Below are 55,811 nucleotides of genomic sequence, written 5' to 3'. Positions count from 1 at the left end.
GATGAACAGCTCGGTAAATATCGCGGCGGTGATGTCGATGCGGAACAGCCCTTTTTGCTGACCTCTCAGGAAGAACCCATCCAGCGCCTCCAGGTAAAACTGCCAGCGTGTGTCGCCCCGTTCGAAGTCGAGAAAGTCAGGGCGGTATTGCGCCATCAGAAAGGCAAGCAGTTCGCGATGGGCAAGGTGCTCACGGATCAGTCGACGCAATGCGTCCAGTGGCTGCAGGTGCTGCAAACCGGCGCTGCGGATAATCATATTGAGCGTGCCTTCGGCATATTCCTCCAGTCGCTGCCCCAGATTTTCCCGTGTTCCGCAGTAGCGGTGCAGGGTCGCCTTGCTCACGCCTGCCAATTGCGCCAGCTCTTTCATGGTCGCCCGCGGTCGGGTGACGACCGCCACGGTCAGCGACTTGAGCATTTGTTCATCATGGGAGTTCGGGGTCATCACCACGCCTCAAGCGATGTTTATACAAGAATCACACATTTCTCAAGTGAGACAATGTTGACTCATTAGGGTTTGGAAAGTAGCATTCGCACCAAATTCAATCAAGCCTTGGGTGAGTTATGGGCAATTTGCGTGCAGTAGGGATGGCGGGCTCGCTGGCAGCAGCCATTGCGTTGGCCGGGTGTGGACCCGCGAATGAACAAGTGGATGTAGCCGAAGTGGCGCGCCCGGTAGAGGTGTTGGCAGTGCAGACGGAGCCTTTGGCACTGACTTCAGAGCTGCCGGGCAGGGTGGAACCCGTGCGGGTCGCGGAAGTGCGCGCTCGTGTACCTGGCATCGTGATGCAAAAACGTTTTGAAGAGGGCGCCGATATCAAAGCCGGTGACCTGTTGTTCCAGATCGATCCGGCACCGCTCAAGGCGGCCTTGTCTCGCGCCGAGGGTGAACTGGCCCGTGCGCAATCCGTTGCACTTGAGGCACAGGCACGGGTCAAGCGCTATGAGCCCCTGGTGAAAATCGAGGCGGTCAGCCAACAGGATTTCGACAGCGCCATGGCGGACCTGCGCAGCGCTCAGGCAGCCACCCGCTCAGCCCAGGCTGATTTGCAAAGTGCCCGCCTGAACCTCAGTTATGCATCGGTGACTGCGCCGATTTCCGGTCGCGTAGGTCGTGCCCTGGTCACTGAGGGGGCCTTGGTCGGTCAAGGTGACGCCACCCTGATGGCGCGGATTCAGCAACTGGATCCGGTGTATGTCGACTTCACCCAGTCGGCTGCTGATGCACTACGTCTACGCGAATCGCTCAAGGGCGGAAAGCTCTCCGCTGACGACAACAAGGCGTTGTCGATTCGCATCGACGGCACCGCTTACGAGCGCCAGGGCGCGCTGATGTTTACTGATGTCGCCGTAGACCGTGGCACTGGCCAGGTGTCGCTGCGCGGCAAGTTCGCCAATACCGACGGCGTGCTGTTGCCTGGCATGTTCGTGCGCGTGCGCACACCACAAGGCACCGACAACCAAGCCATTCTTGTGCCGCAACGCTCGGTGCAACGCGGCAGCGATGGCGGTGCCCAGGTCCTGGTGGTCGGTGCCGACGACCGCGCCGAAGCACGCACTGTGGTAACCGGCGCGATGCAAGGTTCGCGCTGGCAGATCAGTGAGGGGCTGAAGGCTGGCGATAAGGTGATTGTCAGCGGCCTGAGCGGCCTGCAGCCGGGCGCCAAGGTCGTACCTGGGCAGCCCCAAGCGCAGGCTCAGTCGCCTGAGTCGAAACAGTAAGGGCGCTGTCGCCTCGAGGATATTCCGATGTCTCAGTTTTTCATCAAGCGCCCGAATTTCGCCTGGGTGGTGGCGTTGTTCATCTCTCTGGCCGGTCTGCTGGTCATCCCGATGCTGCCGGTGGCGCAGTATCCCAACGTAGCGCCGCCGCAAATCAAGGTGACGGCAACCTATCCGGGCGCCTCGGCAAAGGTGCTGGTGGACTCGGTCACCAGCGTGATCGAAGAGTCGCTCAATGGTGCCAAGAACCTGCTGTATTTCGAGTCGACCAACAACTCCAACGGCATTGCCGAGATTGCAGTGACGTTCCAGCCCGGAACGGATCCGCAACTCGCCCAGGTCGACGTGCAGAACCGCCTGAAAAAGGCTGAAGCCCGCATGCCGCAAGCAGTGCTCACCCAAGGCCTGGAGGTGGAACAGACCAGCGCCGGTTTCCTACTGATCTATGCGCTCAACTACAAGGAAGGCACCCAGCACAGTGATACGACTGCGCTGGGCGACTACGCCGCGCGCAATATCAACAACGAACTGCGCCGGGTGCCGGGCGTCGGCAAGCTACAGTTCTTCTCCTCTGAAGCGGCGATGCGCATCTGGCTCGACCCGCAGAAACTGGTGGGTTATGGGTTGTCCATCGACGACGTAAGCGCTGCCATTCGCGGACAGAACGTGCAGGTACCGGCCGGCAGCTTCGGTAGTACGCCGACCAGCAGCCAGCAGGAACTGACAGCCACTTTGGCGGTGAAAGGCACCCTGGATAACCCAGAGGAGTTTGCGCGCATTGTCCTGCGTGCCAACGAGGACGGCTCGACGGTCAAGCTGAGCGATGTCGCCCGCGTGGAAATCGGTCAGGAGAGTTACAACTTCAACTCGCGCCTCAACGGCAGACCTGCGGTGGCGGCGGCCATCCAGTTGTCTCCCGGCGCCAACGCAATCCAGACCGCAACCGCGGTCAAGGAACGTCTCGCCGAACTGTCGGCGTACTTCCCGGATGACGTTGAGTATTCCGTCCCCTATGACACCTCGCGTTTCGTCGATGTCGCGATCGAGAAGGTGATTCATACCTTGATCGAAGCGATGGTGCTGGTGTTCCTGGTGATGTTCCTGTTCCTGCAGAACATCCGCTACACATTGATCCCATCGATTGTGGTACCGGTGTGTCTGTTGGGCACGCTGCTGATGATGTACGTGCTGGGCTTCTCCGTGAACATGATGACCATGTTCGGCATGGTGCTCGCGATCGGCATCCTGGTGGACGACGCCATTGTGGTGGTGGAGAACGTTGAACGGATCATGGCCGAGGAGGGGTTGTCTCCGGTCGACGCCACGGTGAAGGCCATGGGGCAGGTATCGGGCGCGATCATCGGTATCACCCTGGTGCTGTCGGCGGTGTTCATGCCACTGGCGTTCATGTCCGGGTCGGTGGGTGTGATCTATCAGCAGTTCTCGGTGTCGCTGGCGGTGTCGATTCTGTTCTCCGGTTTCCTGGCACTGACGTTCACCCCGGCGCTGTGCGCCACGCTGCTCAAGCCGATTCCACATGGCCACCATGAAAAGCGCGGCTTCTTCGGCGCCTTCAACCGTGGCTTCGCGAAGCTCACCGAGCGTTATTCGATCCTCAACAACGGGCTGGTGGCACGTGCTGGCCGGATGATGTTGGTGTATGTGGGCATCATCGCCATGCTCGGCTACTTCTATCTGCGCCTGCCCGAGTCGTTCGTACCGGTGGAAGACCAGGGCTATATGATTGTCGACGTCCAGTTGCCACCAGGCGCGACCCGTACCCGCACCGAAGCGACCGGCGAGCAACTGGAGCGCTACCTCGCTTCCCGTGACGCGGTCCAGTCGACGTTCCTGGTCTCTGGCTTCAGCTTTTCCGGGATGGGCGACAACGCAGCGCTGGCATTCCCGGTGTTCAAGGACTGGTCGCTGCGTGGCGAAGATCAATCGGCCATGGCGGAAGTCACGGCGCTGAACGAGCAATTTGCTGTGACCAACGACGGCGCAGTGATGGCGGTACCGCCGCCACCGATTGACGGTCTGGGCAACTCCGGTGGTTTCGCGTTGCGCCTGCAGGATCGCGCGGGTCTGGGCCGTGAAGCGTTGCTCGCCGCCCGCGACCAGGTACTCGGTCAGGCCAACGGCAACCCGAAAATTCTCTACGCAATGATGGAAGGTCTGGCCGAGTCGCCGCAATTGCGGGTGGTGATCGACCGTGACCAGGCTCGCACCCTGGGTGTGAGTTTTGAATCGATCAGCAACGCTCTGTCTGCCGCGTTCGGTTCGCAGGTGATCAACGACTTCACCAACTCCGGCCGTCAGCAGCGCGTGGTGGTGCAGGCCGAGCAGGGCGAGCGGATGACTCCGGAAAGCGTGCTCAAGCTGTACGTGCACAACAACGCCGGCGATCTGGTGCCGCTCAGTGCTTTCGTCACCACCCATTGGGAGGAAGGTCCGGTGCAAGTGGTGCGCTACAACGGTTATCCGTCGGTGCGCATCGTTGGTGATGCGGGGGCGGGATACAGCACCGGTGAAGCCATGGCGGAAATGGAGCGAATCGCGGCGCAGTTGCCGGCAGGTTTCAGCTACGAGTGGACCGGTCTGTCGTATCAGGAGAAGGTCTCCAGCGGCCAGGCTACGCAACTGTTCGCGCTGGCAATCCTCGTGGTGTTCCTGTTGCTGGTGGCGCTTTATGAGAGCTGGGCGATTCCGTTGACCGTAATGCTGATCGTACCGATCGGCGCCATCGGTGCGGTCCTCGCGGTCATGGTCGCCGGCATGCCCAACGACGTGTACTTCAAGGTGGGGTTGATCACCATCATCGGTCTGGCCGCGAAGAACGCGATTCTGATTGTCGAGTTCGCCAAGGAACTCTGGGAGAAGGGTTACAGCCTGCGTGACGCCGCCATCGAGGCCGCACGCCTGCGCTTCCGGCCAATCGTGATGACTTCCATGGCCTTCATCCTCGGCGTGGTGCCGCTGGCATTGGCAACCGGAGCAGGGGCGGCGAGCCAGCGGGCAATCGGTACCGGTGTCATCGGTGGGATGCTCAGCGCGACGCTGCTGGGTGTGCTGTTCGTACCGATCTGTTTTGTCTGGGTGCTGTCGATGCTGCGCAGCAAGCCGGCTCCCATTGACCAACCTGCTTTGACTCAGGAGTGACTCATGCGTATTTCAGCTTTTTCTACGCTGGTGGTCGCCATGCTGCTGGGTGGCTGCTCATTGGCGCCCACTTATGAGCGGCCCGCTGCGCCGGTTGCCGATCACTGGATGGAAGGGTCGATGAAGCAGGGCAGTTCGATCAACCCGTTGGCGTGGGAGGCGTTCATCGTCGATCCCGACTTGCGTCGTCTGGTGTCGATCGCACTGGACAACAACCGTTCACTGCGCCAGACCCTTCTGGACATCGAGCAGGCCCGGGCCCAGTACCGCATCCAGCGGGCCGACCGGGTACCCGGTCTGAATGCCGGTGCATCCGGCAATCGTCAGCGCCTGCCGGCAGATCTGGCCAGCAACGGGCGGGCGGGGGTTGCCAGCAGCTATCAGGTCGGCCTGTCGCTGCCCGAGTACGAGCTGGATCTGTTTGGCCGGGTGAAGAGCCTCAGTGATTCCGCGCTGCAAGAGTACCTGGCCACCGAAGAGGCGGCTCGCGCCGCGCAGATCGCGCTGATCGCCGAAGTCAGCCAGGCTTACCTGGTTCACGACGGCGCCCAGCGTCGCCTGGATCTGACCCAGCAGACCCTGATCAGTCGCGAATACTCGTTCATGCTCATCAGCCAACGTCGTTCCAACGGCACAGCGACTGCCCTGGATTACCAGGAAGCGTTGGGGCTGGTAGAGCAATCGCGCGCAGAACAGGAAAGCAACCTGCGTCAGAAACAGCAGGCCTTCAATGCGCTGGTGTTGTTGCTCGGCAGCAAGGATGCCGCGAAGTCGATACCCGACAGGCTGTCTACGGAGCCGATGCTGGTTCAGGACATCGCACCTGACACCACCTCGACATTGATCGAACGCCGGCCCGACATCCTTGCCGCCGAGCATAGGCTACAGGCGCGCAATGCCGACATCGGTGCTGCACGGGCGGCATTCTTTCCGCGCATCAGCCTGACGGGCAGCTTTGGCACGTCCAGCGCACAAATGTCCGGTTTGTTCGACGGCGGCTCACGTTCCTGGAGTTTTGTGCCGAACCTTTCACTGCCTTTGTTTGATGCAGGCCGCAACAGTGCCGGGCTCAAGTTGGCGGAAGTCCGCAAGGACTCCGCGGTAGCGGCGTATGAGGGCACGATTCAGACGGCGTTTCGCGAGGTCGCAGACGCATTGGCCGCCACCGACACCTTGCGCCGGGAAGAATCGGCACGACGCGCATTGGCCGACACCAGCAGCGAGAGCCTGAAATTGGCCAAGGCACGTTATGAAGGTGGCATTGACAGTCACCTGCGTTACCTCGACGCCCAGCGTACCAACTTCGTCAACGAGACGACGTTTATCGAAGTCAGCACTCAGCGGCAGATCGCTCTGGTCGATCTGTTCCGTTCGTTGGGCGGAGGATGGTCAACGCAAAAAACCGTCAGGTAAAGCCTGGCAAGAGCTCTTTTGGTTGGCGCATCCAACCTTTTTGCCCCGTAGACCGAGAGGTCACGGGGCTTTTTTTTGCAGGAAATCCGAGTGAGGGTTACTGGGCACGCGTGGCACTGGCAGCGCCATGCAGGAACATCTGCTCCAGCACATTGGCCGAGTTGGCACTGGCCGCACGCCCACGGCGCTCGGCATCGACCATACCGAAGATCATGGTCAGGAACAGCTCGGTGAAAACGGCAGCGGTGACGTCGATGCGAAACACGCCCATCTGCTGGCCACGCAGAAAAAAAGCATCCAGGGCATCGGCGTAAGACTGCCAACGGTCGCCCTCACCATTAACCGTAAACGTGTCAGGGCGGTACTGAAAGAGCAGGAAAACCAGCATTTCACGATGAGCCAGGTGCTCATTGATCAGGCTGCGCAACGCCTGTCCTGGTTCACCGTGCAATAGATCGGTCGTGGTGGTGATCTGGTTCAACACCGTCTCACCATGGCTTTCCATTATTTGCACAAGGTTTTCACGGGTGCCGCAAAAGCGGTGCAGCGTGGCCTTGCTCACGCCAGCCGCCTCTGCCAGCTCCTTGAGCGTCGCCCGAGGGCGATCAACGATGGCCAGGGCCAACGCCTTGATGAGTCTTTCGTCTTGAGGAGTCAGGGACATCAGTCAGTCTCGATCGAATTTCAATGCCAGGAATTGTGCAGGAAAAGCTCAATACTGCAACGAAAACCGTAGAAATCAAGGAAGTTAGTTCATTTGAGACACTATCAGCTCAGTGCCCGATATTCAGACCTGCCCACTGTGCCAGGCGCTTGACTGTCATGAACTGCAAAATACATGGCGCGATCTGCCAAGCTTTCGCAGCGGTCATTATCCAGAATCGAAACCTTCAATAACAAAAGACACTGCATTTGGCTCCCGCCGGATGACGGAGGTTTACGATGCGCTCTATTCTATTTTCCTGCCTGGCCTTGACGCTTGTCTCCCTCGCCATCTACGCAATTCATAGTTTCTACTCATTGGGTTCCTACGGTGGTTTCAGCCCGGTGAGCTCAACTCTGACAGCGCAGCCGTATTCCGCTTATCCCGTTGCCAGCATTGGTGACGTTTTCCGCAATTTATAACAAGCCGCCAATTTTCGGCCTTCGCGCCCCATCTCAACACCCTGAAAATGCCTGCAAGGGACACCCCATGTGTGACCTGATCCATTACCGTGTCGAAGAAGGCTTGGCCCTGATCGGTCTGAACCGTGCGCCGGTCAACGCACTCGACCAGTCCCTGCGTGCCGCACTCATTGATGCCTGTGAGCGTGCCGCTACCGACACGACGGTGGCAGCGATGATTCTGTATGGTGTGCAGGGACTGTTCAGTGCCGGTGCCGATATCAGGGAATTCGGAACCGAAGCCTGCTTCGCCGAGCCTGACTTGCCGGGCATCCTGACGCACCTGAGTGCCATTCATAAACCACTGATTGCTGCAATTGACACGCTTGCATTAGGAGGAGGGCTGGAGCTGGCTCTGGCCTGTGGTTACCGGATTGGAGCACCCGATGCGCGGGTAGGGCTGTCGGAAATCCATCTTGGCCTGATGCCCGGTGCCGGCGGAACGCAACGCCTGCCCAGGCTGATAGGCGCCGAATCGGCTTTGAACCTGATCTTGTCAGGTGAACAGATCGATGCCGAGCGCGCTCGTATGCTCGGCATCCTCGACCGTATTTCCTCCAGCACTGACCAGTTGCTGGAGGAAGCTCGGGCTTATGCCAATGAGCTGATCGACTGCTGTGCCCCGGCACGGCCCGCCGAAGCCTGGCCAAACCCCACCGAGGGTTTACCCGATGGTTTCCTGACGCGCTATCGTGCGGAGCATGAGCCCCGCTGGAAAAGCCGATTGGCGCCCAGGCTGGTGCTTTCAGCGTTGGAAGCCGCTTGCCTGTTGCCCATGGAAGAGGGATTGGTGCGCGAATTGACGCTGTTCAAGCAGGCTGAAGCGTCACGTCAGTCCAAAGCATTGCGGCACGTGTTCTTTGCAGAACAACAAGCACGACGGACGCCCCGAAGTGAACCTGCCGATACTTCGCGCAAGATCAACAAGGTTGCCGTGATCGGTGCAGGCACCTTGGGCGGAGGTATCGCAATGAGCTTTGCCGATGTTGGCATTCCCGTGGCGCTGATGGACCTTGATGGGCGCACACTGGATCGTGGTCTCAAGCGAATTCGCGAGAACTATCAACTCAGCGTCAAACACGCAAAGCTGAGTAACGTACAGGTGCAGCAGCGCATGGAGCTGTTGTTTGGCACGCTCCACTACGCAGACCTCTCGGATGCCGACCTGATCATTGAGGCGGTATGCGAAAAGATGGAGAGCAAGCAACAGGTGTTCCTCGCGCTGGAAAATGTCTGCAAGCCGGGCGCCATTCTTGCGACTAACACGTCGTCGCTGGATATCGAAGCGCTTGCCAAGACCGTCTCCCGGCCACAGAACGTCATCGGCATGCATTTCTTCAGCCCGGCCAATGTGATGCGCCTGGTGGAAATTACCTCCTGCCAGGCCACAGCGGCGGGCGTGGTAACCGCTGTCGTGGACATCGCCAGGCGTATCGGCAAACTTCCGGTCATGTCCGGTAACAGCGCGGGCTCCATCGGCAATCGCATGCTCGAACCCTATGCCCGCGAAGCCCACCGACTTGTACTGGAAGGGGCGACGCCGGCGCGGGTTGATGCTGTGCTGACCAGTCTGGACTTGAATATGGGTGTATTCAGCATGCTGGATCTGGCAGGCATCGATGTGAGCTTTCTGATGCGCGACGCCAACCGGGAAGCCATTGCCCATGACCAGAGCTACTGCTGTCTCGCCGAGGAACTGTATGCCTTGGGGCGGTACGGGCAAAAGACCGGACGTGGCTTTTACCTCTACGAGGGACGCAGCCGTACCGAAGATCAGGAAGTCATCACGCTGGCCGAACAGCTTGCCCGTGAACTCAACATATCTCGGCGCAGCATCGAAGACCTGGAGATTCATGACCGTTGCCTGTTCGTGATGATCAACGAAGGCATTCAATTGCTGGATGAAGGTGTCGCACTGCGCGCGAGTGACATTGATCTGGTCTGGATCAACGGCTACGGCTTTCCCGCTCACCTCGGTGGCCCGATGCATTACGCCGAGCAATTGGGCTTGAACACGGTACTCAGCCGCATTGATCACTATCGCCGCACGCTTGGCGAGTACGGTGATATGTGGTTTCGCCCGGCAGCGCTTCTGGAGCGCCTGGTCGCCGCCGGCAGATCCCGCATCGAAAAAATCTGAAAATTCCCTTTCTCCGGAGGCGGGCAGGTCATGAGGGCGACCACGCATCAAGCTCATGCCTGGCCGGCTCCGGAGGAAGGGGCCTGTTTGCCCGCAGCGCGCGCCAGCGTCATTCATTTGGAGGTGTACTGATGACCCACGATTTCGTCCAGAATTTTTCCCTTGCCGGCCGAACGGTATTGATCACCGGCGCCTCCAGCGGCATTGGGGCATATCTGGCCCGGGTCGCTGCGCATGCCGGCGCCCGGGTCGTACTGACCGCGCGGCGCGTCGAAAAGCTGGCGCAAGTCGCCAAGGACATTGAGTGGGATTGCGGGCAGGCGCTGCCGCTCGAGCTCGACGTGACGGATCGGGGCAGCGTCGAGGCGGCGTTCGATACGGCCCAGGCGCATTTCGGTGTGGTTGACGTCGTGCTCAACAACGCTGGAATCGGTAACGGGCAGCGCCCGCTGGAGATCAGCGAGGAGCAGTGGCGCGCAATGCTGTCGACCAATCTGGACGGTGTCTGGCGTGTAGCCCAGGTTGCGGCGCAACGGCTGGCCAGCACCGGGCGCAGCGGCAGCATCGTCAACGTGGCGTCGATCCTCGGGTTGCGCGTCGGCACCGGTTACAGCCATTACTGCGCGGCCAAAGCCGGGGTGGTACAACTGACCAAATCACTGGCGCTGGAACTGGCGCGGTACAACATTCGGGTCAACGCCATCGCGCCGGGCTACTTCAAGACGCAGATGAACGAAGCCTTTTTTGACGACGAAAAGGGCAACCATTACATCCGCGATCAGGTGCCGATGCGTCGCTTGGGCCAGTTGCACGAACTGGCCGGTCCCTTTTTGCTGTTGGCCAGCGACGCCGGTGCGTTCATGACCGGTAGTGTGTTGGCGGTGGATGGCGGCCATCTGGTCAGCAGCGTGTGAGGATTGACTCAGTGACTGGCTACCACCAGCAATAGCGCTGTGCAAGCCGTCTCGGTCTCGGCTCTCAATCTCGACAGGTCACCATGGGCGGACCACGCGATGGTCAGCCCGTCAACCAGCTGGATCAGAAGGCGACTTGTCGCCTTCAGGAACGGCTTCCCCAGCTCAGCCCCGATGGCGCGTTCCAGCGCCTGCTCGGTCGCTTCAATGGCCACCGAGTAGATCTTGCTGGCCATTTCCGGGTCATTGCGCATTGCCCAGAAGAACAGCTCGGTCTGCGCCTTGGCTGCATCCGGATGATCGATGAACCAGGTGATCAACTGCCGCAGGACTTCGGCAGCGGTCTCGCCGGCAGTCGTTCCGGCGGGCACATGTTCCAGTGCTTGAGGGGGCAGGCTGAACAGCGATTCATAGACGGCATAGAACAGGTCGTTCTTGGTATGGAACACGTAATGCAGTGATGCCAACGGACAATCGGCGGCCGCCGCAATACGGCGGGTCGTGGCATTGGCGACGCCGTGCTCGGCAATCACTTTGATCGTGGCTTCGACGAAATCCTGCCGGCGTAATTCAGCGCCCATTCTGGCCATAGATCAGCAATCTCCTATATTCCTGGCCCCTGCGTAATGGCAGGGGCAGTGTCGACGCTAGCGGATGCTACAGCAATGAATCGCCAAACGTCATGGGCGAAAAGACACCCCCAAGCACGTGCACCATTATTGGTAACAATCGTTTCGTGAATTCACAAACAGGTGCGTTCTAACGAAACACGGGAAACGTTTTGCAAAAATTTTATCGGCTCTACTGTCCCGATGACCTCGCAATCGATTGATAAAAAACGACTATTTCCAACCCCTCGATTCTTGGCACCAGCCTTGCTTTGATCAACCGACTTGGTCAACTGATCAAGTCAGTTGATTAGGTTCGCGCAGGCAACGTGTTACCACCGTCCAGACGGCCCCGTTGCTGATCAAGGCTCACGAGGATCCACCCATGAACACAGTGATTGAGCGCCCCAATAACAAGGCTTCTACAGGTGTCGTCATCAGGTATCTGGTCGCGGCTGTTGCCGCATCGGCCTTTTTCTGTACTGCGCAGGCGGCAGACCAGGATCCTGCGTTACTTGGCACCAAACTGACCCCACTGGGAGGCGAGGCAGCAGCCAGTGCCGATGGTGTGATTCCCGCCTGGGCACCACCCGGACCACAAGGTGGCGGCTGGAGCCACGGCCAGGTGCGAGGCCAGCAATGGAAGTTCAAGGATGACAAACCGCTGTTCAGTATCGACTCAGGCAATGTCGCGAAGTACTCGAGCAAGCTTTCACCTGGCCAGGTGGAAATGTTCAAGAAGATTCCCGGCTACCGGATGGATATTTACCCGACGCGGCGCAGTTGTGGGGTGCCGGACTTCGTTGCAGAGAATACGAAGAAGAACGTCGGCTTCGCCAAGCTCGACGGCGATGGGCTGGCGCTGCAGGAAGCTTACGTGCCCGGCATTCCCTTTCCGTTTCCAACCTCGGGAGCCGAGGTGATGTGGAACATGAAGATGCGTTATCGCGGCGTGGGCTTCGATATGTCGAAAACCGTTTCCGGTATTTCACCGCGCAAGGGCAGTGAAGAATGGCTACGAACGTCTACCGATTGGTTCATGTACACACCATGGGGCGTAAAGGGCAGCGCGCTGTTCTCTTCATTCGATCGGTTCGAAGTCGCAACCTACTTCAGCTACACCGAACCTGCGGCCCTTGCCGGGCAGGCTGGGGTGGTAACGACCAAGGCCGGCGAGCAAGCCACCACGTTCTATTACTTCCCGGGCCAGCGCCGGGTGCGTCGCATGCCGGCGTACTCCTATGACGCACCGCAGATCGGCCTGGACAATCAATACACCATCGATGAGTCGAACGTGTTCTTCGGCCCCATGGACCGCTTCGACTGGAAGCTGGTCGGCAAGCAGGAAATGCTGGTGCCCTACAACTCGTTCGGGGCCTACGACAATTCGGCGAAGATTGAAGAGGTCGCCAAGCGCGATTTCATCGCCCCCGAGTCACGTCGCTATGAGCTGCATCGCGTCTGGGTCGTCGAGGCCACCGTCCGCCAGGGCATGCGCCATCAGGCGCCTAAGCGTCTGTTCTACATCGATGAAGACAGCTGGAACGCGCTGATGGCGGTGGACTACGACAAACAAGGGCAAATCTGGAAAGTCCGCGAGGGCTACACGATCCCGGTGTACGAGACCGGCACCTGCGACATGGAAGCCCAGGCGCAATACAACCTGGTTGACGGTCGCTACCTGTACGACATGACCTCTATCGGCACCGGCAAGAACGACCATCGCTGGCTGACCGACGGGGCCGGCAACCCGCGTCTGAAACGCGACTTCTACACCTCAGACAACCTGCGCGCCACCAGCGAACGCTGACGGCGGCTTTCGGGAACAGACATGAAAAAAATAATCAGTAGAACCTCAGGTCTTGTTATTGCGTGTGCAACCCCATTTGCCATGGCGTTCACCTTTGAAACCGAAAACATTCGTGGCTCATTCGATTCCACCCTTGCCGTGGGCATGGGGCTGCGCAACGAATCGCGCGGCTGCAACCTCATCACCAGCAGCCCCGGCGGGCACAATCCACCCGGCGGCTGCCTGGCGCCCAGCGCCAATATTGGTGATCAGGGCGACTTGAACTACAACCGCGGCGACCTGTTTACCAACTACATAAAAGGTACCCATGAGCTGGTGCTGAAATTTCCCGAGGACTACACGTTCATGGCGCGCGGTAGCTGGATCCGCGATTTTGCGGCGACCGACACCAGCGGTGCGTTATCGGCCAACCGACCTGAAGGGGTCGGTAGCGACGGTCTCACCAGTAGCGCCCGGGACGACCTGGAGTTCAAGGCGCGCCTGCTGGATCTGTGGGTGAGCAAAAGTTTTGATGTCGGCGACCAGCGTGTTCGAGCGCGCTTGGGCAATCAGGTGATCAACTGGGGGGAAAGCCTGTTCGCTGCCGGTGGCATCAACAACACCAACGCCTACGATGTCATGGCGTTGTCGCGCCCGGGCACCCAACTCAAGGAAGCCTTGCTGCCGGCACCGATGCTGAGTCTCGCGTCGGGGCTTGGCGCCGGGGTGAACATCGAGGCGTATTGGCAGTTCAGCTGGAACAAAAGTGAATTGCCGCCGGTGGGTAGCTATTGGTCTACCACCCATGCGCTGGGCGAGGGCAGGGGCGCCTACGGTTACGACGAAAAAAATGCACGCAATGGCGGCCAATGGGGCGTGTCGCTGCGCTGGCAACCCGACAATACAGATCTGAACCTCGGCCTGTACGTGATGCGTTATCACGACAAGCTGCCGTCACTGGCCGTGCAGGTGCTGGATCCGCAAACCTTCGCCGTGGCGCAGACCTGGGAGTATCCAGAGGACCGCATGATGTACGGTGTCAGCGCCAACATGCCGGTCGGCGACTGGGCATTGGGCACCGAGCTGTCATATCGCCCCAAGGATGCGGTACCGCTCAACCCGGTCATCGACGCCTGTGCCAGCAACGGTGGCAAATGCTGGAAAGACCAGAAAAAGCTGCAATGGCACCTGACCGGTATCTACAGCATGACGCCGTCCAACTCGCCGACTTTGCTCGACTTCACCGGCGCCAGCACCGGAACCTTGCTGAGCGAACTGGTGGTCGTGAAATACCCCGGCCTGCATAACGACTACGCCGGCGAACCGATCGCCGCCGGCCTCAATACCTGGCAATTGGACCCGGCCGTTGCACCGAGCGCCAAGGGCAACAAAACCTCCTCCGGCATCAGCCTCGATTTGAGCCTGACCTATGACAACACGCTGATTCCCGGCTGGCAGGTCACGCCCGGAGTGTTCTACTCGCGATCGATCAAGGGACGCACCCCCAATCTGTCGGCGACCTTCACCGAAGATGCCAGCAGCATGAACCTGTACCTCAACTTCGTGCGCAATCCTGCGAGCTGGCAGATCTCGGCCAATTACGCAAAGTTCATGGGCGGCAAGACTCCTTACGATCAACTGCTGCGTGATCGCGATTATGTCGGCCTTGTGGTTTCCCGAACCCTGTGAGGCGTACCGTGAACAGTTCCCTGAAAATGAAGGAAACCAAGGTGCGCGGCGTGTTGCCGCGCATCGAACAATGGTTGTTCTCTCACCGCCGGTTGACCCTGCTGACTCTGGCGATGTTCACCCTGGGCATGGCCTGGTTTGCCGTGCAGTTACGCATGGAAGCCGGATTTGAAAAGCAGTTGCCCATTGGCCACGAATACATCGAAACCTTTGAGACCTATCGCAATGACTTGCTCGGCGCGAACCGGCTGACGGTCGTGGTCAAGGCTCGCCAGGGGACGATCTGGAGCCAGGCCGGGCTCAAGCGTCTTTACGACGTCACCCAGGCGCTGATGTTCCTGCCCAACGTGTCGCGCAGCAGTGTGCGTTCGTTGTGGACACCCAACGCGTTCGTCAACGAAATCACCGAAGAGGGGTTTCGTGCCGACCCGTTGGTGCCAGGGACAGTGACGCCCGAAAGTCTCGATGAGGCGAGCATCTCAATGATCGCCAACTCGACGGCGCAGGGCGGTTTTATCGGCACGCTGGTGGCCCGCGACCAGGGCAGCGCGATGATCACCGTGGATCTCAACGAGTTCGACGCAGACGGGCAGCGCCTCGACTATGTGGCGTACAACCGGGTACTTGAGCAACAGATTCGCAATCAGTTCGAGGACAAGGACTTCGAGATCCAGATCATCGGTTTCGCCAAGCAGATTGGCGACATTGCCGTTGGTGCTTCGGCGGTCCTGGCGTTCTGCTTGCTGGCCTTGCTGCTGACGGCAGCTGCGGTGTACTGGTACTGCCATTCGCTGCGCTTCACCTTGCTGGCAGTGGGTTGTTCACTGGTGTCACTGATCTGGCAATTCGGCGCCTTGCGTCTGCTCGGTTATGGACTGGACCCGTTGGCAGTGCTGGTGCCGTTTCTGGTGTTTGCCATTGGAGTGTCCCATGGCGTGCAGCAGATCAATTTCATCATCCGCGAGATCGCCGGCGGCATGTCGGTGGAAGGCGCGGCGCGGGCGAGCTTCAGAGGGTTGCTGATCCCCGGCACGCTGGCGTTGGTCACCGCATTGGTGTCGTTCGTGACGTTATTGCTGATCCCGATTCCGATGGTGCGAGAACTGGCGATCACTGCTTCGCTCGGGGTGGCATTCAAGATCGTCACCAATCTGGTAATGCTGCCGGTCGTCGCTTCGATGCTGCGGGTGGAGGGGGGGTATGCCACTGCCGAGGAAATTTCTCGCCAGCGCCGCGCCCGCTGGTTGCACGGATTTGCCCGGTTGAGCGAATGGCGCAATGTACGCTGGGTGTTGGGCATGGCCGTGCTGATCTTGGTCATGGCAGCCTGGCAAAGCCATGATCGAGTCGTCGGTTCTTTACAGGCCGGGGCACCGGAATTGCGCGAGGACGCACGCTTCAATCGGGATGCGGTGTCGATTGCCAACAATTACGACATCGGTCTGGACTGGCTCAGTGTGGTCTTCGAGGTCAAGGTCGAAGCCGGCGCGAACGACTGCGAAGACGTCGCGCTCGGCCAGTACCAGGATCGCTTTGTCTGGGCCATGCAAGGTGTGCCTGGTGTGGTGTCGGTCACCTCGTTTTCCAACAGCCTGCGACAGTTCAACGAGGGCTATAACGAGGGCAACCCGAAAATGAACGCGGTGCCCATCGACCCGACCAATTACTCGTCGATGGCCGCCGAGGTGGCTCGCGTGCCCGGCCTGATGCGGCCCGATTGCAGCATGACTGCGGTGCATCTGTTTCTCGCCGACCACAAGGCGACGACCATTCACCGAGTGATCGCCGCGGCCAAGGCGTTCCGTAGCCAGTTCACTCAGCCCGGCGTGAGTATACGTCTGGCGTCCGGTAATGCCGGGGTGATTGCGGCGATCAACGAAGAGGTGGAGCGCAGCGAGCTGCCAATGATGCTTTACGTCTACGCTGCGATCGCGCTGCTGGTGTTCATTGTCTACCGCGACTGGCGCGCCGTGCTGGTCTGTTGCCTGCCGCTGACGTTGGGGACCTTCATCGGCTACTGGTTCATGAAGGAACTGCAAATCGGCCTGACCATCGCAACGTTGCCGGTCATGGTACTGGCCGTCGGTATCGGCGTGGATTACGCCTTCTACATCTATAACCGTCTGCAACTGCACCAGGCCCTCGGCCAGCCGATCAACAAAGCCGTCGAACTCGCGTTGCTGGAGGTCGGCGTCGCGACGATTTTCACCGCCATCACCCTGGCGGTGGGCGTCGCCACTTGGGCGTTTTCCGATCTCAAGTTCCAGGCAGACATGGGCAAGCTCTTGGCCTTCATGTTCCTCGTCAACATGGTCATGGCCATGACCGTTCTCCCGGCGTTCGCGGTGTGGCTGGAGCGTACATTCCCGCGGCGGCGCCCTGTGCGTCTGATCGGCTCACTGGTGCATTGAGGAGGCTGCGATGCGAAACCTGATTTCTTTACTCGTTCTGATGTTGCCGGCGTTGTTGCAGGCTTCGCCCTTGTCGGCCGTACCGGCGACACAAACGGCCAACGCCAGTGCGGCCACACTGTTGAGCGTCGCCAGGGCTGGGGAGCGAACCGTTGCCGTCGGTGATCACGGTGTGGTGCTGCTGTCGGACGATTATGGCCGGCATTTGCGCCAGGCAGCTTCCGTGCCGTTGTCCACGCCTTTGACCGGTGTGTCCTTCGTCGACGCCAGGCAGGGTTGGGCGGTTGGTCATTGGGGCGCCATTCTCGCCACCCGCGATGGTGGCGACGCCTGGCAGGTTCAGCGCCTGGCCAGTGCAGAAGATCGGCCACTGTTTGCCGTGCATTTCTTCAATCCGATGCAGGGGGTGGCGGTGGGGCTGTGGTCGCTGGTGCTGACTACCGATGACGGCGGCAATAGCTGGATCGAGCAGAAACTTGACGCACCGCCTGGATCGACTCGTGCCGACCTGAATCTGATGGGGCTGTTTGCCGATGGGGAAGGGCACTTGTACGCCACCGCCGAACGCGGGCAGTTGTTGCGATCGGACGATCAGGGCAAGCGCTGGCGCTATCTGGATACCGGTTACAGCGGCACGCTATGGACCGGGGCGGTGCTGGGCGACGGCTCGTTGCTGGTGGGCGGACAACGCGGCACGTTGCTGCACGGCTCCGCCGACGGCGCACGCTGGCAGCGCGTACCGCTGCAAAGCAAGAGCTCGGTCACCGCCATCGATGTTTCCGGGCAGACAGTCATTGCGGTAGGGCTCGACGGCTTGCTCGTGCGCAGTGACGACGGTGGCCAAAATTTCCATGAGCAACCCAGCGGCGACGGGGTTTCGCTCACGGCGACATTGCTGAACGGGGATGGCTCGCCGATCGTGTTTTCCCGTAGAGGCGTCGTTTCTCGGCGCTGATACCCGCGTGGATGTTGGGAGGCCGGCGCTATACCGGTTTCCCGGCAGTTCAGCGCGATTTTTCTCAAACAAACTGCTGATTTCCGGCCGGTTTTCCCGTGCCTGAAGAAGTCTTTGCGGGCTCAAAATAATAAACATAACGGATGTTGCGTTAAATAATTCCGCTTGTTAGAGTCGATGACAAATAACAAGACGCAGAACGTTGCAAGCGCAGCGGCCTGCCACTCTCGATGGAGGTACTCTGATGATCTCGCTCAAGTCGACACTGACACTGCCAGCCGCCGGACTTTCCGGTTTCGAAACCCCGCTGACAGAAGAGGAGGCTGCGATTCAGGCCTCCGTCCATCGCTTCGCCAAAGAGGTGTTGCGGCCATTGGGTCGTGAACTGGACCGCATGACCCCCGAAGAAGTCATTGCCCCAGGTTCGCCTTACTATTCATTGTTCGGCGAGTTCGCCAAGCTCGGCCTCGACCCGGCCCTGTTGGCACAGTTGCCGCCGGACATGGCGGTGCGGATCGAATCACTGATCGGCGAAGAACTGGGATGGGGGGATGCCGGCCTGGCGGTCTCGTTGGGCTGCGCCGACTTCCCTCTGCAAATGGCCATCGCTGCTGGCAATGCCGAGTTGGTCGAGCTCTGCCAAGGCCGGATCGGCTGCTGGATGGCCACCCAGCCCGACCGTGGCAGCGACAACCAGATCTTTGACATGGCTCGAGACTGGCCAGCGGGCAAACCCGGCAATATTGGCAACCTGACCGCCAAAGTGGTCGGCGATGAAGTCATCCTCAATGGCCAAAGCTCCGCGTGGGTCTCCAATGGTGCTATCGCACAGGTCGCCCTGGGCTTGGTCTGCGCTGATTACGGTGATGGTTTTTACGATGCGAATGGCCGGCCGCACGGGATTGCGTTGATCATTCCGCTCGACCTCAAAGGCGTATCCAAAGGCAAGCCGCTGGACAAGATCGGCCAGCGCTCCTTGCCGCAAGGCGAAATCTACTTCGACAGCGTGCGAGTGCCGCGCCGCTTTGCCATCGCCGAGCGAGACAACTATTACGGCGCCGTCAGCTCCTCCTGGTCGTTTGCCGGAACCCACATGAGCCAGGTGTTCACCGGCGTCGCACGCGCCGCGTTCGAGATGACCCTGCAGTATTGCCATGAGCGCCGCCAGGGCGGGCATCCGTTGATCGACCACCAGATGACGCGTCTGCGCCTGGGCGAAATGTTGCGCCGTGTCGAGGCTGCCCGTGCGGTCGCGCGACGCTCACTGAGCTTCGCGCGCCTGTCGCCACAAACCCATCCCTACGCGACAGCCTCCGCCAAGGTCACGGTGACCGAAGAGGCAATGGCCGTCGTACAAGAAGCGTTCCGCCTGTTCGGCGGCAATGGCACCACCCGTGAATACCCGATCGAAAAACTGTTGCGTGACACCCAGTCCTCATTGATCGAGGACGGTGAGAACCGTGTCTTGACCATGCGTCTGGGGCTGCTGGCCCAGCAGCTGTATGCCGAAGGCTGGGCGAACAACTGATCCGGAAGATTCACCCGACATCACTCATCCAAAAACAACAAATGAGGTAAACCCCGATGGCCAAATATCCTGTCGTTGTCTATGGCGCCAGTGGTTACACCGGCATGCTGATCATGGACTGGTTGATCGACCAGCGCATCCCGTTCACCGCCGTGGCACGCAACGCCGCGCGTGCTCAGGAAATGATGGCGCAACGCGTCGTCGGCCTTGAGTCGGCCACTTACGAAATCATTGAGTGTGCCCATGAGGTCGACGCGTTGGTTTCAGTGTTCAAAGGGGCGCGAGTGGTCTGCAACACGGTCGGCCCATTCATCAACTTTGGCCTGACCGCCGTTGAAGCGGCATTGAAAGCCGGCTGTCATTATCTGGACCCGGCCGGGGAGCAAGCGCACATTTGTGCCTTGCGTGATCAGTTCGGCGAGCTGTATCGCCAGGCCGGGCTGCTGCTGTCGCCATCGCTGGCGTACATGTACACCTACGCCGAGATCGCCGCCGAGCTGGCCCTGGAAACTCCGGGCGTCGATTCGCTGGAAACGGCGACGCTGACCCGTGGCCCACGGACCGGTGCCGCCGGTGTAACCGTTGGGTCAACCGCGACCATTTTCGAAGGCGTACGTTATCCCGGTGCCTACCTGTGGGAGAAGGAGTTGGTGCCTTATGCGCCGAATGCCAGCTTCAACGTGGTCTGCCCCGATCTGCTGGAAGCCGTGTTTTGCCTGCCCTGGGGCGGCACCTCGCTACCGGTGTTCTTCGAAGAGGATGGCCGGGTGCGCAGTTGCATGTCCTGTGTCGGCTTCTACGACAACCCGGTGATGAAAATGGTCCACGGTCTAGGTGAGAAGTGGGAAGCCGAATACAAGCACCTGCCCAAAGAACAGCAGGACGCAGTGATCCAGAGTCTCGTGCAATCGACCACCCCGAGCATGCCGCCGCGTGAGCGCAGCACCTTGCAACGCACCGTCGACTTCGCTATCGGACGCGGTCAACTGACGGCCGTGCGAGCGACCGTGCACGGCATCACGCCTTACATCGCCACCGGGGCCTTGCATGTCGCAGCAGTGGTCAAGCTGTTGAATAACGACACCGCCAAAACCGGTTTCGCCTCAGCCTCCAAAGCCTTCGGTCATCGCTACCTGCTGGGTTTCCTCGAGCAGCGTGGCCTGGCTCGCGCAACCATTACCCAATTGTGAAGTGACCGACATGGCGATTATCGATTTCTTCGACCGTGGCTGGCGGATCAATCCGCACGGCGCGGCGTACATCCAGGATGATCGGGTGTTCACCTTCACCGAAGTCCGCCATTTGTCCTGCCGGATCGCCAATGCGCTGTTGGCTGCCGGCTTGCCCAGCGGCACCAAAGGCGCCATCTGGTCGGCCAACGATGCCGTGGCCTGGACCTGCACTCTGGGACTCTGGCGCGCCAACCTGTGCTGGATTCCCGTAGGGGCGCGCAACAGCGCCGAAGAGAATCGTCACGTGCTTGACGCCTTCGACTGCGAAGTGCTGTTTTTTCAGAAAGAGTTCGCGCCGATCATCGACGCGTTGCGCGCGAGCCTGCCGAAAATCCGATTGTGGATCTGTATCGACGAGCACCTGCCCAAGGCGCAGTCGCTCAAATCCTGGGTCGAGGGGCAGCCGGTCACCCCACCCAAGGTCGAGTATCACCTCGACGATGTGGTGGCGCTCTCGCCAACCGGTGGCACAACGGGGCTGCCCAAGGGGGTGATGAACACTAATCGCAGCATCCAGACGTTCTGCGCACACTTCATGATCAGCTTCCCTTACGCGGATGAACACCCGCCGGTCAACCTGGCGGCGGCGCCCATGACCCATACCGCCGGCACGCTGTCCCTGCCGTGCACCTCCCGGGGCGGTACGGTGGTGATCATTACCAAGCCGGATCCGGCACTGATGCTGGCCATGATTCCAAAGTACAAGATCACCGAGACCTTTTTGCCACCGACGGTGATCTATCGACTGCTGGATGTTCCGAATCTGGCGCAGAAGGTCGATTTCAGCTCGCTGAAGTACTTCCTCTACGGCGCGGCACCGATGTCGGTGGAAAAGCTCAAACAAGCAATCGAGACCTTCGGCCCGGTGATGGCCGGCGGATACGGCCAGACGGAAGCCCCGGCTTCGATTTCCAACCTGCCGCCCGCCGAGCATCTGCAAGGTGGACGACTGGCATCGGATGAACGTCTGTCATCAGTCGGTCGTCCCAATCCGCTGATTCGCGTCGAGATCCTCAGCGACGCAGGGGACATTCTCGCGCAAGGTGAAACGGGGGAGATCTGTGTACGTGGTGACCTGGTGATGAAGGGCTACTACCAGGACCCGCAGAAGACTGCAGAAACCATCATCGATGGTTGGCTGCACACCGGCGACATCGGTCACTTCGATGCGCACGGCTACCTGCATATTACCGACCGCAAGAAAGACATGATCATTTCCGGCGGATTCAACGTTTACCCCAGTGAAGTCGAACAAGTGCTCTGGAGCCATCCGGCCGTGCAGGACTGCGCCGTCATCGGTGTGCCGGATGAACAGTGGGGCGAGGGCGTGAAGGCCGTGGTCGAGTTGAGCGCTGGGCATAGCGTCACAGCCGAGGAGTTGATCGAGCTGTGCAAGACCCGGCTCGGCTCGGTCAAGGCGCCGAAAACCGTGGATTTCATTGACGCATTGCCACGCAGCCCGGTGGGCAAGGTTTTGAAAAAAGATCTGCGTGCCCATTACTGGCAAGACGTTGATCGGTGCATCTGAGGGGAATGATCTGATGGAACCTATCTATATCGCCGGCATTGCCATGACCGAGTTCGGTCGCCACCTGGAGCGCAGTCTTCAGGACTTGGCACTGGAAGCCTTGCAAGGCGCACTTGTGGATTGCGGTGCCTCGCGCGCCCATATCGGCGCGGTGTTCTACGCCGGCATCACCAACGGTCATCTTCAAGGGCAACTGTCGATTCCGGGGCAGGTGCTATGCAGCAAAATCGGCATCGAAGGTGTACCGGTCTACAACGTTGAAAACGCCTGCGCCTCGGGTAGTACGGCAGTTCATCTGGCGGTGCAGAGCTTGCGCTCAGGGGCGGCCGACGTGGTATTGGCATTGGGCGCCGAGAAAATGAACGTGCCTGACAAGTTGCGGGCATTGGCCTTGTTCGAAACGGGCTGGGATGTTTCCACCGCCGAGGAAAACTACGCGACGCTGGTGAAAATGGGCGAGGGCATCGTTGTACCGCCTGGCTCGGAGTCTGATCGTCCATACAGCAAGTTCATGGCTATCTATGCCGCCATGTGTCGCTGGCACATGAAGACCTATGGCACCACTCAGCGCCAGATTGCGGCGGTATGCGCCAAGAACCATCAACACTCGGTGCACAACCCGTATTCGCAATTTCGCAAGACCTACACCATCGAAGAAGTTCTGGCGGCGCCGCCGATCACTTATCCGATCACGTTGCCGATGTGCGCGCCGTTATCCGACGGCGCGGCCGCCGCGATTCTCTGTACCGAGGCGGGACTCAAACGCATGGGTGCCGATCCGAAACGTTGTGTGCGGATTGCCGCCAGCGTGATCCGCAGTTTCACTCTGCGGGGGCTGGACGAGCCGCACAAGCACGTCAGCCGGCTGGCGGCGCTTGAGGCCTACGAGATCGCCGGCCTCGGCCCGCAAGACATGCATGTGGCCGAAGTACACGACGCCTCGGCAATGGGGGAGATCATCCAGGCGGAAAACCTCGGGCTCGCACCACTGGGGGAGGGTGGGCTGTGTGCCGAACGCGGCGATTTCACCCTGGGTGGCCGCCTGCCAATCAATACCTCTGGGGGGCTGGAATCCAAAGGTCACCCGCTGGGGGCTACGGGGATCGGTCAGTTGTACGAGTTGACCGCGCAGTTGCGCGGGGAAGCCGGCGCACGCCAGGTCCCCGGTGCGCGGCACGCCATCCAGGAAAACGGCGGCGGTCTTCAAGGTGTCGAGGAAGCTGCCGTCGCTATTCACATCCTGAGTCGATAGGAGCGCATCACATGTCCATGACCTATCAAACGCAAGAGCTGGAAAGCCACTCTACCGGCGACCGTTTCCGTCGGCTGGGTGGTTGGGTCGAGAGTCCGGCTGACCTGCAACCCGAGCTTGAAGGCGATGTCAGCGCGGATGTCATTGTGATCGGTGCCGGGTTTGCCGGCCTGTCCACCGCATTGGAGCTTACGGCACTGGGGGCGAAAGTCATCGTCCTGGAGCAGTCCTTCGCCGGTTTCGGCGCCAGTGGTCGTAATGCCGGTTACCTGGGTGGGAGCATCGGCATTGAGTTCGAGTTGTTCTTGAAGCGTGTCGGTCATGAAAAAGCGAAAAACATCGTCAGGTTCTATGACGAAGCTGTCGGCTACGTCGAAGGCCGCTTGCGCGAGCTGGGTATCGACTGCGATTACAACGCCTCTGGCATCATCAGGGCGGGCATCCATCCGTCGCAGGAGAAAAAACTGCGCAAAAGCATGGCAGTGGGGCACGAGCTGGGCTCTCAAACCGAGTTTCTGGATCAGGCGCAAATGCGTGCCCGGGGCATTCCACCGGCCTTTCTGTTTGGCTGCCTGCAACGTCACGGCGGTACGCTGGACCCCGGCAAATACGTGATGGGGCTGCGGCGGGCGGCACTCCAGGCGGGGGTGCGGTTGTATGAAAATACCCGGTTGGTGTCGTATTCCGACGGGCCGACGATCACCTGTCAAACACCACTCGGCCGAGCGACTGCGCCGATATTGGTGCTTGCCACCAATGCCTACACGCCGCAACTGGGGCTTCTGCGCGATAAGGTCGTTCCATTTCGGGTGTCGGCGATCGAATCCGAGCCGTTGTCCTCGCAGCAGTTGGCATCGTTGGGCTGGGCAGGGCGGGAAGGGTTGACCACGCCACATCTGGTGATGGAAAGCCATCGCCTGACGGCGCGCAATACGTTGTTGCTGACCACCAAACGGCTCGGTTATGCCTACGGATCGAAAACGCCGAACCTTCCCGATGAGGTCACCTACCGAGCGTTGGAAAATACACTTGGAGTACGTTTTCCGACGTTACGCGGTATCGGTATTCAAGCGTGCTGGAGTGGCTATGTCAGCATGGCTTACGACGCGTTGCCGGTGGTGGGTGAAACCGGAACTCACCACAACATCCTTTACACCGCAGGTTGCTCCGGGCACGGCGTCGCGTCGCAGTCGCTTATCGGACATCTGCTGGCGGAAAGAATCGGCGGTATCGAGCATCCGCTGCTCGCCGCTTTGCGTCACAAAACCCCGAAAACATTGCCCGAACCGCTGCAGTGGTGCGCCGTGAATGTGGCGCTGGGGGGCGCACATATCCTGGACGAATACACCAATCGCAAAGTCGCGCACCCGCATCACTAGCGGTCGAGGGCGCATAGAACCAAGCGTACAGGACGACAGAACACGCTGATTTCAGCGGTGGCACTGGCCTTGAAGTCATTGGCCCGGCAGGCATTCGCCTGCAGGAAGACAAAAGAGATATTTGCTTGTTTGCCACCGCTTTTTACTGCCGCACCGACGCTCTGCCAAGAGCGTTCAATCCAACAATAACGTTATGTGAGGCATCGAATATGAGTACTGACGCCCCTGCGGACTTAAAGCGAAGACAATTACTCAAACTGGCCGGTGCCACCGCAGCGGTGGGGACGATGGGTTTGAATATCGGCCTGGCCGGTGCGGCCGATGCGCTGGTCAAAGGCAACACGGAGGATGTGGTCGACGTGGTGGTCATCGGTGCCGGCATCGCCGGTCTGACCGCCGCCCGCGATCTGCACCTGGCGGGTTGTGAGTCTCTGCTGGTGCTTGAAGCACGCGATCGTGTAGGTGGCCGCACTCTCAATCACGATCTGGGGTCGGGCCATATCTCTGAAGCCGGCGGGCAGTGGATCGGTCCGGGACAAACAGCCGTAGCGGATCTCGCCCGAGAGCTTGAGGTCAGTACCTTTCCCAGTTTCTATGACGGGGAAACCGTCATTCTCGGCGGTGACGGACGTGTTGCCGTTGATTTGAAAGGCACGTTCGGCACCGATGAAGGCGTGTCGGCAAAACTCAGTGAGCTTTCGCGGGACGTGCCATGTGGCGCGCCATGGAAATCCCCGAGGGTTGCCGAACTGGACAAACTCTCGGCAGGAGACTGGCTGGCTCGCCAAAATATCAAGCCTGAGGACCGGGCAGGGTGGAATGCCAGCTTTCTTCTGACCTGCGGTGTCACGCCGGCAAAGATGGGCTTTCTGCATTTTCTGTCGATGATCAACTCGGCCGGTTGCGAATACATGCGGCTTGACTCAATCAAGGACAGCGCGCAGGGCACACGTATCGTCGGTGGCTCGCAGGTTCTCAGCAGCAAGATGGCGCAGTTGTTGGGAGACAAGGTTCGCTTGTCCTGTCCGGTGCGCAGAATTGATGACTGGAACCGCGACATCGTCAGGCTGCAAACGGATCAGGGCGAGATACGTGCCCGACGGGTGATCATGGCGATTCATCCCGCGTTGTGCCAACGCTTGCAGTTCGATCCACCCCTGCCCGAAGCCCGCGCCGCCCTGCAACGCGCCTGGCCGGCGCACTCGCCGGCACGCAAGACGGCGATGGTCTACCCGCGGCCTTTCTGGCGGGATAAAGGCTTGAATGGCCATATCATCCAGGTTGGCGGACCGGTCATCTGGGCTTACGACAACTCGCCGCCTGACGGTGAAATCGGAGTCATCAATGCATTCATCTTGAATGCAGCAGCACCCGCCGACCCCGAAGCAGCGAAGCGCGTGCAGACCGAAATCTATGCGCGAGCGCTGGGGGACGAAGCGCTTGAACCCGTCTCTTACCACGATCACGACTGGGCGCATTTCGACCCCTGGACGATCACTTGCGTGTCGCCGATTCCCCCGGGGTTCTGGTCGACACACGGCGAGGCACTGCGCCCACCCTGCGGCAATCTGTTCTGGTCGGGCACCGAAACGGCGGACATCTGGGCAGGCTACATGGACGGTGCCGTACGCGCCGGACACCACAGCGCTCTACAGGTGCTCAACGCGTTGCGTCGGGCATAGGAGGCGACAATGAAAAAAATCATAGCGCTTGGCGTTATCGCGGTCATTGCCGTACTGCTGGCGGTTTTCGGGCGTGACCTGCTCGATCTCTATCGTCTGCAGAGTTACATCACCACGTCCACCGAGGCCTACCAGGTCGAACGCGGGCATTGGCCGCATCTGACCGATGCCTGCACAGGTTGCCATGGCAGCCACGGTAACTCACTGAACCCGACGTATCCGAGCCTGGCGGGTCAACCGGCCGCGTACCTGTCTGCGCAGTTGCGCAACTTTGCCAGTGGCCAACGGCTTGCACCCAACATGGAGCCGTTGGCGATGACCCTCAGCCACGAGGAAATTGATCTGCTGGCGAATTTCTACGCCCGGCAATCCGTCGATGCCAATGCAGCTTTCAGCCCTGACGAAGGCCTGAAGGAAAAGGGCAAACAACTGGTGCAAACCAGAGGCTGCACAGCCTGCCATGGCGCCCAACTGATGGGCCAGGCTGCGTTCCCGCGGCTGGCTGCGCAAGGCCACGGTTACCTTTTGGCCCAGCTCAACGCTTTTGCCGCCGGCGAGCGCAACGAGCCCAGTGGCGCAATGAAAGCCATGACGGCGGCGCTGTCAGCGGATGAGCGCAAAGCGATAGCGGCTTACCTCGCTGCACTGGCTCCTCAAGCCCATTAATGCATCAAATTTCCTATCAGCTGTACCGAGGCTATCGTCATGGAACCGAGAACTGTTGTGCTGTGCCTTGCTTGTTTCTTGTTGCTCGCAACTGGGTTGACCTTCGGCATCAAGTTTCTGAAAAGAAGAAACCTGTTGCTGGCTCTCGAGTGGTTTGTGGTTGCCTTTTCCGCGACAAACTTCCTGATCTTTTATCTAACGGGATCAGAGCATTCGTACCTCATTTCATACTTTTGCGACGCGTTCTCCAGAGCCTTCGGGATACCGATCATCACGGTTCTCGGGCTGATGGCGGTGACGCATGGCTACAAGCCCTCTGTGCGCAAGGAGCTCATGATGTTTACTGCCGCCCTGGTGGGCACATTCGCTTTGATTTCCGCCAATGTTCTGGTCACGCTCCTGGCGTATTTCTACATACTGATGTGGCTGGGGTTTTCGGTCTACCTGGTGTATTTCGCGGTACGGCTGGTAACCGTTGGGGAGTCGCTGCACGCGATCGGAGTGATGCTTGGCATGCTCGCCTCATTGACCATTGCGTGCATCTACGACTTCTACAAGATCCCCGGAGATGCCACCAATGTGCTGCTGAACTTTTATGTGCTTGCGCTGACGACCTGGGCTTATTTGCTGGTGCATTTGTATTACGCGTATTGCGCGCTGGAGCGCTCGAAGGAAACAACGGCGCTTTGGCAGGCTCGCTGAGAAGTCTTTTTTGAGGTACCTGAAGCCGCCGTTCTGGCGGCTTTTTGCATAATACTGGGCAGGGCGGGGGCATCCTTGCCCGAGCAGCATCAGGGGGCGACGTTGGCCAGATAATGCGCCACGGCCTTGATGTCCTCGTCGGACAAGGCGGCCGCCATGGCATTCATGGCTTGCGTCGGATCGGTACGATGGCCACGTTTGAACGCGTTCAGTTGATCGGTCAGATAAAGCTGCCCTTGCCCCGCGATACGCGGAGCCAGCGGGCCGCCGGACAGTCTTTCGCCATGACAGGCGGCACATCCATTGGCGACGACCACTCGCTGGCCTTGCTGGTCAAGCGCATCATCCTTCCCCGAGCCTTCAGTTACGCCTGGTTTCTGTTCGGCGAAATAGCTGGCCAGTCGTTTGATCTGCTCGTTCGTCAGATTTGCCGCCAGCGGCTCCATCTGTGCACTGTGGCGGCGTCCCTCGGCGAACGCGTGTAACTGGTTTTCGATGTATGTCGCGGGCTGCCCCGCAAGCGCTGCATACTGGGCATCCCTGGGCTGGCCGTTAGCGCCATGGCACAGTGCGCAGGTGTCCTGCAACTGTGGCCAGGCACCGCCATTGGCCTGGTATTCAATGTCATGCTGGTCGACGGCATTCATGAAACGATAGCCTGCCCACAGTTCTGGTCCGTAGATCGCTATTGATGCTGCCAAGGCCGTGGTCACGACGATGGCGCCAATCGTTATTGTCCGCTTCATCATGCGTTACTCCCTGGTTGCAGCAACGCCTGCAACGCTTCCATCGCTGCCCGATGTCCGGCGCGGATCGCGCCGTCCATTGCCCCGGCCCAGATTTCCGCGGTCTCGGTACCAGACCAGATCAGGCGGCCAACAGCGGGCGTCAGGTATTCGCCCCATTGAGTCCAGAAACCGGGGGGCATGGGGGAAATGCAACTCAAGGTCCAGGGATCGATCTTGCCCCAGTCCATATCATGGAACTGGATCGGATTCAGGGCTTGTTCTCCCATGGCTTTGGCGTAGATCGCCGACAAGATGTCCTGCGCCGCCCTGGGGTCATGGGGGAGTTGCCCGGTCCTGATGAAGCCGCTGAGCACACCCAGGCTGCCGTCCGCAGGGGAGTTATCAAAGGCCCAGATCAGGGGGCCTTCCACTTGCACAATCTGCCCGTTGAGGCCTTGGTCGCGCCAGAACGGTCGCTCATAGACGTGCACCGTCTTGCGCATTGGCGAGTGGGCCGGCCAATTGCGCTGCAGCGCGGCACGCCCGGAGGGGAGAGGGGGATCGAAGATGATCTGATTGCACAACGCCGGGCTCAAGGCGGCGATCACCTGTCGAGTAAGGATGACCCCCTGATCGGTATGCAATTCGACGACATCACGATCCCAACCGACAATCTTGCGCACCGGGCACGCTAGCCGGACTTTGTCTCCCAGAGCCTGAGCCATCTTCAAACTAAGGGTTTGAGAGCCGCCCGCCAGGCGTGATTCCTGTGCGCCACCTTTGATACCTTCGAGCTTTTCGAGGCGGCAGTCCGAGGAGTTGATCATCGCCAGGTAATGCAGAAGGCCCATACCCGCCGGCGTGGTGCCGAAGGTGAGACTCACGGACATATTGAAGCCGATCTTGTCTATGTTGCTGATGCCTTGCCCGGCCAGCCATTGGCCAATCGAGAGTTTGTCGAGCGCAGCCGCATCCTTGGCTTTCCAGGGCGCTTTGGCGGGGACGCCTTCAGCGAGTTTGTTGAGTTTTCCGACGATTTCAGTATTGGAGTTCGGACCATCGCTGACATCTTCCTGGACTTTTACGGTGTCCATCAGATAAACCGCCTTGCCCTTGTAATACGTGGGGAAGGTTGCGACATCGAGCTGTCTGGCCAGGTCCGCAATCGACGTCTGACCGGGGCCGATCCATTGGCCCCCAGCCTCCGAGATCACGCCATTGCCCAGATCATGGTTAAACGTGCGGCCACCGACACGATCACGGGCCTCAAGGACAACAAACGATTCGCAGCCGGCGGCCTGAAGATCCCTGGCGGATGTAAGCCCGGACAATCCCGCCCCAATGATCACAACATCCAGTATCGAGGATGAGGCCGCGGGTGCCGTTTGAGCCATCGTGCGCCCACTGGCGCCGAGGCCTGCGGTGAGTGCGGCACCTGCAATCGCTTGCAGCAACAATCGCCGCTGTCGTGATTGCCGCGACAGCTCATCGAGATCCGAATCCATCTTCACCTCCGTCTTTTATTTATAATCACAGATGTTATGTGAATATATGACGGAAGAGGACTTCAGCAAAGTGAAATCGAAAAGGTGGCGATAAACAGTGGATTCGAGCGATGAAAGGCGCAGTTACGCAGCGTCCGCTCCACAAATGAAGCGAACCTTGTTGATGTTTGAAGACGGGTAGGGGGTTACCGAGCAGGGCTGATCAGCGTGATGACGGCATCCATCAACGCTTTGCTGCGGTTGGGTTCAAAACGTTCCGGTTCGATGGGTAGCATCATCATCCAGCCATCACTCAGTGCGCTGAGCTGATCCGCGAGTAAATCGGCGGGAAGGTCCTTGCGGATGATGCCTTGGGTTTGCCCCTTGGCCAGAATGGCCGCGAGATTCTCTCGGAATCGCGAGTAACGTTTCTGGATAACGTCGGCAAATACCGGCTCATGCCGTGCGTGGGCGAGCATCTGAAACAAGGCAAGCCAGCGGGCTGAGTCGTTGGCTTGGGTCAGGTTCAACCATTGCTCGATCATTGCCCTGACATCGACTTTCTCCTGATCGGAATCGAGCAAATGGTCGAACTCGTCGAACAGACTCTGTGCAGCAGCCGTGATCATTTCTTCCTTATTGGCAAAGTAATAGGTCACGGCGCCAGTGGTACAGCCAGCATGGCTGGCGACTTTGCGCAAAGAAGTCCCGGCATAGCCCTCCTGGGCGATGACTTCGATGGCGGCGGTCAACAGTTCACCGCGTTTTTCCAGACGATTACCTACCGGGCGCCCCCGACGTGGAGCGTGCGTGGAATCACGTTCAGTGGAATGCTGACTATCCGTGGAGGGCGCTTGGGCATCATGCATGAGAAAAGAGAGTTCCGTTGATTGAAGGCGTTGAGCCGGCAGCGGCTGCGAACGCCATTTTGGCCTGGCACATCGAGCTCATGCAATCGTTCAGATTCGGCCGCTGCCAATCACCGCGACGGCTCGGACCTCCACTCGCAAGCCGGGAATTGCCAGCTGTGAAATGCCGACAGCGGTCCAGGCTGGATAACGCTCACGGAAGTACTCGTCCTTTACCTGTCCAAAGGCATGCACTTCAGCCTGGAGATCCGTATGAAAAGTCATTAACTCGACCACATCGGCCAGGCTTGCGCCCGCAGCCTCGAGGATAGTCCTCAACGACTGAAACGCCAGATGGGATTGTGCCTGGATACCTTCGGCTGGAACCATGGCGGCGTCGATACCAACCTGGCCGGACACCCAGATCATGTTCCCCACACGTGTTGCCTGGGAAAAGTGGAAGTTGTCGTAGATCGCCTGGGTGTGACCAGGGTTGATGGATTGACGTTGCAGGTCTTGAGTGCTCATTTCATTGCTCCTCTTATAGTAATTGGCGGAACGTGGGGTGGCGGAAAGCGTCGCCGGCTTTCAGAGTCGACAATTCCTCATGGAACAGCACGCCCTGCGGCGGATATCCGGAGACGCTTTGCTCTGGAAGTGGATGAAAACTGGCGTCGTCGCCAAAAAAACGGAAGACGAAGGTGTGACGATTCGGGAAGGCTTCATCCACCGGCGCGCCGCCATGGAGTGAACCAGGATGCAGCAGGACGATATCGCCAGGCTCGGTGGCCCACGAAATGATGTCGAATGCCTTGGGGTCGTTTTGGCGCAGAGCCTCAATGTCAGGTAGACGCGGTAATGCATCGCCACCGTGCAAAGGTTGAGTCGGATCATTTGGATCGCGAAACGTGGTGCCGTCGTAGCGCGGCCCTTTGTGTGAACCTCGAATGATCTCCAAAGCGTTTTTCTTAGGGACTGATTCAAAGCTGATCCAGGCATTCGCCCAGTGGTTTCCGGCCCAAGGCAGATACGACGTGTCCTGATGCCAAAGCGTGCGGGATCCGCGCCCACCTGCTTTGAGAAACACTTCTTCGGCGAAGTACCACACATTCTCCGAGTTCCAGAGCTGCGCAAACAGCTCGCCAAAGGGCAGGGTGGTCACCAGCTCTTCGAGGCGGGCCTTGGCGACAGGATTGGCATTGTCGACGTGTGACTGTTGCTCAGTTCCGTCGAACATTCGCGTCGCGTGAGGGCCATGATTCTCGACAGCCCAGTCATAAGCTGCCCGACATTCGGCCAACTGGTCCTTGTTGAGAAAACCTTTGATCAGGACGGCCCCGTCTTCCAGGAACGCCTTTCGCACAGAGGGTTGCATAAGAACTTTCTCCTCGGAAATGCCACTTGGCAATCAGGATCCTAGCAGTCGCACAGATTAAAGACAACGATCGTTATGTTAATTTTGAGCAGCACTGCATGGAGGCTGTGATAGGAGCGCACGTGAATCTTATGAGTCATTGTTGACTCATGAGAGCCTTTGTGGCTTCATGCGCTCATCGGCGACGGAGAGACGGTGTTCGGTAACTGAATGTCTGCGAGCAGAGCCGTAACCAGATTGCTTGGCTGGCCTGATGAAGGGAGGTTTTCGAAACACCTCATGCCTTCCTGCGCCAAACATTATGAGGGGAAACGTATGTCTTCGAGTAAGGCTGTAAGTACCGTGAAAATCTTGATGTCCTCTTCTTTAGATGATGCGAAAAAAAGAGAGCTGACCAGTCTAGTCGCTCGGCTTAGAGAGTTACCTGGATGTCTTTCCTTTGGTCTTCTTCAAAGTAAACGTAATGACGAGCCATGGGTGTTGAATAGTCATTGGGTCAATGACGATTTCATGAGGAGTTATTTTTTTGAAGATGATCTTTCCAGGTTGATTCAAATTTTCGCCGGTCGGTGCAGAGAAATGCGCTTCAACACTCATTTTTGTGACAAGGAGAGCACCAATGAGATTTGATGAGCAGATTCTGCGAAAGATCGACTTGAATTCGTTGCTGACTTTTATGATGGTGTATCAAGAGAAAAGTGTGTCACGTGCAGCCTGCCTGTTAGGTGTTACTCAACCGGCAGTCAGTAATGTACTCCGTGAGTTGCGCAACAGGTTTGAGGATCAGCTGTTCGTTCAGCGTTGCCGGTATATGGAGCCGACGTTCTTGGCTGTGGAAATCGCTGCGCTCCTTGGGCCGGCAATGTATCTCATACAAACATCCTTAGAACTAAGGCTTTCTAATGGTTAAATTGTTTTTATGGGGAGGAGTATTTTTTTCTGCAGTTTTTTGGTACTGGTATTTAACAATAAATATAGGAGGTTAAATGTTGCCATCAGTGACTCCCGATTCGCGGCGACTGGCATTTGAGGCCCGCCGTCTGGCGATAGAAACGCTGGTCAAAATATATCTGGAACAAGTCGATGCGTCACGGAACCTGGTAACTATATACCTTCGCTTGATGTTCACTCTATCCTTGGGTGCGCTCGCAGGCGCGGTGACCCTATATGCCGCCATGCTTCGCTTCAGCGCTGTCAGTAGTCTTGAAGCAATCACGCTGTTAGAGGCAATTTGTGCAGTGCTGACGTTGGGAGTGCTGGTTTCATCTGCGTTCCTGTCTGCGAGAGCCTTACAGCAAAGTGCCGTGGATGCTGCACCCTTTTTGCATAATCCATTCCCAAATGCTGGAACTGTAATTGATTCGATTTTTCAGTCAAATGATCTCGATGAACAACAGATTCTGAATAAGTTGTATTTTGCTATCAACCAGAGCATTGAACATCAGCCCGCTCTCAGGGTGAGTGCGCGCTTGACCACCGCATTATTGATCCTTGGCCTGTTTTTGGCGGGGATATCATTTCTGGTTTGATGGTTGGGTACTGCATTCGATTACATCGTATTTTGCAACTTGAGCCAGTCCAGGCTTGCAGCTGTAGTGCTGGAGGGACGGTATTCACATCCGATCCATCCGGCGTACCCACGCTGCTCCAGAGTCGCAAACAATTCAGCAAAATTTATCAGGCCTGTCCCCGGCTCGTGGCGACCTGGGCAGTCTGCAATCTGCACGTGGACGGTACGCTCATAAAACTGATCCAGAATAGTTGCCGCGTCGCCGGTCAATAACTGTGCATGGTAAAGATCAAGGATCAGTCCAATACTCGGGAAGGTCTCCAGCACCCGTTGCGCCTGGCTGAAATCCGACAGGTAGTACCCCGGGATTTCTTTTGGGCTTATCACTTCAATCAGGGTCCGTATCCCCTGATCTTCAAAATACTTGACTGCATATTCCAGGTTGCTCATGAAGCTGGACGCAGCCGAGACTTGCGTCGTAATCCCAGACATGATGTGCACGTTTGAGCAACGCAACACCTTCGCATACCTGGCGGCCAGGGCTAAACCTGCACGAAACTCTTCTTCCTTGCCTTGCAGCGCCGCAATGCCCTTGGTAACGCCGGCCGGTGCGGCAAATTGGATGAGAGGCAGAGAGTATTGAGTCAGATGTGCGGCTAAGTGACTGGCTTCAAATTCATAAGGAGACGGAAACTCCACCGCCTTGAATCCAGCAGCGGCAGCCGCTTCTATACGCTGGAGAAAAGGCAAATCGTTAAATTGAAAGCCGAGATGAGCATTGAACTTGAGCATTCGGTAAAAAATCCATTTTTGAAAGAGGCAGTCATCGACGTGGACGCTGACCTCAAGAATTCGACAACGAAGTCATCGCAGGCATATTAACGAGATGCCTTCATCACGAAAAATACTATGTTGTGATTTGTATGATCACTAATTGTTATGCTTGGGGTTTCGAGCCGAGTATGACTGTCATGAACCTCAAAGCCTTGATGGGCTGCGTAGAAGTTGCGCGGCAAGGTAGCTTCACCAAAGCCGCCCAGAGCTTGCACATCGCCCAACCCGCGTTGAGCATGGCTATCACGCGCTTGGAGGAGGAGCTGGGCGTGACGCTTTTCAACCGTGCGGCACGACAAGTAACCGTGACGGCTGAAGGAAAAAGCTTTCTTGCACATGTCGAAGTCGCTTTGCTCGAGTTAGACATGGCCCGCCAGGAGTTGCGGGATATGGCGCATTTACACAGTGGTGAGATTCGTCTCGGCGTGCCTCCGATGTTTGGAATCCACTACATTCCGCAAGTGCTGAACGCTTTTGGCACGCGCTATCCAGGCATCGTGATGACGGTGGTTGAAGGCAGTGCGGATGACATCAGCCAGCGCCTGGAAAACCGTGATATCGATGTGGCCCTATTGGAGTCTCGTCGAGTCAAGAGCGGATGGGACTCGGTTCTGCTAGGCACCGACGAGATGGTGTTGTGCATGAGCGATAGCCACCTACTTTCGGGCGAGGCGTTTATCGAGGCCTGGCATCTGCAAGATCAGAAAATGGTGCTGTTTGACCAGACCTTCCTGCAACGCCACCTGTTCGACAGCTTCTGCGACGCTGCAGGAGTCGACTATCGAATAGCCTTGCAAAGCAATTTCGTATCACTGGTCATCAAGGCCACACTGGACGGCATCGGGGCCTCTACGCTGCTGCGCTCCATTCAACAGAGCGTACCCGGCATGGTGGGTATTCCATTCAAACCGGCACAGACCATGAGTTTCAGCCTGTGTTGGCGAGCTAACGAATACTTGTCTGTCGCAAACAAGCGATTCATTGAGTTTGCTCAAACAACGGGTTTTTTCAGCAAAGATCCTGACTAATAGTCGATGGAGGTGCAGTGCCTCTGCTCCTATGTCCCCGCGCATCCGTATTGCCATCGGCCTGTGTCGAGCCGATTGTCGCGAGTGCAGAGATGTATCTGTTTAAGCTCCAGGGGGAGGGGAGGAACATATCGTGCGATAAACGAATCGCAAACATCGCTTTTGGACGATGGAAGCCCGGCCATCTCATAGATGAGGATGAGATTTCAAATTACTGGTTTCGGGATACGGGGTCTGTGCAAACGTGACCTAGGGTTAGTGGCATTGGATATCCAGATACATGATTTAACATAATATACATTATGCGAACCTGCATATACCGATCTGGAGGGCTCTGGTGGTCAGATTTGAAGCCTGACGGCGCCTCCTGCTTTCAGCTTGGCGATGCTGATCACTGCGTGCTTGAATGCCGCCCGACAAAAGTTGCCTCACCTATTGACGGAGAAATTGCATGTGGCTTTGCACAGAATGGAAAATCGACTGGGACGCTGTAGCTGCTGTCGCAACGGCTGCTGCTGCAATCATCGCACTTATTATCTGGAGCTTTGACAAGGCTCAAAGAAAACGTGAACGGGCCGCAAGCGCGAAGCTCCTAGCTCAGATCATGACAACACCGGTTGGAGCTACCCAGATAGAAATCGCAAAATTCAGATGCTATGTGGTGCCTTCTGATAGCGACCAAACATACTTACTGGACGTGCTAAATGATGAACACGCCCGAAAAGATTTGGCTACTCAAGCGTCGAAAATCACCATCGATCTACCATCTCAATTCTTAGATAAAGCTGACATCTTCAGCGAGACAGTCAACAACAGGCTTGCGAATGCATTCTCACAAGTGAACCGTCTAAAAAAGATGTCGAGCCTCCTAGCTGATCTACCAGCCTCGGCGTTAGAAGAAGAAATTTCCCAGCACCTTATGGCGGTTCTCAACCAAATCAAAGAGGCGGAACAAGCCACTGCAGAAGCTTTCCAGGCTCTCTTAAGGGCCGGAAAATCCTCTTAAAGTTTAGGTCTGCCCTACTCCACTCTAATAGCTAAATAATATAACTATGCTAAATGACTATTTAGTCGAGTTATCGAATTGCCCGAAGCCTCCCAGCTATTGTTTGCTCTCGTCTGCCTTGCCCTCCTGCATCTGCACAGAAGACTTGGTTCCACTGGTGTTTTTCTTCGTCGCATTATCGGCATTGTCAAAACACCCATGAAGCATGAATACGCTGCACAAGCCCAAACACAGATGGAGCTTTTTCATGATCGTTCTCCCGTAATCAGTGTGCCCTGCCCCCTGCTTAAGCTGCGGGTTTGAGCACAACTTTCGTCCAGCCATCGTCACGCGCGTCGAAATGCTGGTAGGCCTCTGGCCCTTCAGCAAGTGTGAGGCGATGAGAGATGATCTGCGACGGCTTTGCACGTCCGTGATGGATAAGCTCGGCCAAACGACGATTGTAGGCTTTGACGTTGGCCTGCCCGGTCCGGATCTGCTGGCCCTTGAACCAGAATGCACCGAAATCGAAGGCCATCTTGCCCTCCTTCGCCAGCTCATTTTTTGCCCCTGGGTCTTGCGGTACGAATACGCCGACGACGCCGATTCCGCCAGTCGCCTTGGTCGAGGCCACAAGATTATTCATGGTCAGGTGATTGGCTTCATGACCGTGGCGGTCGCAGCATTGATAACCGACGCACTCACAACCACGATCGGTACCTTTGCCCTGGGTCAGGTTCAATATCTGATCCACGGCTTCTTTTTCCAGCGCGTTGATCGGCGTTGCGCCCATCTGGGCCGCCAGCTTCAAGCGATCAGGGTGATTGTCGACCACGAACACCTGGGACGCGCCCTTGATCATGGCTGAGTGCGCGGCCATCAAGCCCACCGGGCCGGCGCCGTAGATGGCAATGCTTTCGCCCGGCAACAGGCCGGCTAATTCAGTGGCGTGCCAGCCTGTCGGGAAGATATCGGAGAGCATGACGTAATCTTCTTCGCGCTCTTGCGCATCTTCGGGTAACACCAGGCAGTTGAAATCACCATACGGCACCCGCAGCAATTCTGCCTGGCCGCCCTGATAAGGCCCCATGTCGGCGAACCCATAGGCAGCGCCCGCAGTGCCCGGATTAGCCGTCAGGCAGAACCCGGTCAGGCCTTTTTCACAGTTTTCACAGAACCCGCAGCCAATATTGAAAGGCAAGCACACCCGGTCACCGACCTTGACCCGATCTACACCGGAGCCAATTTCAATGACCTCCCCCAGGTTCTCGTGGCCAAACACCCTTCCCGTCTCAAAGGAAGTCCGGCCTTCATACATGTGAAGATCAGATCCGCAGATATTGGTGGTGGTGACTCGCACCAGAATATCGGTGGGTTTCTCGATTTTGGCATCCGGAACATTTTGCACGCTGACGTCACGAGGGCCGTTATAAACGATGGCTTTCATTGCGTTCTCCCAGGGGCAAGACGAAAAGAGTTTTCGTCAGCACATGTTTAATCTGTCCGAGAGAGCAATTCGTATGTTCAAGAAAATCGCATCAAGTCTGACGAGCGGTGCTTTGGATGAACGCTCAAAAAATCTGAATTATTCCTCATCGAGTCTCTCTGTTCCTGTTTGGGCGGCCTTCCCTGCTTTCACCTCTGGAGCTGATAAAACGAGGAACTCCTATGTCGAACGCTATGGACACGACGCAGCAGCCGATCACAATTGAATACCTGCTAGACACGCTGTTCGGGGTCAACACACTCACTACCGAGTGCCTGGCGCAGAAGATCGACAAGGCGCCCGGCTTCCAGCTACGGCTCGCCCCGCCATGGCCGTCGCAGCTGAAACACGCCCATAGCATTGCCTTTGAATGGCACGGCAGCGCCTGCCGTGGCGTGGTACAGCACGCCGAGCCACTGCCCAGCGGCGATCTGCTGTTGGATATCGAGCCGCAACCTCGGTAGCGTTTTGAGGCCGAGCACGCCCTGATGGAAAAACTGGTGCACACCTACGGCAAGACTTGGCACACCTGGCATACCGATCTCGATAAACGCCTGCCACTGGGCGTGCCTCAGTTGATGATGGGGTTTACCGCCGAAGGCCAGGCCGACCCGCGCATGGTTGCCGAACGCGATCAGCGTATGCGTATCGACAGCGCCGAAAAGAAGCGCGCTCGCGCCGACATTACTGCGCCTCCCATCGCCCCCGGTGCGGACGCATGGCGTCAGGGCGATGTTATCCAGATCACCGACCCGACGTTGAAGGCCCATCAACACTGATAGCACCACTCGTGCATTTGGATGGAACGATCATCGCCGCCCCCTTCTCTACCGCAACACCCCAACTCGGGGGCAGCGGCCCCCCCCTTTTACGAGGTAACCCAGCATGTCTTACGACTTCCAAGGTACTGCCAGCGTGATAACTGCCTCGCGCCATCTGGGGACACCCTCGGATGAATGCCTGAATGAATCGGTCGAGATCCAACTGACCAGCAGTGGCAAGCCGACCGTTGCGCGGTTGAACTTCGATAGCCCATTGGAGTGGCCGGGGCACCCCAACTTTGTCACCGTCAACCTGCCCGACGGCACCTCTGTCAGCGGCGTTATCGCCGAGATCGAGCGGCCCGCAGATGCAGGCGGTTGGGTAACTTTCACAGTGGATGACTGAGCATCGTGAGGTGATCGGGTCACCTATCGAATTGTTGGACAATTCTTTTGAATTTTTTTTGACGTCAAATATCTGTACTTCATGAGCATAGGGAGGCCTCATGAAACACAACGATCTATTCACCATTGACTATCAGCTTCACGGCGAACCGAAGTCTTTCATCGTACGGGCGGCGCAAATGAACAATGCCGAGGCTTGGCATTGGGCCAGTTGCGATGCAGGGGTAGCTATCATCCCCAGATTTGGTCGGCAAGCCCTCAAGCGAGTCTCCAAACCCATGGCGGAGAAATACGGCATCAGCGACGTACGCTGGAGTACTGCGCAGCAGATTCAATGGGCGGAGGCTTGACATGATCAGCCAGACACTGGGTTACACCAGCACACAAGAGCGTGAGGACGAGGTCGAGCGCAACAACCAGATGTTTTTCGAAGCCGATCGACTGGATGCGCAAGCCTATAAAATCATTGAGTCGTACAGCGGTGATGCACAGACATGGGCGCGCTTCACCGAAGCCAAGCGGCTCGCGGATGCGCAGCGGACCGCGGCCTATCGAGAATGGATGCGTATCCACCGGGCGCGGCGCAAATAACCGTCAGCCCTAGCGATTTCAAGGCCCCTGATTCGGTTTTTTAAAGGTCTGCCTGAGACAACACCGCCCTGGTCGAGGTTTGCCTCTCCAGGGCGGTGTTCATTCAGAGAATCGGTTTGCCCCCCGTCACGCCGTAGCGTTCGCCGGAGATATAACTGCCCTCGTCCGATGCCAGCAGTACATAGATGGGCGCCACTTCGACCGGTTGACCGGGGCGTCCCAGCGGTGTGTTGCCGCCGAAGTTTTTCACCTGATCCTCAGTCATGGTCGACACGATCAACGGCGTCCAGATGGGTCCGGGAGCCACGCTGTTAACGCGAATACCGCGCTCGCCGAGCATTTGCGCCAGGCCCGCGGTGAAGTTGGCGATCGCGCCTTTGCTCGCGGCATACGGCAACAACGTGGGGTTGGGCATGTCGGAATTGACCGAGCTGGTGTTGATGATCGAGCTGCCTTCGGCCATGTGCGGCAACGCGGCCTTACATATGCGGAACATCGCGGTGACGTTGACGTTGAAGGTTTTCAGCCAGTCCTCGTCGGGAATGTCTTCCAGCGATTGGTAGGTCATCTGGAAGGCTGCATTGTTGACCAGCACATCGATACGCCCGAACTTCTCCACGGTATCGTTGACGATCGCCGTGCACTGCTGCGCGTTGCCCAAGTCGCCGGGCAACAGCAGGCATTGCCGCCCCGCCGCCTCGACCCAGCGTGCGGTCTCCTTGGCGTCTTCATGCTCGTCCAGGTAAGAAACCGCCACATCCGCGCCTTCACGGGCGAACGCGATGGCCACCGCACGGCCGATGCCGCTGTCGGCGCCCGTGACCAAGGCGATTTTGTTGGCGAGCCGGCCTGAGCCTTTGTAGGTCTGTTCACCACAATCGGGCATCGGGTCCATCTTGCGCTGTTCACCGGGCACCGGCTGTTGCTGGGTTTTGAACGGTGGTGTTGGATAGTGATTCATCGTGTTTTCTCCAGTCGTGATTAATGTTGCGAGGGTGCGTCGGGAGGGGAAGTTCAGATGGATGTGCGGTTAATCGGATAACCGTGCCGCACGAGAGCAACCCGTGGCGAGGGGCTGGTTCCCTCGCCACAGGGCCTGGGTCAGAACTCGGGCTTGGGCTGCAACCCCATGCCCAGATCGGCGCCGGTGATCGGGTCGCTGAGGGGGTCTGACACCGTGCGGATTTTCATCGCAGCCAGCACGGCTTCGTCTGCCTCGTCCAGCTGCACACTGGCCGTTCCATCGCCACCGTCGACCGCCGGTTGAGGGGCCTCGACGAATTCCCAATCGTCGCCCTGGTTCCATGGGCCGCGCACACTTTCCGCACCTTGCGACATGTTGTAATAGACCTGTGCGAACTCAGGCTTGCCGGGTAACTTGCCTTGGGGAAAGTTCGGCTGGATCGCATGCAAGGCCTTTTCAAAGGAAATCTGGTGGGCGATTTCGCGCGTCATCAAAAAGCCCAGCGCATCCTTGACGCCTGGGTCGTCGGTGACGTTCATCAATCGCTCGTAGACGATCTTGGCGCGGGCTTCCGCGGCGATATTGGAGCGCATGTCGGCCGTGGGCTCGCCGATGGTGTCAACGTAGGCGGCGCTCCATGGCACCCCGGCGCTGTTGATCAGCGGCGCACCGGCACCGTACAAGAGGCTGGTGATGTGGGAATCATTGCCGGCACCGTTCAGCGAGCGGTACAACTCACCCTCCTCCTCCACGCCTTCCGCCAGGCGACCTTTGGCCCCCTTGTTGAGCATGACGATGATCGAGCCGACGATTTCCAGGTGGCTGAGTTCTTCAGTGGCGATGTCCATCAACAAGTCTTTACGCCCTGGGTCGTCTTCCGACAGGGCTTGGGTGAAATAGCGGGAGGCCGCTGCCAACTCGCCTTGGGCGCCGCCAAACTGCTCGAGTAAAAGGTTCGCCAGGCCCGGGTTGGGCTCGGCGACGCGTACGGTGTATTGAAGTCGCTTGTTATGTAGAAACATGAACAAATCTCCTCAGCTCAGGAAGGGGGCGGCGCCCGTTGCGGACACTCGCCCTACCTTCATGTGAAGCAACCGCCGGTTGAATAATTTCAAAATAAACCCCGGCGCTGCGACCAGCGGTCAAGCGCCGAGCTTCAAGCGAAGCGGCGTTCTAGAGCGCTCGCGTTCAATCGGCGCGGTGCTTTTGCGGCGCAGGCACGGTGTCGATCCCAGGCGTGCCATTGGGCGGCAACGCGGCCTCGCGGGCCTCGCGGGCCTTGCCGGAGTTGGGCATCTTCAGCGCAGGTGTCGTCGGGATGGTCCCAGTCAGTCGTGGCGTTGGGATCTTCGTTGCGCCCCGCCGTTCCCAGGACGCAACCGTCCTCATTCGGTGCAGGCGATTCTTCAAACGGTTGGTCTTGGCCATTGGATGAGTCGTGGTTCATGGCAAGCGTCTCCTGTGTGCGCGTATGAACTCATTTGGAATCTTGCGAAAGTTTCAAGTGCCACGCGAAGGACGAACGGCCGTAAGTTATCGATAGGCTGCAATGATTAAGTAGCCATTACCGGTAACACCTCTGTTTCGTCCCTGCAAAACTTATACGAAGCGGCAAGCGAAGATCATTTTTGTATAAGTTTTCAGTATTAATCGCCGTTCGTCGCCACACCCCGAAATTTGTAAAACGTTTTTCCATCGCCCGATATCGGAGTAAATGTCCGTTGCGAAACGGGCAACTAACGAAGCGCCAACTTAGTGACTGGAGAATTATCATGACTACAGGTAATAAAAACTCGGGTAACTTTGCCAATGACCGCGAAAAGGCTTCCGAAGCCGGGAAAAAAGGCGGCCAATCGTCAGGTGGCAATTTTGCCAATGATCGCGAAAAAGCCTCTGAAGCCGGGCGCAAGGGCGGCCAACAGAGCCACGGCGGTGGCCGTAAATCGGGTTCTTGAGTGACCGTGCATGGGGGCGGCTTTGCCGCCCCTTCGGTTTCGGTCTGGCATAGTCTTCACCGAGGCCTCACGCTATATTGCGCAAGGCATAAGCGGCTTGGGCACCTTACTGCTATTTAAATGATCGACATGCTGATTTGTTTTTATAATTGGTTTTAGTGCATTCATTTAGTTCGGTGGGCAGCACGCTTGAGTGACTGTGCTCGCGCTTGTGTTTCAACTTTAAATATCGCGACCTAAGACTGGTTATTGCATATTTCCGTGTGCTTTGTGCCGATAAGTAACCTGATCAATTTTCGTCTTATAAGCGCTGGCAACTTTCTTCCAACAACAGATCAACCACCGCTTGCCCGCGTTGCAAGGCAGACGCGCCCGGCGCATCGAAGGCACGTAGCTGACGCTCGGCACTGGTGCCGTCGCGCAGCATTTGCCGTATCTGCTCGAACACGCCCTCCTCGCCCACCGCACGGGCGGTATCGCCCCATTCTTGCTGCGCCAGCACCAGCCATTGTTCAAGCGATACGGGCTCTGTGTCCGGCGCCAGTACAAAGCGCGCATGGCGGCCCCAGCGTCGCGCTTGAATGCGGTTTTCCTTGAGCAACCAATGCCGCTCCAGGCTGTACTGGCTGCCGGGGGCCGGTAGCTGGCAGGCGTGTTTGATCATCACCCGGAACAGCCCGGCCAAGGCCAGCGCATCGCTCAAGCGCGGGCACGCATCGGTCATGCGCAACTCCAGCGTCGGGTAGCTCGACGAGGGTCGGCAACCCCACCACACATTCGCGTCAGCGGCCAACGCCCCGCTACGCTTCAACATATTCAGGTAGCGCTCGAAGCTCGGCTCATCCGGCAGATATTCAGGAATGCCCATGCGTGGCCATTCATCGCAGACCACCTGCCGATAACTGCAATAGCCGTTGGGCTGGCCCTGCCACAACGGTGAGGAAACGCTGAGGGCCAACAACATCGGCAACCCAGGCAGCACCTCGTTCAACACGGCGATGCGATCCACCCCCACCGGGATCTCTGCATGGACATGCAGCCCACTGAGCACGCTGCGCTGCGCGACGCTCTGGAACTCCTCGAACAAGCGTTGGAAATGCGCCTGGGGCGTAGCGCGTTGCGCCTGCCAATCGGCCAACGGGTGCGCGCCGCTGCATATGAAGCCCAGCCCATGCTCGGCCAGTGCCTGACTCAACTCGCGGCGCACCCGGCCAAGGTAAGCCGCAGCCTCTGGGGTGTCGGTAAACACCGGCGATGCGACCTCGACCTGGCCCTGGAACATCTCATAGGAAAAGCCCTCGCCAATCGCCTCGCGGCACACCGCGAGCACTTCGGCTGACGGTTCGGCGAGCATGCGCCGGCTGTGCAAATCGGTGAGGAAATATTCTTCTTCGATGCCGAAGCGCTGTGCGCGATCCATGGGCACTCAGCTCAGCCGAGTCACAGTGAGCACCACCGCAGCGATGCGGTCGACGCGCTCATAGCCCGGCTGCTCCAGCTCTTCGCCGAACACATCGGGGTCAAGCTCCTCGTAGGTCCAGCCAAACTCATCGCCGGTCAGCATGGCGCGAGCGGCTTCAAGAAACACATCACGCCCCTCCACCATTGCCACGCCGGTGTAGAGCAGCAAGGTGCCGTCGCGCTCCAGGCGGGGCAAGGCTTCACGCAGGATGCGCAGCGACAACGCCTCGCCCAGCTCACCGCCGCCATGGCGATAGGCGCGCTGCTGGCTGTCCTTCATATAGGGTGGGTTGGCGAGGATCAGATCAAAGCGGCCGTCGAGGCTGTCGAGCACATCACTGTGGTACACGCTGACGTTCGGCACCTCGGCCAATTCGGCGTTGACCGCACTCAGGCGCAGCGCCTTCGGGTTGATGTCCACCGCGAACACTTCCGCCTCAGGACGGGCACGCGCCACCATCAAGGCAGCGGCGCCTGAACCGCAGCCGATGTCCACGGCCCGGCGAATCGGCGCGAAGCGTTGGCGCAGGCAGGCGTCAATCACACGGGCAAAACGGTAAGTGTCGGGGCCGAAAAATACCGAATCGGCCTCCTCGGTCGGAAACGCCGAATGCGCCAGCAACAAAGGCCCCAGGCTCGACCAACGCACCGTACTGCGCCAACGGCCGTGCGCCTTGACGATAACTCTCGCCTGTTGCAGCTCCTGCAGCTCGGCTGCCTCGAATACCTGCGTATCGAAGGGCCGCGACCAACCGAAAATCCCGCGCAGGTCGCTGGCCGGTGCATTGTCCCACCGGGCAATGACGCGCTGGTGAGTCAGAGGCGTGGGCGTGATGAAGTGATAGTCCTCGGCCTGCAAACGGCGGCCCAGGCGCAACAGCGCCCGGTCAGCCTGTGCTTGAGCCGATGACACAGGGGGTGTTGAACACAACAGCGAGTCGACCATGGTCAGGCTTCCTTGTCGATCAGCGCAGGCTCGCGCGCAATTCAATAAAGCGCCGGGTCGCATACAAACCGGCGGGACGATGATGGCGGTGAGGCGCCAGCCACGGTAACAACAGGCCCAACTGCCGCTCGCCGTTATGCCGGGCCAGGGCCTGGCGCAAGGCGCAGGTTTCAGGGTCATCCGGCGTAGGCTCGTGGGTGCCTGACGACACCGGCCGCACCGGGCGTGGGCGTGCAATCGCGCTGGCGTCGCGCCAATCTCCGGCGATCCAGTCGCGCAGCAGTTGTTTTTCATAGCCGCTGAAGACGCCGAACATCGCAGCGCCCGCGCCCTCGATCAACTGCCAGAAACGACTGTCTTCGGGGGACTGGTTTCGCTTGATCCAACCCTTATTCTCAAGGGCCTGCAAGAACCCGCGCACTTGGCCGGGCTGGGCTAGCCATTGGTTGACGGTCTTGCCTTCAAAGCGGCAGTAGTCCGAATGCATGTGCTGGGCAAACGGCCGCTTGCGTTCAAGCATGGCCACCAGCTCGTGTTCGAGGTCGAACGCCTGGATCACCGCGGTAGTGCCCAGCCCCAGATCGTTCAACTGATAACCACGGCGTACCCGCTGCCAATATTCGGTCGCATCCATGCCGTTCGGCATCAACCCCAGCACCGCCTGCACGGCGCGTCGGGCATGACCGCTGCTGGCGTTGTCGATGGTGACATGCAGGCTGAAATAATAGGGGTCGATGCCCAGTTCCTTGAGTTCATAGGCGCAGATCAACAGGTGCAACGGCAGCTGCTCGTAACCCAGGTTGTAGCCCAGGATCTCCGGCATGTGCGATGCGGCGCTCTGCCCCAGGGCCAACTGAATGGCGCCTTGGTGAAAGTGCTGATCCTGCCAGCCGAAATCGCCGTCACAGTCTTGCTCGGCCAGCAGGCGTTGGTAAATCGACACATGGTTTTGTGCCAGTTCCCCATCGCCGAGTTCTTCCAGGTAGGTGGTCACAAGCCCGTCATAGCGGTAATCCTGCCAATGGCTGAGTACCCCGTAGAGCCAGGCACCATCGACTTGTTTAGTCGGCGCCACGCACTGCAGGAAGTACAGGGCATGGGCTTTGTTCTGGAAATAGCGTCGGCCGCCGCCTTGCTGCCGCTCTTGCAAATACTGCGCATATTGCTCGGCCACAGCGGTGCAATTGAGTTCGACCCAACTCATCAGTTGGTCGGGCGACGCGGGCAATGAAGTGTCTTCAGTGGTGCTGACCTGAGCCAGCTGCGCCTGCAGAAAATCTGCCGCCGATTGCGCGGCCCCCGTGTCCCAATCGGTGAGCAGGCGTTGGTACTCACTGCGCAACGGGCCTTCATGCTGCCACTGAGATGCACTTTGCAGGGTTTGAAAGACAGTCATAAGCGGTCCATCCACAATTTTTTATTCAGGTCTCGGCGGATGCCAATACCTGGTACGCGACGCCTTTGGGCGCTTCTATAAGGAGAGAGCCGCCCCCTGCTCAATAATTCCATCGGTGTGCACCAAGGTCTGACCAAGGGCGCAGGGGTCAAGGCTTCAAGCGTTTTTCGTCTTCCGGGCCCGGTGTCACCCGTGCGCCGTAACCGTTTGAATCCGCGTTGCCCTCACCACCCTCCCGGGACACGCGTTCGTCATCGGTGAGCCCCTGGCCGACGTCTTTTTCCGGCAGCTGTTCAGGGGAGTCGGTTCCGGCTTGAGTGGGAGTGGATTGCGCCTGCATCGGCATGGCCTCCTCGGCTGGCTGGTAATCAACCCTTGCTGTGTTCGGGCGAGGACGGCCCCTTGGTGACGCCGCGCGGGCCGGCAATGGCCCATATTGCCGCGCCTAAAAACGGCAACAGCACCACAATCGCGGTCCAGCCTGCCTTGCGCCCCGAGGGGTCGTCACTGCGCCAGACGCTGTTGATGATCCATAAATCGAGGAGTATGAGAACGACGGCCAAGCCTATCCAAAAGTAAGTGGTTTGCATGGGGACACCTCCGGGTTATGCAGCGTTAGGTCATGCATAAACTGGCAGGGTTCATTATTTTTAAACGCCGTCGTTCACACTAAGCGAAGCGGCTACATGCTATTAGTTTAATATCGCACGCTTGAAAAAGTTATACGAAGCGGTGTGATTTAAATCGTTTTGTATAAGTTTTAAGCCGCTCTTTACCGTTTATCGGCATTTCCGGAAATTATCAAAACGATTGCCAACGCAGGCTTATCCGAATAGATGTTCGCTGCATCAAGGTGCAACTAGCGAAACGACAACTCATTGTGGAGATCTATCATGACTACCAGCAATAAGAACCCTGGAAATTTCGCCAACGATCATGAAAAGGCTGCCGAAGCCGGCAAAAAAGGCGGCCAGGCGTCTGGCGGCAACTTTGCCAATGATCGTGAAAAAGCCTCTGAGGCTGGCCGTAAAGGTGGCCAGAACAGCCATGGCGGCGGGCGCAAGTCGTAAGTGACCCAAACGGGGGGCGGCCTGGGCTGCCCCTTCATTTCAAGCTGGAGAACACACCATGCATGCGGCACCCGAGCCTCAGCGACACGCCCCTCAACCAGCGACCGCCCGTGAAACGCGAGCGGTAGACGCCGCCAAGACACTGCCGACCCCCCCGAATTGTTATGAGCGGATGGAAACTGTCGAGCATGCGGAAGCCACTGTCCGCTCCTCACAGACACCTCCCATCTGTGAACGAACTCCGTAGCAGTGCTGGTTATTCATCAACGGTAGCCATCCCTGACTCAGAGGTGCCTTATGCCTTTGCATATCATCAACTTCACAGGCCCGGTCAACGCGTCGACCTGCAGCCAACTCATCGAAAAATCGTCATTGGCTGTCCAGCAGAACGCGACCGGCTTGATCGTGAACATCGCGACCATGGGCGGTGAGTGCAGTTATGGCTTCACGATGTACAACTTTTTACTGGCCCTGCCGATTCCGGTGCATACGCACAACCTGGGCACCGTGGAATCGATGGGCAATATCATTTTCCTGGCGGGCGAACGCAGAACGGCGTGCGAGCACAGCAAGTTCCTGTTCCATCCGTTTCATTGGCATGTACAGGGCGCCGTGGATCATTCGCGCATGTCGGAGTACGCCATGAGCCTGGACTATGACTTGCAGTTGTATGCGCGCATCGTTGCGCAGCGAACCGCGCAGGCCATTGAAAAGCTGGACACCGAAAACTACTTGATCGCCGCCCCGCGCATTCTTGATCCACATCAGGCGCTGGCCAGCGGCCTCATCCATGCAATCGAATTGCCCGTCATCCCGGCGGAATGTGTATGCAGCTTCATTCATTCCTAGCCAGGCAACCCTAGCCAGGCAACCCTAGCCAGGCAACGAAGGCCCTATCAAGAAACGCGAAGGAAAGCCGCTTCGAACTCAGAACACTTTCTGACTTGATGACAACATTCAGAAGGAGCTCACATGAAAAACACGTTATATATTATCGAGTATGAACTTCATCACGCCCCTAAATCTTTCATAATAAGAAGTGAAGCCATGACCAATGAAGAGGCGTGGCACTGGGCATGTTGCGATGCAGGGATAGGTATCATCCCCAAGTCGCGCAACGATAAGATCAAACGCATAAGCAAACCGCTCGCTGAACGTTATGGGCTTGAAAATGTGAGATGGCGTCCCTCAGGGAATATTCCATTTGTCGCACAACCCTATACGCCGCCTCCGCCCGAATAAACATGGCGTTCTAATACTGATATCAAGTCCATAAAAAACAGCCCGCACTCAGTGCGGGCCAATCACGCTCGATGTTTACCCAAAGTTGTGCCCTTCACCCCCTCTCCCCGGCCCACGCACGATCGTAGAAATAAGGCAGGCATTTGAGTGCGTACTCCGCAGCGTACATCTGCACCTGCTCGCGCGAGCCGATAAAACGCTCCTTTCGACTGAACAGGCACAAACCCTGCGGGGCCCGATAAGCCCAGGCAAAGCAGATCGTTCCGGCCGGGATACCATCGACGTCATCCGGGCCCAGGATGCCAGTCGTTGCAACGGCCACGTCAGCGGCGCTATCGCACAACGCACCTTGGGCCATTTCCCTGGCCACCTCGCAACTGGTCAAGTTGAACGTTTCGATGGTGTACGGACGCACCTTCAGCAGCCGCTGTTTTGCTTCGGGCGAATAGACAATGTAGCCACTGTCTATGAACGATCCGCTCCCTTCAATCTGCGAAAGCAGCGTGATGATCTTGCCGGCGGTGCAGGATTCAGCGGTGGTGATCACTAAACCCTTGGATTCCAGGAACTGGACAGTTGAAGTGGCGATGCTCATTCCGGCCCCTCTGCCTATGGACTGTGTCGTACATAAAAATGACTGGGCCGTTGGGGCAGTTGTTCCAAATTTCTCTGCGGGAGTGATTATGAACTCACGCCACTTCGCGGCACTCGGATTAAAAGCCATGTGAATAAAGGGAGGATGGACGCAATGCGCAACCTCAAGATCGCCACGTTCAACGTCAACGGCATAGGGACGCGACTGCCCAACCTCCTGCAGTGGCTTGAAAAAGAACGCCCCGACATTGTGTGCCTGCAGGAGCTGAAGGCCCAGGACAAGGCTTTCCCGGCAAGCGATCTGGAGGCAGCGGGCTATGGCTCATTGCATCATGGTCAAGCTGCGTGGAACGGCGTGGCCATTCTGGCGCGCGACTCCGAGCCCCTGTTGATTCATAAAGGCTTGCCCGGCGCGCAGGACGACTCGCAGTCTCGCTACCTAGAAGCGGCTGTGCATGGGGTTGTCGTCGGGTGCCTGTACCTGCCCAACGGAAACCCGCAGCCAGGTCCCAAATTCGATTACAAGCTCAAGTGGTTCGAGCATCTGATTGCGCATGCCGAAACGCTGCAAGCCAGCGAACACCCGGTGGTGCTGGCGGGCGACTACAACGTCGTCCCCACCGACCTGGATATCTACAACCCCCGCTCCTGGCTCAAGGATGCGCTCCTTCAACCAGAAAGCCGCGAATGCTTTCAAAGGTTGCTGAGCCAGGGTTGGATCGACTCGCTGAGACACTTGTACCCGCAAGAGCGTGTGTACACGTTCTGGGATTATTTCCGCCAGCATTGGCAAAAGAACTCCGGTTTGCGCATTGACCACCTGCTGCTGAACCCGGTGCTCGCCCCTCACCTCAAGAACGCCGGCGTGGACGCATGGGTCCGAGGTGAAGAGCACCCCAGCGACCACGCGCCGACCTGGATCGAGATCTCAGCCGGCGTACAGAAGCGGCGCACCGTCGCGCAAAAGAAGCGCGCAGCTAAACCGGCAGCATCCAAACCCGCCGAGAAACCGTCCACGTCACCGGCCAAACCGGGACAACCAGAGTTGGCCAATGCGCGGCCCAGCGCTCTCCCGGAAAGTCTGAAACCGGAACTGGCCACGCTGGTGGATTCAGCCCCTGAGGGGGATTGGCGCTATGAAGTCAAATTCGACGGTTACCGCATCATGGCGCGGGTGGACAAGGGCAAGGTGCGGTTGTTTACCCGCAACGGCCATGACTGGACGCACAAGCTGCCTCGCCAGGCCGAAGCCATTGCCGGCCTGGCCTTGAAGTCCGCGTGGCTGGATGGCGAAATCGTGGTTGCCAACGCGCAAGGCGTTCCCGATTTCCAGGCCCTGCAAAATGCCTTTGAGCTGGGCCGCGACGGCAATATTGTCTACTACCTCTTCGACATGCCCTTTCTCGACGGCATGGACTTGCGCGAGGTGCCCGTCGAACAGCGCCGGGAAGCCTTGTCCGGGATACTGGCGCGCAATGAAGATGAGGCTCTCAGGTATTCGCAAGACTTCGCCGAAACACCGCAGGCGTTGCTGGACAGCGCATGCGAGATGCAAATGGAGGGTGTTATCGGCAAACGTGTTGGCAGTGCCTACGTGTCACGCCGCAGCGGCGACTGGATCAAGCTCAAATGCAAACGCCGGCAGGAATTTGTGGTTATCGGCTACACCGAGCCGAAAGGCTCGCGCAGTAAATTCGGAGCGCTACTGCTGGGGCTGCACGACATCGATAGCGGTGAGCTCAAATACGCAGGAAAGGTTGGCACCGGCTTCAACCAGACCTCACTGAATACGATCTACGCACAATTAACCCCCCTCGAAGTCAAGCAGCCGGCAGTCGTCAACCCTCCCAAGGGCTTTGAAGCCAAGGACGTGCACTGGCTGAAGCCTGTGCTACTGGCCGAGGTCATCTTTGCCGAGATCACCCAGGAAGGTTCCGTACGCCAAGCCGTATTCCAGGGCCTGCGCAACGATAAACCCGCGCAGTCGATCATCGAAGAGCGCCCGGCCCATGCCGCTGAAGTGGAGAAAAAGCCGACCCGAAAACAGGCGACCACGGCGAAAGCCAAAGGTAAAGCCGGCGACGATGCATCAACCACCATTCGGCTCACCCATCCGCAACGAGTGATTGACCCCAGCAGCGGCGCAACCAAACGTGACCTGGTGGACTACTGCATCGCCGTCTCTGACTGGCTTCTACCGCAGTTACTCAATCGCCCCGTCGCGCTGGTGCGCGCGCCGGACGGCATCGGCGCAGAGCTGTTTTTCCAGAAAAACCCGCAGCGTCTGGCAATCCCCGGCATCGAAATCATCGGCAAGGCAGAGACCGGCCACCCTGTCATGTTGATCAACAACCTGGAAGCGCTGATCGGCGCCGTGCAGATGAGCACGATTGAACTGCATACCTGGAACGCCGTTTCCAAAGATCTGCATCGCCCCGACCGGTTTATTCTCGACCTTGACCCCGACCCGGCCCTGCCATGGAAAAGCATGGTCGAGGCCACCCAGCTGACCCTAACGGTACTGGACGAGTTGGGGCTCAAATCGTTCCTGAAAACCAGCGGCGGCAAGGGTATCCACATTGTAGTGCCGTTGACGCCGAAAGCCGACTGGGACACGGTCAAAAGTTTCAGCCATGCGATTGTCAAACATATCGCCAACCTGCTTCCCGACCGGTTCTCGGCAGTTTCCGGGCCGAAGAACCGGGTGGGACGGATTTTCATCGACTACCTGCGCAATGGCCTGGGTGCGACCACGATAAGCGCCTATTCACCGCGTAGCCGCGAGGGCTTGCCGGTGTCGGTGCCGATCTTCAGAGAGGAACTCAAAGAGATCAAGGGCGCCAACGCGTGGAACCTCCACAACCTCCCTCAACGCCTGGAGACACTCAAAGTTGATCCGTGGGCGGATATGCCGGGAACCCGACAGACCATCACAGCGCAGATGCGTAAACGCATCGGGCTCAAGTAGCTCTTCCTCATCACCGGCAAGCAAAACGCCCGGCGATGCCAGGCGTTTTGCTTGTTTATAGCTGAAACCGGTCCACCGACTGCGACAGCTTGCCCGCCAGGCTCGACAACTCGTCTGTCGTCGAGGCGGTTTCGCCGATGACCCGGCTGTTGTTTTGCGACATACCCGCGATCATCTCCACCTGATGAGCGATTTCATTGCTGGCCAGGCTCTGTTCACTGATGGTGCGGGAAATATCCGTCACCAATTCAGTGGTGTTCAGCGTCGCCTGCAGGATCTCTCGGATCGCCCGCTCCACATCGGCGGTCACTGCCATGCCTTTATCCACCTGGGCAACACCCTCCTCCATGCTCATCACCGCTTCGCGGGTGCTTTGCTGGATTCGCCCGACCATGCTGGCGATTTCCTGGGTGGATGCGCTGGTGCGCCCGGCGAGGCTGCGCACTTCATCGGCGACCACCGCAAAACCACGCCCTTGCTCTCCCGCCCGGGCGGCTTCAATGGCGGCGTTCAGGGCCAGCAGGTTGGTCTGGTCGGCAATACCCTTGATCACTTGGATGATGCTGTAGATCGCTTCGGAGTCTTTATCCAGCGTACGGATCACTTGCGCCGACTGCTGCGCGGAGCGCGCAATACCGTCCATGTCAGTCACCACCTGGTGAATCACCTGGCCACCGTCCTTGGCCAGGCTCTGCGCCTGATTGGCCATACTCAAGGCACGCTCGGAATGCCGGGTGATTTCCTCGATGCTGGCGGTCATTTCACTCGCAGCGGCCGCCATGGTGCTGGCGGCGGAGCTTTGTTGCTGGCTGCTGTCGGCCACTTCATGGCAACCCTGGCTCAGTTGCTCGCTCATGCCGTTGACGCCGTGGGCGTTGCTGCGCACCACTTCGATCATGCCGCGCAAGTCGCGCTGCATGATCGCCAGACTCCGGATCAATGAGCTGGCTTCGTCCTTGCGCTGGGGCTCGACGATCGGTTCGCTAAGGTTGCCTTGAGCAATGCTTGCGGCAATGCGGCTGGCAGCGCGCAAGGGCGCCATGATACTCAACGCGACCCAGCGGCCCTGGGCCAATAACAGCAACAGGCTGGCGATCAGCACGACCGCCAGGGTGAGGTTGGCGTTATGGATGGTCTGCTGCGTGCCGACGCTGGTTTGCTGGGTGTTGGTTTCAATCTGCTCGCTCAGCGTCGCCATCTGATCTTCAAGCTGGCTGAAGATGCTATTGAAGGTCGCCAGTTCCCCGCGTGCGGCCTCGGGGTTGTCCAAGGCCAGCGCCACTATGCGCTCTCCTGCGCTGATGTAGGTGTCCAGGGTAGGTTTGATTTTTTCCAGATTAACCCTGAGCGCATCGTCCAACGGCAACTTGAGGTTGTCGCTCAACACTTGCCGAAAGTGTTCGGCATGCTCTTTGATCGACGCATTGACTTCGGCCGCGGTGCTGGTGCTTTTCCCCAGGCCCACCAGCATGGCCGACAACACGTCGGCGCGCAGGGCGTCGTGCATCATGTCGGCTTCCATGTGGTTACGCAGCACCGTCATGCTCATCTCGTTGTCCTGCACGGCCGCGGCCATCCGGGTATTCCCCAGGTAACTGGCCAGGCTCATGATCAACGCAGTGAGCAGTCCGGTCGCAATCAATAGCACCAAGCGCAATTTGATCGTCATGCAGATATCCCCATACCCAACGGCTTTAACATCGCTAACCACGTTATCGGCAGCCTTTGTCGTCAGTGAAGACCAAGTTTGCGGATCTGCACGAATCCCTTAAGCTGACCGGCCTTTGCTTCGCCTGGAATTGCACATGTCCCGTAGTATTGCCCGCCTCGCCGTGTTGCTGGGGTTGATCACGGCCATCGGCCCGTTCGCTATCGACAGCTACCTGCCGGCGCTGCCGACACTGGGTGCCAGCCTGCATGCCTCGCCGGCGGCGGTGCAGATGAGCCTGACCGTATTCTTCGTCATCATCGGCGTGTGCCAGTTGTTCTACGGGCCGATCAGCGATGTATTCGGGCGCAAGCCGCCGATTTATGCAGGGCTGGCGATTTTTGCCGTGGCCAGTGTCGGCTGTGCGCTGGCCCCCACTATCGAAGTGCTGATTGGCTTTCGTGCGCTGCAAGCCTTCGGCGCGTGCGCCGGGATGGTGATTCCCCGGGCGATTGTGCGTGACCTGTATACCGGCCATGAAGCCGCGCGCTTGATGGCGTTGTTGATGCTGGTCATGAGTGTTTCGCCGATCCTGGCGCCACTGGCCGGCAGCCTGGTGATCTCGATCTGGAGTTGGCGCGAGGTGTTTGCCGTGCTGGCCGTCGTGTCGGTGTTGTGCCTGGTGATGACGCGGCTGCAACTGCCCGAAACCCATCCGGCCGAACGCCGCCTGGGCAAGACGCTGGGCAATGCCATCGGCAGCTATGGGGCGTTATTGCGCGATCCGGTGTTCATCGGGTTGTCGTTGGTCAGTGGCTTTGGTCTGGCCACCTTCTTCGTGTTCATCGGTAGTGCACCGTTCGTGTACATCGAGTATTTCGGCCTGACACCCACCCAATTCAGCCTGTGCTTTGCGCTCAATGCCGCGTCGTTCTTTACCATGAGCCAACTCACTGCGCGCCTGAGTGCGCGTTATGGGCTGGCGCGGCTGATTCGCGGGTCAGTGATCGCCGTCGCCAGTGTGTTGGGTTTGCTCGCGGTAACCACGGCATGGAGCAGTCATCTGGCCGTGATGATGAGTCTGCTGTTTATCGGCTTCGGTTTCCTCGGCCTGCTGTTGCCGGCGGCCGGCGTCCTGTCCCTTGAGGATCATGGCGCGGTAGCGGGCTCCGCATCAGCCTTGCTGGGCGCCATCCAGATGATCACCGGGGCGGTGTGCATGGCCCTGGTCGGTGTGTTTGCCGATCACACGCCTGCGCCGATGCTGGTGGGCATCGCACTGTGCGCGCTGGCTGCGCTGCTCGTCACCCTGTGGACCTTGCGCCGTCTGCCGCCGCACCTGGTGACTGCGCGGTCCTGACATCGTTTTCACTGATATCCGCTATTGGCCGGAATCCGTTCAGCCCCTGCGGCCGGGCTTTATAGAATGGCAACCTCGTCAAACCACTCCCGCAGGGGTTGGAGGTCGCCATGCGTTACTTGCTGATTGCCGTGCTGAGCCTGTTCAGCACCCTCGCCGCCGCCCAGGGTGACCCCGGCCGGGGCGTCAATACGCCGGTCAACCAGGCCGACGATTACGCGCAAGACCTGGATATCG

Annotated in this window: 52 protein-coding genes and 3 pseudogenes (2 of these 55 only partly in view); 34 read left to right on the top strand and 21 right to left on the bottom strand. The window is 58.5% G+C overall.

The window, feature by feature from the left end:
- Positions 1–447, bottom strand: the 5' portion of a protein-coding gene (locus tag ACQRBV_RS21625) for a TetR/AcrR family transcriptional regulator (RefSeq protein WP_126871080.1). Its footprint begins 150 nt before the window's first position; the window shows 447 of its 597 coding nt (coding positions 1–447); the start codon lies at positions 445–447; the stop codon falls past the left edge of the window.
- A gap of 119 nt (positions 448–566) precedes the next feature.
- Between ACQRBV_RS21625 and ACQRBV_RS21620 the strand changes: the two genes are divergently transcribed.
- From ACQRBV_RS21620 to ACQRBV_RS21610, 3 genes are read left to right on the top strand one after another with little or no spacing between them, the layout of a single operon-like run.
- Complete coding sequence (locus tag ACQRBV_RS21620; RefSeq protein ID WP_411984125.1) at positions 567–1,724, top strand: MexC family multidrug efflux RND transporter periplasmic adaptor subunit; 1,158 nt, start codon at positions 567–569, stop codon at positions 1,722–1,724.
- Positions 1,725–1,751: 27 nt separating this feature from the next.
- Positions 1,752–4,883 carry an efflux RND transporter permease subunit gene (locus tag ACQRBV_RS21615; RefSeq protein WP_161548093.1) on the top strand — a complete coding sequence of 1,044 codons (3,132 nt, stop codon included), beginning with the start codon at positions 1,752–1,754 and terminating at the stop codon, positions 4,881–4,883.
- A 3-nt stretch (positions 4,884–4,886) separates the two neighbouring features.
- Positions 4,887–6,296 carry an efflux transporter outer membrane subunit gene (locus ACQRBV_RS21610; protein WP_161548092.1) on the top strand — a complete coding sequence of 470 codons (1,410 nt, stop codon included), beginning with the start codon at positions 4,887–4,889 and terminating at the stop codon, positions 6,294–6,296.
- 97 nt (positions 6,297–6,393) lie between these two features.
- Here the strand turns inward: ACQRBV_RS21610 and ACQRBV_RS21605 are convergent, their stop codons facing one another.
- Positions 6,394–6,960: a TetR/AcrR family transcriptional regulator gene (locus ACQRBV_RS21605; protein ID WP_161548091.1), complete on the bottom strand. Its 567-nt coding sequence runs from the start codon at positions 6,958–6,960 to the stop codon at positions 6,394–6,396.
- A 528-nt stretch (positions 6,961–7,488) separates the two neighbouring features.
- Here ACQRBV_RS21605 and ACQRBV_RS21600 point away from each other — a divergent pair.
- Together ACQRBV_RS21600 and ACQRBV_RS21595 are read left to right on the top strand one after the other, a co-directional pair.
- A complete protein-coding gene (locus tag ACQRBV_RS21600; protein WP_411984126.1) occupies positions 7,489–9,600 on the top strand; it encodes a 3-hydroxyacyl-CoA dehydrogenase NAD-binding domain-containing protein in 2,112 nt (703 codons plus the stop codon).
- A 131-nt stretch (positions 9,601–9,731) separates the two neighbouring features.
- Entirely contained in the window at positions 9,732–10,514 is a 783-nt protein-coding gene (locus ACQRBV_RS21595; RefSeq protein WP_411984127.1) for an SDR family NAD(P)-dependent oxidoreductase, read from the top strand.
- Between the two features lie 8 nt (positions 10,515–10,522).
- Here ACQRBV_RS21595 and ACQRBV_RS21590 read toward each other — a convergent pair whose 3' ends face one another.
- Entirely contained in the window at positions 10,523–11,104 is a 582-nt protein-coding gene (locus ACQRBV_RS21590; protein WP_411984128.1) for a TetR/AcrR family transcriptional regulator, read from the bottom strand.
- Positions 11,105–11,507: 403 nt separating this feature from the next.
- Between ACQRBV_RS21590 and ACQRBV_RS21585 the strand changes: the two genes are divergently transcribed.
- The 12 genes from ACQRBV_RS21585 (at position 11,508) to ACQRBV_RS21530 (ending at position 27,935) form a co-directional block, all read left to right on the top strand.
- The gene (locus tag ACQRBV_RS21585) at positions 11,508–12,932 is read left to right on the top strand and encodes a DUF1329 domain-containing protein (RefSeq protein ID WP_411984129.1); all 1,425 of its coding nucleotides are present in this window, start codon (positions 11,508–11,510) and stop codon (positions 12,930–12,932) included.
- Positions 12,933–12,953: 21 nt separating this feature from the next.
- Complete coding sequence (locus tag ACQRBV_RS21580; protein ID WP_411984130.1) at positions 12,954–14,600, top strand: DUF1302 domain-containing protein; 1,647 nt, start codon at positions 12,954–12,956, stop codon at positions 14,598–14,600.
- Positions 14,601–14,608: 8 nt separating this feature from the next.
- Positions 14,609–17,011, top strand: a complete 2,403-nt coding sequence (locus ACQRBV_RS21575) for an efflux RND transporter permease subunit (protein WP_411984131.1) — start codon at positions 14,609–14,611, stop codon at positions 17,009–17,011.
- Between the two features lie 10 nt (positions 17,012–17,021).
- On the top strand, positions 17,022–17,966 hold the full coding sequence (locus ACQRBV_RS21570; protein WP_411984132.1) for a WD40/YVTN/BNR-like repeat-containing protein: 945 nt from the start codon (positions 17,022–17,024) through the stop codon (positions 17,964–17,966).
- Between the two features lie 244 nt (positions 17,967–18,210).
- The gene (locus ACQRBV_RS21565) at positions 18,211–19,494 is read left to right on the top strand and encodes an acyl-CoA dehydrogenase family protein (RefSeq protein ID WP_161548083.1); all 1,284 of its coding nucleotides are present in this window, start codon (positions 18,211–18,213) and stop codon (positions 19,492–19,494) included.
- 56 nt (positions 19,495–19,550) lie between these two features.
- Positions 19,551–20,684, top strand: coding sequence for a saccharopine dehydrogenase family protein (locus tag ACQRBV_RS21560; protein WP_161548082.1), 1,134 nt, complete (start codon positions 19,551–19,553; stop codon positions 20,682–20,684).
- 10 nt (positions 20,685–20,694) lie between these two features.
- Positions 20,695–22,254, top strand: coding sequence for an AMP-binding protein (locus tag ACQRBV_RS21555; protein WP_411984133.1), 1,560 nt, complete (start codon positions 20,695–20,697; stop codon positions 22,252–22,254).
- Between the two features lie 13 nt (positions 22,255–22,267).
- The gene (locus ACQRBV_RS21550; protein WP_161548080.1) at positions 22,268–23,506 is read left to right on the top strand and encodes a thiolase family protein; all 1,239 of its coding nucleotides are present in this window, start codon (positions 22,268–22,270) and stop codon (positions 23,504–23,506) included.
- Positions 23,507–23,517: 11 nt separating this feature from the next.
- Positions 23,518–24,885 (top strand): NAD(P)/FAD-dependent oxidoreductase, encoded by a 1,368-nt coding sequence (locus tag ACQRBV_RS21545; protein WP_161548079.1) that lies wholly within the window; start codon positions 23,518–23,520, stop codon positions 24,883–24,885.
- Between the two features lie 209 nt (positions 24,886–25,094).
- Positions 25,095–26,567, top strand: a complete 1,473-nt coding sequence (locus ACQRBV_RS21540; RefSeq protein ID WP_411984134.1) for a flavin monoamine oxidase family protein — start codon at positions 25,095–25,097, stop codon at positions 26,565–26,567.
- Positions 26,568–26,576: 9 nt separating this feature from the next.
- Positions 26,577–27,233: a c-type cytochrome gene (locus ACQRBV_RS21535; RefSeq protein WP_411984135.1), complete on the top strand. Its 657-nt coding sequence runs from the start codon at positions 26,577–26,579 to the stop codon at positions 27,231–27,233.
- A gap of 39 nt (positions 27,234–27,272) precedes the next feature.
- Positions 27,273–27,935 carry a hypothetical protein gene (locus tag ACQRBV_RS21530; RefSeq protein WP_411984136.1) on the top strand — a complete coding sequence of 221 codons (663 nt, stop codon included), beginning with the start codon at positions 27,273–27,275 and terminating at the stop codon, positions 27,933–27,935.
- Between the two features lie 89 nt (positions 27,936–28,024).
- On the opposite strand, the gene ACQRBV_RS21525 is transcribed toward ACQRBV_RS21530, so the two are convergent.
- The 5 genes from ACQRBV_RS21525 to ACQRBV_RS21505 all read right to left on the bottom strand — a co-directional run bounded on the left by ACQRBV_RS21525 (position 28,025) and on the right by ACQRBV_RS21505 (position 32,370).
- Positions 28,025–28,681: a c-type cytochrome gene (locus ACQRBV_RS21525; protein ID WP_411984408.1), complete on the bottom strand. Its 657-nt coding sequence runs from the start codon at positions 28,679–28,681 to the stop codon at positions 28,025–28,027.
- Positions 28,681–30,168 carry a flavin monoamine oxidase family protein gene (locus ACQRBV_RS21520; protein WP_411984137.1) on the bottom strand — a complete coding sequence of 496 codons (1,488 nt, stop codon included), beginning with the start codon at positions 30,166–30,168 and terminating at the stop codon, positions 28,681–28,683. Before ACQRBV_RS21520 ends, ACQRBV_RS21525 begins: the two co-directional genes overlap by 1 nt.
- Positions 30,169–30,353: 185 nt before the next feature.
- Positions 30,354–31,016 carry a TetR/AcrR family transcriptional regulator gene (locus ACQRBV_RS21515; RefSeq protein WP_411984138.1) on the bottom strand — a complete coding sequence of 221 codons (663 nt, stop codon included), beginning with the start codon at positions 31,014–31,016 and terminating at the stop codon, positions 30,354–30,356.
- Positions 31,017–31,106: 90 nt separating this feature from the next.
- Positions 31,107–31,523: a RidA family protein gene (locus ACQRBV_RS21510; RefSeq protein ID WP_411984139.1), complete on the bottom strand. Its 417-nt coding sequence runs from the start codon at positions 31,521–31,523 to the stop codon at positions 31,107–31,109.
- Between the two features lie 13 nt (positions 31,524–31,536).
- Positions 31,537–32,370, bottom strand: a complete 834-nt coding sequence (locus ACQRBV_RS21505; RefSeq protein WP_411984140.1) for a phytanoyl-CoA dioxygenase family protein — start codon at positions 32,368–32,370, stop codon at positions 31,537–31,539.
- A 210-nt stretch (positions 32,371–32,580) separates the two neighbouring features.
- On the opposite strand from ACQRBV_RS21505, the gene ACQRBV_RS21500 reads away from it, so the two are divergent.
- The 3 genes from ACQRBV_RS21500 to ACQRBV_RS21490 all read left to right on the top strand — a co-directional run bounded on the left by ACQRBV_RS21500 (position 32,581) and on the right by ACQRBV_RS21490 (position 33,899).
- Entirely contained in the window at positions 32,581–33,000 is a 420-nt protein-coding gene (locus ACQRBV_RS21500; RefSeq protein WP_427877929.1) for an antibiotic biosynthesis monooxygenase, read from the top strand.
- Complete coding sequence (locus ACQRBV_RS21495) at positions 32,990–33,280, top strand: LysR family transcriptional regulator (RefSeq protein WP_161548070.1); 291 nt, start codon at positions 32,990–32,992, stop codon at positions 33,278–33,280. The genes ACQRBV_RS21500 and ACQRBV_RS21495 overlap by 11 nt, the downstream gene beginning before the upstream one ends.
- Positions 33,281–33,356: 76 nt before the next feature.
- The gene (locus ACQRBV_RS21490) at positions 33,357–33,899 is read left to right on the top strand and encodes a hypothetical protein (protein WP_205343848.1); all 543 of its coding nucleotides are present in this window, start codon (positions 33,357–33,359) and stop codon (positions 33,897–33,899) included.
- 20 nt (positions 33,900–33,919) lie between these two features.
- On the opposite strand, the gene ACQRBV_RS21485 is transcribed toward ACQRBV_RS21490, so the two are convergent.
- The gene (locus ACQRBV_RS21485) at positions 33,920–34,672 is read right to left on the bottom strand and encodes a hydroxypyruvate isomerase family protein (protein ID WP_411984141.1); all 753 of its coding nucleotides are present in this window, start codon (positions 34,670–34,672) and stop codon (positions 33,920–33,922) included.
- 179 nt (positions 34,673–34,851) lie between these two features.
- Here ACQRBV_RS21485 and ACQRBV_RS21480 point away from each other — a divergent pair, with 179 nt between their 5' ends.
- Together ACQRBV_RS21480 and ACQRBV_RS21475 are read left to right on the top strand one after the other, a co-directional pair.
- The gene (locus tag ACQRBV_RS21480; RefSeq protein ID WP_411984142.1) at positions 34,852–35,742 is read left to right on the top strand and encodes a LysR family transcriptional regulator; all 891 of its coding nucleotides are present in this window, start codon (positions 34,852–34,854) and stop codon (positions 35,740–35,742) included.
- Positions 35,743–36,193: 451 nt separating this feature from the next.
- Positions 36,194–36,748, top strand: coding sequence for a hypothetical protein (locus tag ACQRBV_RS21475; RefSeq protein WP_411984143.1), 555 nt, complete (start codon positions 36,194–36,196; stop codon positions 36,746–36,748).
- A 96-nt stretch (positions 36,749–36,844) separates the two neighbouring features.
- Here ACQRBV_RS21475 and ACQRBV_RS21470 read toward each other — a convergent pair whose 3' ends face one another.
- Positions 36,845–36,997, bottom strand: a complete 153-nt coding sequence (locus ACQRBV_RS21470; protein WP_411984144.1) for a hypothetical protein — start codon at positions 36,995–36,997, stop codon at positions 36,845–36,847.
- Positions 36,998–37,034: 37 nt separating this feature from the next.
- Positions 37,035–38,174, bottom strand: a complete 1,140-nt coding sequence (locus ACQRBV_RS21465; protein WP_198761321.1) for a glutathione-independent formaldehyde dehydrogenase — start codon at positions 38,172–38,174, stop codon at positions 37,035–37,037.
- A 221-nt stretch (positions 38,175–38,395) separates the two neighbouring features.
- On the opposite strand from ACQRBV_RS21465, the gene ACQRBV_RS21460 reads away from it, so the two are divergent.
- The 5 genes and pseudogenes from ACQRBV_RS21460 to ACQRBV_RS21440 all read left to right on the top strand — a co-directional run bounded on the left by ACQRBV_RS21460 (position 38,396) and on the right by ACQRBV_RS21440 (position 39,970).
- Complete coding sequence (locus ACQRBV_RS21460) at positions 38,396–38,677, top strand: hypothetical protein (RefSeq protein ID WP_411984145.1); 282 nt, start codon at positions 38,396–38,398, stop codon at positions 38,675–38,677.
- 9 nt (positions 38,678–38,686) lie between these two features.
- Positions 38,687–38,992: pseudogene (locus ACQRBV_RS21455) on the top strand (DUF1264 domain-containing protein); the annotation flags it as partial.
- A 106-nt stretch (positions 38,993–39,098) separates the two neighbouring features.
- Entirely contained in the window at positions 39,099–39,380 is a 282-nt protein-coding gene (locus tag ACQRBV_RS21450) for a hypothetical protein (protein WP_161548052.1), read from the top strand.
- Positions 39,381–39,480: 100 nt separating this feature from the next.
- The gene (locus tag ACQRBV_RS21445; RefSeq protein WP_060753038.1) at positions 39,481–39,729 is read left to right on the top strand and encodes a DUF6555 family protein; all 249 of its coding nucleotides are present in this window, start codon (positions 39,481–39,483) and stop codon (positions 39,727–39,729) included.
- 1 nt (position 39,730) lies between these two features.
- Positions 39,731–39,970 (top strand): hypothetical protein, encoded by a 240-nt coding sequence (locus ACQRBV_RS21440; RefSeq protein ID WP_060753037.1) that lies wholly within the window; start codon positions 39,731–39,733, stop codon positions 39,968–39,970.
- Positions 39,971–40,073: 103 nt separating this feature from the next.
- On the opposite strand, the gene ACQRBV_RS21435 is transcribed toward ACQRBV_RS21440, so the two are convergent.
- A complete protein-coding gene (locus ACQRBV_RS21435) occupies positions 40,074–40,931 on the bottom strand; it encodes an SDR family oxidoreductase (protein WP_411984146.1) in 858 nt (285 codons plus the stop codon).
- A 140-nt stretch (positions 40,932–41,071) separates the two neighbouring features.
- Positions 41,072–41,956 carry a manganese catalase family protein gene (locus ACQRBV_RS21430; protein ID WP_411984147.1) on the bottom strand — a complete coding sequence of 295 codons (885 nt, stop codon included), beginning with the start codon at positions 41,954–41,956 and terminating at the stop codon, positions 41,072–41,074.
- Between the two features lie 750 nt (positions 41,957–42,706).
- Here ACQRBV_RS21430 and ACQRBV_RS21425 point away from each other — a divergent pair.
- Positions 42,707–42,889 carry a general stress protein gene (locus ACQRBV_RS21425; protein WP_060753033.1) on the top strand — a complete coding sequence of 61 codons (183 nt, stop codon included), beginning with the start codon at positions 42,707–42,709 and terminating at the stop codon, positions 42,887–42,889.
- Positions 42,890–43,190: 301 nt separating this feature from the next.
- Here ACQRBV_RS21425 and ACQRBV_RS21420 read toward each other — a convergent pair whose 3' ends face one another.
- The 5 genes from ACQRBV_RS21420 to ACQRBV_RS21400 all read right to left on the bottom strand — a co-directional run bounded on the left by ACQRBV_RS21420 (position 43,191) and on the right by ACQRBV_RS21400 (position 47,282).
- Positions 43,191–44,309, bottom strand: a complete 1,119-nt coding sequence (locus ACQRBV_RS21420) for a carboxylate-amine ligase (RefSeq protein WP_411984148.1) — start codon at positions 44,307–44,309, stop codon at positions 43,191–43,193.
- A 6-nt stretch (positions 44,310–44,315) separates the two neighbouring features.
- Positions 44,316–45,296, bottom strand: coding sequence for a methyltransferase (locus tag ACQRBV_RS21415; RefSeq protein WP_411984149.1), 981 nt, complete (start codon positions 45,294–45,296; stop codon positions 44,316–44,318).
- A gap of 19 nt (positions 45,297–45,315) precedes the next feature.
- Positions 45,316–46,692 carry an iron-containing redox enzyme family protein gene (locus ACQRBV_RS21410; RefSeq protein WP_411984150.1) on the bottom strand — a complete coding sequence of 459 codons (1,377 nt, stop codon included), beginning with the start codon at positions 46,690–46,692 and terminating at the stop codon, positions 45,316–45,318.
- A gap of 148 nt (positions 46,693–46,840) precedes the next feature.
- Positions 46,841–47,032, bottom strand: coding sequence for a hypothetical protein (locus ACQRBV_RS21405; protein ID WP_411984151.1), 192 nt, complete (start codon positions 47,030–47,032; stop codon positions 46,841–46,843).
- Positions 47,033–47,060: 28 nt separating this feature from the next.
- Positions 47,061–47,282 carry a PLD nuclease N-terminal domain-containing protein gene (locus ACQRBV_RS21400; RefSeq protein WP_060753029.1) on the bottom strand — a complete coding sequence of 74 codons (222 nt, stop codon included), beginning with the start codon at positions 47,280–47,282 and terminating at the stop codon, positions 47,061–47,063.
- Between the two features lie 327 nt (positions 47,283–47,609).
- Here ACQRBV_RS21400 and ACQRBV_RS21395 point away from each other — a divergent pair.
- From ACQRBV_RS21395 to ACQRBV_RS21385, 3 genes and pseudogenes are all read left to right on the top strand, one after another.
- Positions 47,610–47,762 (top strand): annotated as a pseudogene (locus ACQRBV_RS21395) (general stress protein); the annotation flags it as partial.
- A gap of 297 nt (positions 47,763–48,059) precedes the next feature.
- Positions 48,060–48,611, top strand: coding sequence for an ATP-dependent Clp protease proteolytic subunit (locus ACQRBV_RS21390; RefSeq protein ID WP_060753027.1), 552 nt, complete (start codon positions 48,060–48,062; stop codon positions 48,609–48,611).
- 123 nt (positions 48,612–48,734) lie between these two features.
- Positions 48,735–49,004: a DUF6555 family protein gene (locus ACQRBV_RS21385; RefSeq protein ID WP_244383466.1), complete on the top strand. Its 270-nt coding sequence runs from the start codon at positions 48,735–48,737 to the stop codon at positions 49,002–49,004.
- 94 nt (positions 49,005–49,098) lie between these two features.
- Here the strand turns inward: ACQRBV_RS21385 and ACQRBV_RS21380 are convergent, their stop codons facing one another.
- Complete coding sequence (locus tag ACQRBV_RS21380) at positions 49,099–49,599, bottom strand: CinA family protein (RefSeq protein WP_104993819.1); 501 nt, start codon at positions 49,597–49,599, stop codon at positions 49,099–49,101.
- Positions 49,600–49,752: 153 nt separating this feature from the next.
- On the opposite strand from ACQRBV_RS21380, the gene ligD reads away from it, so the two are divergent.
- Positions 49,753–52,566, top strand: a complete 2,814-nt coding sequence (gene ligD, locus ACQRBV_RS21375) for a DNA ligase D (RefSeq protein WP_411984152.1) — start codon at positions 49,753–49,755, stop codon at positions 52,564–52,566.
- A 55-nt stretch (positions 52,567–52,621) separates the two neighbouring features.
- On the opposite strand, the gene ACQRBV_RS21370 is transcribed toward ligD, so the two are convergent.
- Together ACQRBV_RS21370 and ACQRBV_RS21365 are read right to left on the bottom strand one after the other, a co-directional pair.
- Positions 52,622–53,347: a methyl-accepting chemotaxis protein gene (locus tag ACQRBV_RS21370; protein ID WP_412458295.1), complete on the bottom strand. Its 726-nt coding sequence runs from the start codon at positions 53,345–53,347 to the stop codon at positions 52,622–52,624.
- A gap of 132 nt (positions 53,348–53,479) precedes the next feature.
- Positions 53,480–54,235, bottom strand: a pseudogene (locus tag ACQRBV_RS21365) (HAMP domain-containing protein); the annotation flags it as partial.
- 136 nt (positions 54,236–54,371) lie between these two features.
- Between ACQRBV_RS21365 and ACQRBV_RS21360 the strand changes: the two are divergent.
- A complete protein-coding gene (locus ACQRBV_RS21360) occupies positions 54,372–55,574 on the top strand; it encodes a multidrug effflux MFS transporter (protein WP_205343866.1) in 1,203 nt (400 codons plus the stop codon).
- 110 nt (positions 55,575–55,684) lie between these two features.
- Positions 55,685–55,811, top strand: the beginning of a protein-coding gene (locus tag ACQRBV_RS21355; protein WP_411984153.1) for a DUF2790 domain-containing protein. Its footprint extends 137 nt past the window's final position; only the first 127 of its 264 coding nucleotides appear in the window; the start codon lies at positions 55,685–55,687; the stop codon falls past the right edge of the window.

It is taken from the genome of Pseudomonas sp. R11F (assembly GCF_050312575.1).
Lineage (GTDB): Bacteria > Pseudomonadota > Gammaproteobacteria > Pseudomonadales > Pseudomonadaceae > Aquipseudomonas > Aquipseudomonas palleroniana.
The sequence above is the reverse complement of the archived record's forward strand: the minus strand, read 5'-3'. Positions and strand labels throughout refer to the sequence as shown.

What these genes read in the sequence shown, in the direction of transcription:
- ACQRBV_RS21620 (WP_411984125.1), top strand. Translation starts at nt 567, where the DNA reads ATGGGCAATTTGCGTGCAGTAGGGATGGCGGGCTCGCTGGCAGCAGCC.
- ACQRBV_RS21615 (WP_161548093.1), top strand. Translation starts at nt 1,752, where the DNA reads ATGTCTCAGTTTTTCATCAAGCGCCCGAATTTCGCCTGGGTGGTGGCG.
- ACQRBV_RS21610 (WP_161548092.1), top strand. Translation starts at nt 4,887, where the DNA reads ATGCGTATTTCAGCTTTTTCTACGCTGGTGGTCGCCATGCTGCTGGGT.
- ACQRBV_RS21605 (WP_161548091.1), bottom strand. Translation starts at nt 6,960, where the DNA reads ATGTCCCTGACTCCTCAAGACGAAAGACTCATCAAGGCGTTGGCCCTG.
- ACQRBV_RS21600 (WP_411984126.1), top strand. Translation starts at nt 7,489, where the DNA reads ATGTGTGACCTGATCCATTACCGTGTCGAAGAAGGCTTGGCCCTGATC.
- ACQRBV_RS21595 (WP_411984127.1), top strand. Translation starts at nt 9,732, where the DNA reads ATGACCCACGATTTCGTCCAGAATTTTTCCCTTGCCGGCCGAACGGTA.
- ACQRBV_RS21590 (WP_411984128.1), bottom strand. Translation starts at nt 11,104, where the DNA reads ATGGCCAGAATGGGCGCTGAATTACGCCGGCAGGATTTCGTCGAAGCC.
- ACQRBV_RS21585 (WP_411984129.1), top strand. Translation starts at nt 11,508, where the DNA reads ATGAACACAGTGATTGAGCGCCCCAATAACAAGGCTTCTACAGGTGTC.
- ACQRBV_RS21580 (WP_411984130.1), top strand. Translation starts at nt 12,954, where the DNA reads ATGAAAAAAATAATCAGTAGAACCTCAGGTCTTGTTATTGCGTGTGCA.
- ACQRBV_RS21570 (WP_411984132.1), top strand. Translation starts at nt 17,022, where the DNA reads ATGCGAAACCTGATTTCTTTACTCGTTCTGATGTTGCCGGCGTTGTTG.
- ACQRBV_RS21565 (WP_161548083.1), top strand. Translation starts at nt 18,211, where the DNA reads ATGATCTCGCTCAAGTCGACACTGACACTGCCAGCCGCCGGACTTTCC.
- ACQRBV_RS21560 (WP_161548082.1), top strand. Translation starts at nt 19,551, where the DNA reads ATGGCCAAATATCCTGTCGTTGTCTATGGCGCCAGTGGTTACACCGGC.
- ACQRBV_RS21555 (WP_411984133.1), top strand. Translation starts at nt 20,695, where the DNA reads ATGGCGATTATCGATTTCTTCGACCGTGGCTGGCGGATCAATCCGCAC.
- ACQRBV_RS21550 (WP_161548080.1), top strand. Translation starts at nt 22,268, where the DNA reads ATGGAACCTATCTATATCGCCGGCATTGCCATGACCGAGTTCGGTCGC.
- ACQRBV_RS21545 (WP_161548079.1), top strand. Translation starts at nt 23,518, where the DNA reads ATGTCCATGACCTATCAAACGCAAGAGCTGGAAAGCCACTCTACCGGC.
- ACQRBV_RS21540 (WP_411984134.1), top strand. Translation starts at nt 25,095, where the DNA reads ATGAGTACTGACGCCCCTGCGGACTTAAAGCGAAGACAATTACTCAAA.
- ACQRBV_RS21535 (WP_411984135.1), top strand. Translation starts at nt 26,577, where the DNA reads ATGAAAAAAATCATAGCGCTTGGCGTTATCGCGGTCATTGCCGTACTG.
- ACQRBV_RS21530 (WP_411984136.1), top strand. Translation starts at nt 27,273, where the DNA reads ATGGAACCGAGAACTGTTGTGCTGTGCCTTGCTTGTTTCTTGTTGCTC.
- ACQRBV_RS21525 (WP_411984408.1), bottom strand. Translation starts at nt 28,681, where the DNA reads ATGAAGCGGACAATAACGATTGGCGCCATCGTCGTGACCACGGCCTTG.
- ACQRBV_RS21520 (WP_411984137.1), bottom strand. Translation starts at nt 30,168, where the DNA reads ATGGATTCGGATCTCGATGAGCTGTCGCGGCAATCACGACAGCGGCGA.
- ACQRBV_RS21515 (WP_411984138.1), bottom strand. Translation starts at nt 31,016, where the DNA reads ATGCATGATGCCCAAGCGCCCTCCACGGATAGTCAGCATTCCACTGAA.
- ACQRBV_RS21510 (WP_411984139.1), bottom strand. Translation starts at nt 31,523, where the DNA reads ATGAGCACTCAAGACCTGCAACGTCAATCCATCAACCCTGGTCACACC.
- ACQRBV_RS21505 (WP_411984140.1), bottom strand. Translation starts at nt 32,370, where the DNA reads ATGCAACCCTCTGTGCGAAAGGCGTTCCTGGAAGACGGGGCCGTCCTG.
- ACQRBV_RS21500 (WP_427877929.1), top strand. Translation starts at nt 32,581, where the DNA reads ATGTCTGCGAGCAGAGCCGTAACCAGATTGCTTGGCTGGCCTGATGAA.
- ACQRBV_RS21495 (WP_161548070.1), top strand. Translation starts at nt 32,990, where the DNA reads ATGAGATTTGATGAGCAGATTCTGCGAAAGATCGACTTGAATTCGTTG.
- ACQRBV_RS21490 (WP_205343848.1), top strand. Translation starts at nt 33,357, where the DNA reads ATGTTGCCATCAGTGACTCCCGATTCGCGGCGACTGGCATTTGAGGCC.
- ACQRBV_RS21485 (WP_411984141.1), bottom strand. Translation starts at nt 34,672, where the DNA reads ATGCTCAAGTTCAATGCTCATCTCGGCTTTCAATTTAACGATTTGCCT.
- ACQRBV_RS21480 (WP_411984142.1), top strand. Translation starts at nt 34,852, where the DNA reads ATGAACCTCAAAGCCTTGATGGGCTGCGTAGAAGTTGCGCGGCAAGGT.
- ACQRBV_RS21475 (WP_411984143.1), top strand. Translation starts at nt 36,194, where the DNA reads ATGTGGCTTTGCACAGAATGGAAAATCGACTGGGACGCTGTAGCTGCT.
- ACQRBV_RS21470 (WP_411984144.1), bottom strand. Translation starts at nt 36,997, where the DNA reads ATGAAAAAGCTCCATCTGTGTTTGGGCTTGTGCAGCGTATTCATGCTT.
- ACQRBV_RS21465 (WP_198761321.1), bottom strand. Translation starts at nt 38,174, where the DNA reads ATGAAAGCCATCGTTTATAACGGCCCTCGTGACGTCAGCGTGCAAAAT.
- ACQRBV_RS21460 (WP_411984145.1), top strand. Translation starts at nt 38,396, where the DNA reads ATGTCGAACGCTATGGACACGACGCAGCAGCCGATCACAATTGAATAC.
- ACQRBV_RS21450 (WP_161548052.1), top strand. Translation starts at nt 39,099, where the DNA reads ATGTCTTACGACTTCCAAGGTACTGCCAGCGTGATAACTGCCTCGCGC.
- ACQRBV_RS21445 (WP_060753038.1), top strand. Translation starts at nt 39,481, where the DNA reads ATGAAACACAACGATCTATTCACCATTGACTATCAGCTTCACGGCGAA.
- ACQRBV_RS21440 (WP_060753037.1), top strand. Translation starts at nt 39,731, where the DNA reads ATGATCAGCCAGACACTGGGTTACACCAGCACACAAGAGCGTGAGGAC.
- ACQRBV_RS21435 (WP_411984146.1), bottom strand. Translation starts at nt 40,931, where the DNA reads ATGAATCACTATCCAACACCACCGTTCAAAACCCAGCAACAGCCGGTG.
- ACQRBV_RS21430 (WP_411984147.1), bottom strand. Translation starts at nt 41,956, where the DNA reads ATGTTTCTACATAACAAGCGACTTCAATACACCGTACGCGTCGCCGAG.
- ACQRBV_RS21425 (WP_060753033.1), top strand. Translation starts at nt 42,707, where the DNA reads ATGACTACAGGTAATAAAAACTCGGGTAACTTTGCCAATGACCGCGAA.
- ACQRBV_RS21420 (WP_411984148.1), bottom strand. Translation starts at nt 44,309, where the DNA reads ATGGATCGCGCACAGCGCTTCGGCATCGAAGAAGAATATTTCCTCACC.
- ACQRBV_RS21415 (WP_411984149.1), bottom strand. Translation starts at nt 45,296, where the DNA reads ATGGTCGACTCGCTGTTGTGTTCAACACCCCCTGTGTCATCGGCTCAA.
- ACQRBV_RS21410 (WP_411984150.1), bottom strand. Translation starts at nt 46,692, where the DNA reads ATGACTGTCTTTCAAACCCTGCAAAGTGCATCTCAGTGGCAGCATGAA.
- ACQRBV_RS21405 (WP_411984151.1), bottom strand. Translation starts at nt 47,032, where the DNA reads ATGCAGGCGCAATCCACTCCCACTCAAGCCGGAACCGACTCCCCTGAA.
- ACQRBV_RS21400 (WP_060753029.1), bottom strand. Translation starts at nt 47,282, where the DNA reads ATGCAAACCACTTACTTTTGGATAGGCTTGGCCGTCGTTCTCATACTC.
- ACQRBV_RS21390 (WP_060753027.1), top strand. Translation starts at nt 48,060, where the DNA reads ATGCCTTTGCATATCATCAACTTCACAGGCCCGGTCAACGCGTCGACC.
- ACQRBV_RS21385 (WP_244383466.1), top strand. Translation starts at nt 48,735, where the DNA reads ATGAAAAACACGTTATATATTATCGAGTATGAACTTCATCACGCCCCT.
- ACQRBV_RS21380 (WP_104993819.1), bottom strand. Translation starts at nt 49,599, where the DNA reads ATGAGCATCGCCACTTCAACTGTCCAGTTCCTGGAATCCAAGGGTTTA.
- ligD (WP_411984152.1), top strand. Translation starts at nt 49,753, where the DNA reads ATGCGCAACCTCAAGATCGCCACGTTCAACGTCAACGGCATAGGGACG.
- ACQRBV_RS21370 (WP_412458295.1), bottom strand. Translation starts at nt 53,347, where the DNA reads ATGGCGGCCGCTGCGAGTGAAATGACCGCCAGCATCGAGGAAATCACC.
- ACQRBV_RS21360 (WP_205343866.1), top strand. Translation starts at nt 54,372, where the DNA reads ATGTCCCGTAGTATTGCCCGCCTCGCCGTGTTGCTGGGGTTGATCACG.